This window comes from Paraburkholderia phenazinium (assembly GCF_900100735.1).
Taxonomy (GTDB): Bacteria; Pseudomonadota; Gammaproteobacteria; order Burkholderiales; family Burkholderiaceae; genus Paraburkholderia; species Paraburkholderia phenazinia.
Map to the genome: position 1 here is coordinate 1 of NZ_FNCJ01000027.1, position 57,671 is coordinate 57,671.

The following is a 57,671-nucleotide window of genomic DNA, read 5'->3' on the forward strand; positions in this document are numbered from 1 at the left end:
TTCGACTTGCATGTGTAAGGCATGCCGCCAGCGTTCAATCTGAGCCAGGATCAAACTCTTCAGTTCAATTCCTGTTACTGTTTTCGGTTGTTTTACCAACCGGTCGCTCACTCAACGTACTGACGAATGATTAACCTGTCCAGAGACAGGAAAACCTTCCTTTCATTACTGTGTGAGACTTGATACTTTCGCTTGTCGGCAAGCTCCGAAGAACCCACCTCGCGTCGCTATCAAGCGCCCACACTTATCGGCTGTTAATTTTTAAAGATCGATTACGCATTCACCACCGAAACCGCACCAACTTCACCTACCCGGCACCGCTTCGTTTTGCGTCGCTGCATCAGCAGCAGAGAAACGAGATTATGAAGAATCTTTTTCGTTTCGTCAACAACATTTTTTCGCTTTCGCTTAAAACCTTGTTGACGCTACGGCCGCTGGTTTCGGCAGCGGCGCTCGTTCGCAAACGAGGAGGCGAATAGTAGGCGAACCGCGGCCGTATGACAAGGGTTTGACGGAAATGTTTTTTTGGCGAGTCACTTCCGAGTCGAATTTGCTACCGCATCAAGCGGAATCGCCTCAGCCATTGCGGCATAGCCTGCGTCGCTCGGATGGATATGATCGCCGCTGTCGTACCCGCGCTGCAGGCGCGCGGGCTGAGCCGGATCCCGCAGGGCCGCGTCGAAATCCACCACGGCGTCGAACGCGCCAGCCATCCTGATCCATTGATTCACTGCCGATCGGATGCTTTCGCGCTGCGGCGGCAACGAAGCCGGGGTGAGCGTCGCACCGAACACGCGCACGCCATGCCGGTGAGCCTCGGCGATCACCCGCTTGTAGCCTGCGATCAGGTCGGCTGCGCTCACCGTTGTGTGCGGATAATCGCAATCCAGCCCAGCGCGCGGCGGCATCGAAGAGAAATTGATGTCATTGATGCCGATCAGCAGGATCGCTGTCTTCACGCCCGGGCGCTCCAGCACGTCCCGGCCGAAACGCTTCGCGAGCGCATCGCCATAGCAAGGGGAATCGCTAAGCAAGCGATTGCCACTTATCCCCAGATTGACGACAGCGGTAGAGCGGTCCCCCGAGCGGGCAAGGCGGCGTGCGAAAGCGTCTGGCCAACGGTGATTCTCGTTCAAGCTCGAGCGCATGCCATCGGTGATCGAGTCGCCAATCGCGGCAATCGCAGCAGCGGACGGAGCCTCTACCGACAACCCCGTCACCCAGGCGAACTGGGTAAAACGCTGTGCAAATGCGCCGCCCATCGCGTCATCCGCATGATTGCCGGGGAGTGAGACATAGTTGACCTGATTCGACACGCGGTGCCACGCCACCAAACGCTGGTCTGCCCCCATGTAGGAACTGATCGCATACGGGGCGCCAGCGACAATATCGAACTCAACCGCGTCGCTATCCAGTTCGCCGCCGGGCGGCACGATCACCGACACCTTGCCGCCGAACGTCACCTTAGCCCCACCGTTCGCTTGCGCAGCCGCGCCACCCGCCGAACGTGCAATCCGCAATTCCTGGATCACCAGCGGCGTCTTGCCATATTCATTACTAAGGTGAATCCGGACAGTGCTGCCGGAAAGAGTGGGATAGACGATCTGCCGGACCGTGCGTCCAGCTACCTCAGGTGCACGGTAAAGCGGCGGCAGGTTAGCCTGCTGGGGAATGGACTGAAGCGCGGTCGCCCAGGTCGCAACCCAGTGCGTGGGCGTATCGGCGGCAAGCGCCGCCGGCGTGACGGCAAATTGGGCAAGCAGAGCGGCGCCGCACGCGGCGGCCAGAGTACGGAGGGTCATTCGGGGAGTAGGCAAAAGGCAAAGCGCCCATTGTGCCCGATCGATCGGGACCGGTGGCGGGCGTAAGGCGCCCATCGCGACCAACCCCTCCCCCGCCAGACTACACCCTACTGAGCGCTTGCCGCCGTAAGATTCAGCGCCAGGGCTTGCGCCACCTCAATCCCGTCGATCGCGGCAGAATAAATCCCGCCGGCATAGCCCGCGCCTTCACCGGCCGGGTAAAGGCCCTGCACGTTCATGCTCTGGTAATCGTCTTTGCGGCGGATCCGGATCGGCGACGAGGTGCGCGTCTCCACCCCCGTCAACACCGCGTCATCCATCGCGAAACCCGCGATCTTGCGGTCGAGTTGCGGAAGCGCCTCGCGAATCGCTTCGATCACATAGTCGGGCAGCGCCGCACTGAGATCGGTGGGATGCACGCCCGGTTTATACGAGGGCACGACCGAACCGAGCGAGGTGGACGGCCGGCCGGCGATGAAGTCGCCCACCCGCTGCCCCGGCGCGCAGTAATTGCTGCCGCCCAGTTCGAACGCGCGCTCTTCCCATTTGCGCTGGAAGGCGATGCCGGCAAGCGGCCCGCCGGGGTAATCCTCCGGCGTGATCCCGACCACGATGCCCGCATTGGCGTTGCGCTCGGCGCGCGAGTACTGGCTCATGCCATTGGTCACCACGCGGCCCGGCTCGGAGGTCGCCGCCACCACGGTTCCGCCTGGGCACATGCAGAAGCTATAAACCGCCCGCCCGTTGCTACAGTGATGCACCACCTTATAGTCGGCGGCGCCCAGTTGCTTATGCCCTGCGAACTTGCCAAAGCGGCTGCGATCGATCAGGCCTTGCGGGTGTTCGATGCGAAAGCCGAGCGAAAACGGCTTCGCTTCTATATAGACACCGCGCTTGTGCAGCATTTCGAAGGTATCGCGCGCGCTGTGGCCGACCGCCAGCACCACGTGCTCGCACGGCAGCGTCTCGCCAGTGGACAACTGGAGCGCACGCACCTTGCCGTTCTCGATCTCGATGTCCTCGACGCGCGTCTCGAAGCGCACTTCGCCGCCAAGCTCGTGAATGGTGGCACGCATCTTCTCCACCATGCTCACCAGGCGGAACGTGCCGATATGCGGCCGGCTCAGGTAAAGAATGTCTTCCGGCGCGCCCGCCTTGACAAACTCGTCAAGCACCTTGCGGCCATAGTGATGCGGATCCTTGATCTGGCTGTACAGCTTGCCGTCGGAGAATGTTCCGGCCCCGCCTTCGCCGAACTGTACGTTGGATTCGGGATTGAGCACCGACTTACGCCACAGGCCGAAGGTGTCCTTGGTGCGCTCGCGCACGGCCTTGCCGCGTTCCAGAATAATGGGGCGGAAACCCATCTGCGCGAGGATCAGCCCCGCGAACAAGCCACATGGGCCCATGCCGATCACAACCGGGCGCGGTCCTGTCGGGTGCTTGGGCGCCTTGGCGACAAAGCGATACTCCATGTCCGGCGTCACGCTGCAGTGCGGCACGCTGCCGAGGCGCTTCGAAACCGTCGCTTCGTCCTTCACCTCGACATCGACGATATAGGTCAGCTTGATATCGGCGCGCTTGCGCGCATCGTGCGCGCGGCGGAACACGGTGTAACGGACGAGCCCGTCAGCCGCCACCCCGAGCTCGGCGAGGCGCGCGAGAACCGCGGCATCGAGAGCGCTTTCAGGGTGATCGAGCGGGAGTTTGATTTCGCTTAAACGTAACATGGAGACCGGGGATGCAGGAGGCGCAAAATCGCAGCCAATCCGCGATTTTATAGGTTCTGCCGCGGGCCAGGGCAGCAACGTCTGAGATTGGCAGCCTTGCAGCCGCCATTTCGCGGCCAGACAACACTATCAGGCAGCCCTTTTCAGGGGCGCGGCGCAATCACGTAGCCCTTGCGCTCCAGGTCGCGGCGATACCACTGGTTCGCTTTCATGCCGCAGTAAACCGCGAACGCGATACTAAGCACCAGGCTGATCACATCGGCCGTCATCCCGGCGAAGCCAATCAGACCAATCGCCAGATCCGCCGACAGCATGAACAGCGCAACCAGCCACATTCGCTTCATCAGCGCCCAGATAAAGCCCAGCAGAAAAGCAGCCCAACTGAAACCGGTGCTCACCTCGACCGTTTCTCCTCGCGCCGGATGCTGCAAATAGATCCGCTCCGTCATTTCTCTCCGCCCTCGCGTCTAAGTCAACCCGGCGCGCGCCGCGCCGACCTCCACCGTACCCTATTTGCGCCGTCCGAACCTACCTTAAGCCACTCTCAAAAAAATCATTAACCGACCGGTCGGTTGGTTTATACTGCCGAACACAGACAACTTCGGACGAGAGCGTTCGCCATGTACACGCAATCCCTCGACATTCCCGGCAACGTTGCGCCACTGGACGCGGCCGGCGGCTCGCCTGAGCAGGCGCGTTTCGACGCAGTCATGGACGCAGACGGCAAAATCGAGCCGCAGGACTGGATGCCCGACGCCTACCGCAAGACGCTGGTGCGGCAGATCTCGCAGCACGCGCACTCGGAAATCGTCGGCATGCTGCCCGAAGGCAACTGGATCACCCGCGCCCCAAGCCTGAAGCGCAAGGCCATTCTGCTGGCCAAGGTCCAGGATGAAGCGGGCCACGGCCTCTATCTATATAGCGCAGCAGAAACGCTCGCGGTGTCGCGCGATCAACTGATCGACGCCCTGCACGCCGGCAAAGCCAAATATTCGAGCATTTTCAATTATCCGACGCCCACGTGGGCGGATGTCGGCGTGATCGGCTGGCTGGTCGACGGCGCCGCGATCATGAACCAGATCCCGCTGTGCCGCTGCACCTATGGCCCGTACGCCCGGGCAATGATCCGCATCTGCAAGGAAGAGTCGTTCCACCAGCGCCAGGGTTTCGACGCGCTGCTGTCGATGATGAACGGCACCGAAGCGCAGCGCGAGATGGTCCAGCAGGCGGTGAACCGCTGGTGGTGGCCGGTGTTGATGATGTTCGGCCCGAGCGACAAGGATTCGATCCACAGCAATCAGTCGTCAAAATGGGGCATCAAGCGCATCTCCAACGATGACCTGCGCCAGAAGTTCGTCGACGCTACGGTCGACCAGGCCAAGCTCCTCGGCGTGACGCTGCCGGATGCGGACCTGAAATGGAACGAAGCGCGCGGTCACTACGACTACGGCGACATCGACTGGGAAGAGTTCTGGCGCGTCGTCAACGGCGACGGCCCGTGCAACCGCGAGCGTCTTGCCACCCGGGTGAAGGCGCATAACGACGGCGCCTGGGTACGCGAGGCCGCGCTCGCCCACGCGGAAAAGCAGCGCCAGCGCGCACAACAGCACGCCGCGTAAGCCCGGCGACGATCAGCTCAATGCGGGCAGTACCCGGTAGCAGTTGGCAAAAGCCGGCCCCACTGGGCAACCGCAGAGAAACAAGCAGCGAAGGATTCAGGAGATTCGAGAATGGACAAGCCGATGAACAAAGAATGGCCGATCTGGGAAGTATTCGTGCGCAGCAAGCAGGGGCTCGACCATAAGCACTGCGGCAGCCTGCACGCGGCCGACGCGCCGATGGCCCTGCGCATGGCGCGCGACGTGTACACGCGCCGCCAGGAAGGCGTGAGCATCTGGGTGGTGCCGTCCTCGGCGATCACCGCGTCCGACCCGCAGGACAAGGCGGAGCTGTTTGAACCGGCCGGCGACAAGATTTACCGCCATCCGACGTTCTACACGCTCCCCGACGAAGTCAACCACATGTAAGCGCGTCATGGACATCACGCCCCAACACCTTTCCTACGTGCTGCGCCTCGCGGACACCGCCCTGATCCTCGGTCAGCGCAATGCCGAGTGGTGCGGTCACGGCCCGATCCTCGAAGAGGACATCGCGCTCGCCAACATGAGCCTCGACCTGATCGGCCAGGCGCGCCTCCTGTACACGCACGCCGCGACGCTCGAGCACGCGCTCACCGGCGCCAGCAAGAGCGAGGACGACTACGCATACTTTCGCACCGAGCGCGAGTTCGCCAACTACACGCTCGCGGAACTGCCGCATTACGGACCGTTAGCGGGCACTGCCCATGCCGATAAGGACTACGCGGTCACGATCGTGCGCAATTTCCTGTATTCGACGCTGATGGCACATCTGTGGACAGCGCTCAGCGCCTCGACCGACGCGCAACTCGCAGCAATTGCCGCGAAGTCGATCAAGGAGACGCGCTACCACGTGCATCACGCCGGCGAATGGCTAATCCGCCTTGGCGACGGCACGGAAGAATCGCATCGCCGCGCGCAAGACGCGCTCGACTATCTGATGCCGTACACGCGCGAGTTCTTCAGCGTCGACGCGGTTGAAGAAGCCATTGCAGCAGCCGGCATCGGCCCGCTGACGGCCGATCTGCAGGCCGCCTGGGAGGAAGACGTGCGCGCCGCGCTAAGCGAAGCCACGCTCACCCCGCCCGAACCGGTGAAGCACATCACGACCGGCAAGCATGGCGAGCACTCCGAACACATGGGCTACGTGCTGGCTGAGATGCAGAGCCTCGCGCGGCAACATCCCGGCGCAAGCTGGTAAGCCCCGCACGGAGCAAGACGATGACCTCGACCGCAAACCTCGCCGACACGCTGGACCCTGTGCTGGAGCGCGCATGGACTGTGCTCGAAACGGTGCCCGACCCGGAGATTCCGGTGGTGTCGATTCGCGAACTCGGCATTCTGCGCGACGTGCGCCGTGCTGCTGACGGCGTGCTCGAGGTCGTCATCACGCCGACCTACTCCGGCTGCCCGGCCATGTCGCAAATCGCCGAAGACGTGGCCCACGCGCTGGAAGTCGCCAAGCTCACGCCGTACCGTGTCGCCACCGTGCTCGCGCCCGCCTGGACCACCGACTGGATGACCGCCGAGGCGCGCGACAAGCTGCGCGCCTACGGCATCGCCCCGCCAACCGGCAATTGCGCGAGCGAGGCGCCCGGCGAGAAAGTGATCCGCTTCGTCCCCAAGGCGCTGCCCGCGCCAACCTGTCCGCGCTGCGGCTCCGCTCACACGGAACGTCTCGCGCAGTTCGGCTCGACCGCCTGCAAGGCGCTGTACCGCTGCATCGATTGCCGCGAACCCTTCGACTATTTCAAACCATACTGATATGGCCACCCCGCAATTTCATCCCCTGCGTATCCGCGAAGTCCGGCCCGAGACCGCCGACGCGGTCTCGGTCGCCTTCGAAGTGCCTGTCGAACTGCGCGAGCTTTATCGCTTCACGCAAGGCCAGTTCGTCACGCTGAAGACGCACATCGACGGCGAGGAGACGCGACGTTCGTACTCGATCTGCGTCGGCGTCACCGATTACGACCGCGACGGCGAACTGCGCATCGGCATCAAGCGCGTGCGGGGCGGCCGCTTTTCGAACTTCGCCTTCGACACCCTGCAACCCGGTCATACGATCGACGTGATGACGCCCGATGGCCGTTTTTTCACGCACCTGAACGCGGAACAGGGCCAGCAATACCTTGCCTTTTCCGGCGGCTCGGGCATCACGCCGGTGCTCGCGATCATCAAGACCACGCTCGAAGTCGAGCCGCGCAGCACGTTTACGCTGGTCTACGGCAACCGTAGCGTCGACCAGATCATGTTCGCCGAAGAACTGGAAGACCTGAAGAACCGCTTCATGAACCGGTTCGTTCTGTACCACGTGCTCTCGGACGATCTGCAGGATGTGGAGTTGTTCAACGGCGTGCTGGATCAGCAAAAGTGCGCGGACTTCATCGAGAACCTGGTGCCGGCCGAGGCTATCGACGAAGCCTTCATCTGCGGTCCCGCACCAATGATGGACGCCGCCGAGGCCGCGCTAAAGGCGGCGGGCCTCACGCAGGACAAGATTCACGTCGAACGCTTCGGCTCACCGTTGCCGCAGGCCGGGGTTCCGCCGGTCGAGATCACAGAAAATACCCCGGCGGCGGACCTCGAGATCGTGCTCGACGGCAAGAAGCGCAAGCTGCGCCTGCCCTACCAGGGCGTGAGCGTGCTCGATGTCGGCCTGAAGGCCGGGCTCGCGCTGCCGTACGCGTGCAAGGGCGGCGTGTGCTGCACCTGCCGTGCCAAAGTGCTCGAGGGCGAAGTGCGGATGGAGAAGAACTACACGCTGGAAGAGCACGAAATCCGCGACGGTTTCGTTCTGACCTGCCAGTGCCATCCGGTCAGCGACCGGGTAGTGGTCAGCTACGACGAACGCTAGCCGCCTACGCGCAATCATCTTCGAAGATGCGCACCTGAGCGCTTTCAGCTCACCCGCGATCCGCTTACACTAGGGGCCGCTCGCGATCGGGATCCGGTTCCGGTCGTCGGGCGGCCCTTTTTGTGATTGATTTGCCTGCGAACTGCTGATGAGCACGATCCACCTGACTAACGGCGATGTCGCCGCCGACTCCCTGCGAACCGCCCTGCAAAGCGCCGGACGTGACGAGCGCGTGCAAGCGCTGCGCGACGACCTTGCAGTCGGCCCGCTGCGCGGCGTCGACGATACGCCCGAGGTGCGCGCCGAGTTCTGGCAACGCGTGATGGACGGCGCCCAACGCGAAGGCGCCCCCCGCAATTTCCTGCGCGAATTCGGTGAAGAAGCGGCGGCGCTGGAGCAGATTGCAGCCGACACCACCCAGGTTGTCCTGTGGCACGGTGAAAGCGCGTCCGACCAGTTGACGCTGCGCCGGGCCTGCTACCACCTGCGCAACAGCCCGCAGCGCCTGAACGAAGTCCGCCTGTCGATCCGCGACCTCACCGATCCCGGCGCCTTTGCTCACAGCCGGGCAGACCAGGCCACCTCCGTCGGCATGTTCGCGCCCGAAGTCCTGCAAGCGCGGCTGCCGGACGTCGCGCCCATCTCGGTGCTACGCATCAGCCGGCTCGCGCTCGAATGGCAGGAAGTCAAACAGGCAAACGGCGAAACCCGCCGCTGGCGTGACAACACCTTCACGAGCGGCGCTTTCGGCGATCTGGATGCGCTGATCCTCGAACAGGCGGGCGACGCCTGGCAGCCCGCCTCCCGCATCGGCGCTCAGCTGATGAGCACCGAACTCGGCTTCCTGGTCAGCGACAGCATCGTGCTCTGGCGTTTCCGCGAACTCGCCGCGAGTGGACGCGTAAGCCTGCGCGGCGACGCCTCCGGATGGCGCGCGCTGGAACTGCGCGCAGCCCTTTCCACCTGCCCTAGCTAAACCTCCGAAACAACATGGCCCGCACCCGAGCCCCCGACCACGAAACCCAGCGCGACCAGATCCTCGAACTGGCCGCCGCCAAGTTCGCGCAGACGAGCTATCCGAGCACCTCGATGGCCGATCTGGCCGCCGCCAGCGGCACCTCGAAGGCGCGCCTCTACCACTACTACGAGAGCAAGGAAGCGATCCTGTTTGACCTGCTCGACCGCTACACCAAGCGGCTAATGCTGATCATCGCGGAAGTAGAAGGCTCGAGCCAACGGCGCGGGCTGACCGAACGCGAGACCTTTGCCGAGCTGATCCGCGCGTTCCTCTCCGAATACGAAAACTCGCACAGCCGGCACGTCGCGCTGCTAAACGACGTGAAATACCTTGTCGACACGCAGCGCGAGATCATCCTGAACCGTCAGCGCGACGTGGTCGCGGCATTCGCACGCCAGTTGACGCGCGCCTATCCCGAGCGCGCCACCCGCGAAAATCAGACCGCGCTGACGATGATGGTGTTCGGCATGATCAACTGGACGTTCACATGGCTGAAACCCGGCGGCAAGATGGGCTATCGGGAATTTGCCGAACAGGTGGTCGAGATGGTCGACCATGGACTTAGGGCGGCTGAATAGCGCTTTTGGGGCACCCGGATATTGCAGAGCAACATTCATCAGACGAAATAGTTGCCACTCAACCACAACGCCCGATGCCGCTTATGCAAAGCAAATACTTACTTATAATCAAATAGATAAAAATAGGTTCGCAACAAAATAGAACAGACCGTCGAATCGACATACGGGTTTTCCCTAGTTATGGGATGGCGTTTCGGCTAAAATCGGTTCTGCGGTGCACCATGCCGCCCGATGAATAGGAGAACCCAACCATGACCACGCCCACTACTCGCGCCGCTGAGCCGATCGTCGCACCGGATCGCCTGATGCCGGCTGGCGGTCGCGCGCATGCTCTGGTGCGGGAACTCACCGCTGTCGACCGCGAACGCCTGCTCACCCACTTTCTCGCGCTGGGTGAAGACGACCGCCTGCTGCGTTTCGGCCAGATCGTGCCGAACCATGTGATCGAGAACTACGTCCGCTCTATCGACTTCACGCGTGACACCGTATTCGGCGTCTTCGACAACCAGTTGCAACTGGTTGGCGTGGGCCACCTGGCCTACCTCCCCGCTGAAGGCGACAAGCGCACCGCCGAGTTCGGCGTGTCGGTGCTGGAGAGCGTGCGCGGCCAGGGTATCGGCAGCAAGCTGTTCGAGCGCGCCGCGATTCGCAGCCGCAACACGCATGTGACGATGCTCTACATGCACTGCCTGTCGCGCAACTCCACGATGATGCACATCGCGAAGAAGGCGGGCATGAAGATCGAGTACGCGTATGGTGAGGCCGACGCCTATCTGACACTGCCGCCTGCCGACCAGTCGAGCATCATTGCCGAAATGCTGCAGGAGCAAGCCGCCGTGTTCGACTATGCGTTGAAGCGTCAGGCGCGTCAGGCTTCGAAGATGTTCGAATCGTTCCTGCCAGCAGCCGTCGCAGCCTGAATGGCTTGAGCGGCGCCCTCAAGGGACAAGCAAAAGGGCGGCTCAGCCGCCCTTTTGCTATTGTGCCGCCAGGTTTGCTGCTTGCGAGTCACTTGTCATTGCCGAACCGCCTCGGCCGGCAAGGGTCCCCGTTGATCCACTGCCATCACCGCATTCCCCGCTCACAAGATAGGCAGCGCAGTCGTCTCCTTGACCGTCACGAGCGAAAAGCTCGTCTTCACGTCGATCACCGAGGGATGGTGCAGCAGATGATCCTGCACAAAGCGCGAAAAGTGCGCCATGTCCTCCACCTGCACACGCAGCAGGTAATCCATGTCCCCCGTCATCGCGTGGCAGGCCACCACCTCCGGCCAGGTCTGCACCGCGGCGCGGAACAGATCCGCGTGTGTCGTGCCTGCGCGTACCGGGGTGCCGTCGCCGCGTGGGCCGATTGCCGGTCCGCCGCGCTTCTCCAGCCGCACATTCACATACGCGAGCAGATCGAGGCCGAGCCGCTGTGCGTCGAGCAACGCGACATAGCCACGGATCACACCGCTCTCCTCCAGCCGGCGAATCCGCCGCAAACACGGGCTTGGCGACAGGTTCACGCGCTCCGCAATCTCCTGATTCGACAGCCTGCCGTTCTCCTGCAGAATGGTGAGAATCCGCCGGTCGATCGCATCCATCTCGATATTGGCCATTTTCTGCCGCCTCAGTCGTTATTTGAGCTATGAAATAGCGCCAGCGTAATCAAGCATGATTAAGTTCGCAAGTTTTCTCCGCCGGCGGGCCTTTACACTGGCGACATTCCATTGCGCAGTCCGCGCCCCCCCACATAAGGAGACAGGCATGCAGGTTCAAACCTGGGATAACCCCGTCGGCACTGACGGCTTCGAGTTCATCGAATACACCGCGCCGGATCCCAAGGCACTCGGCAAGCTGTTCGAACAGATGGGCTTCACCGCGATTGCTCGCCATCGTCACAAGGACGTGACGCTGTATCGCCAGGGCGAGATCAACTTCATCGTCAATGGCGAACCGGACTCGTTCGCGCAACGCTTTGCGCGCCTGCACGGCCCGTCGATCTGCGCCATTGCTTTCCGCGTGCAAGACGCAGCCAAGGCTTACAAGCAGGCACTTGAAAAAGGCGCGTGGGGCTTCGACAACAAGACCGGCCCGATGGAGCTGAACATTCCGGCGATCAAGGGCATCGGCGATTCGCTGATCTACTTCGTGGACCGCTGGCGCGGCAAGAACGGCGCGGAGCCGAACAGCATTGGCGACATCGGCATCTATGACGTCGACTTCGTGCCGATTCCCGGCGCCAACCCGAACCCGGTCGGCCACGGCCTCACCTATATCGACCACCTGACACACAACGTCCACCGTGGCCGCATGCAGGAATGGGCGGAGTTCTACGAGCGTCTGTTCAACTTCCGTGAAGTGCGCTACTTCGACATTGAAGGCAAGGTGACGGGCGTGAAGTCGAAGGCGATGACCTCGCCGTGCGGCAAGATCCGTATTCCGATCAACGAAGAAGGTTCGGAGACCTCCGGCCAGATCCAGGAATACCTCGACGCGTACCATGGCGAAGGCATCCAGCATATCGCGCTCGGCAGCAACGACATCTATGGCACGGTCGACGGCCTGCGCGCATCGAACATTGCGCTGCTCGACACGATCGACACCTACTACGAGCTGGTCAATCGCCGCGTGCCGAACCACGGCGAACCGCTCGAGGAACTGCGCAAGCGCAAGATCCTGATCGACGGCGCGCCCGAGGATCTGTTGCTGCAGATTTTCACCGAGAACCAGATTGGCCCGATCTTCTTCGAGATCATTCAGCGCAAGGGCAATCAGGGCTTTGGCGAAGGCAACTTCAAGGCGCTGTTCGAATCGATCGAGCTGGATCAGATTCGCCGCGGCGTGGTGCAGGACAAGGCGTAACGCCACTGCGGCGTAACCGCACCGCAGCATAAGAAAAGGGCGGGGATCGCAAGATCCCCGCCCTTTGTTGTTTCAGCCGCCGCCTGGCTTCAGGCGCCGGCAAAAATCAGATCGACGAATCGCCCGGGCGACTCATCAGGAAAGCCGCTCTTCCTCGTCGGCTTCGCTCGAGGGCGCGACGCGCTCTGCAGCGATGCGTGCCGGCGCGACTTTCGCCGTAAGAGCGACCGCGTTGGCGAGCGTACTCGCACTGCCCGAGCGCACCGGTCCGCTCATCGCAAAGAATGCGGCCGAGACCATCAGGAAGGTCTGGATATTTCTAGTGTTCATGCGTACTCCTTTTCTGACTGCCTGTTTGTCATGAAGCTCCACCAACCGCGGAGCGTTGCGCAGACACGTGCACAGGTGGGTGGTTAGACAGGCTTTTCAAGAGCGGTTCCGCAACTTTGAAGCTTTTACAGCTTGTTACATGATGCCGTGAAAATACTTCAATTGAGCGTTCTTCTGTCATCAGCGTGTCGCTGGCCGTCCGCGATGCGGGCGGCACGAGAGCATTTTTGATGCCATGCGGCGGGTTTCTCCCAGTGCTACCATCCTTTAAAACAAGTCAAGATGTCGACCCCGGCCGGAGCATTCACAAGATGTCGAGGCCAACAAGCTTTGGCGATCCCAAACAGGCTGGAGGAGTACAGACAAATGAATGCCCCGCTAGACGCTGGTCAACGAGCCTCGCTCGAAGCCGCGCTCAATTCCGTCACGCTCGACGACAAATACACGCTCGAACGCGGCCGCGCTTACATGAGCGGCATACAGGCCCTCGTGCGTCTGCCGATGTTGCAGCAGGAACGTGACAAAGCCGCAGGGCTCAATACCGCTGGTTTCATTTCCGGCTATCGCGGGTCTCCGCTGGGTGGTCTCGACCAGTCGCTGTGGAAGGCGAAGCAGCATCTCGCCGCACACCAGGTCGTGTTCCAGCCCGGCGTCAATGAAGACCTCGCCGCTACCGCCGTCTGGGGTTCGCAGCAGGTCAACCTGTATCCGAACGCCAAATACGACGGCGTGTTCTCGATGTGGTACGGCAAAGGCCCCGGCGTCGATCGCTCGGGTGACGTGCTGAAGCACGGCAATTCGGCCGGTTCGGCGCAACACGGCGGCGTGCTCGTGCTCGCCGGCGACGACCATGCAGCCAAGTCCTCGACGCTCGCGCACCAGTCCGAGCATATGTTCAAGGCTTGTGGCCTGCCGGTGCTGTTTCCGTCGAACGTCCAGGAATACCTCGACTTCGGTTTGCACGGCTGGGCCATGAGCCGCTATTCCGGCCTGTGGGTCGCGATGAAGTGCGTGACCGATGTGGTCGAATCGTCCGCTTCGGTGGATATCGATCCGCACCGCACGAAAATCGTCCTGCCGGAAGACTTCACCATGCCGGAAGGCGGCCTGAATATCCGCTGGCCCGATCCGCCGCTGGTTCAGGAAGCGCGCCTGCTCGACTACAAGTGGTACGCCGCGCTCGCCTACGTGCGCGCCAACAAGCTCGACCGCGTGGAGATCGATTCGCAAGAGGCGCGCTTCGGCATCATGACGGCCGGTAAGGCCTATCTCGACGTACGTCAGGCGCTCACCGACCTCGGCCTCGACGACGACACCTGCTCGCGCGTCGGCATTCGCCTGTACAAGGTGGGCTGCGTGTGGCCGCTCGAAGCGCAAGGCGCACATGCTTTCGCGCGTGGCCTCGAAGAAATTCTGGTGGTCGAAGAAAAACGCCAGATCCTCGAGTACGCGATCAAGGAAGAGCTGTACAACTGGCCGGACGCTCAACGTCCGCGCGTGTTCGGCAAGTTCGACGAGAAGGACGGCGCAGGCGGCGAATGGTCGGTGCCGATGGGCAACTGGCTACTGCCGGCGCACTATGAACTCTCGCCGGCGATTATCGCCAAGGCCATCGCCACGCGTCTGGAAAAGTTCGACCTGCCCGCCGATGTGCGTGCGCGCATTGCCACCCGCATTGCGGTGATCGAAGCGAAGGAAAAGGCGCTGGCCCGGCCGCGCGTCGAAGTCGAACGCAAGCCGTGGTTCTGCTCCGGCTGCCCGCACAACACCTCGACCAACGTGCCGGAAGGCTCGCGAGCCATGGCCGGGATCGGCTGTCACTATATGACGGTGTGGATGGACCGCAGCACCAGCACCTTCAGCCAGATGGGCGGCGAAGGCGTGGCGTGGATCGGCCAGGCGCCGTTCACCAACGACAAGCACGTGTTCGCCAACCTTGGCGACGGCACCTACTTCCACTCGGGGCTGCTCGCGATCCGCGCAGCGATCGCGTCGAAGGCGAACATCACCTACAAGATCCTGTATAACGACGCGGTTGCCATGACGGGCGGCCAGCCGGTCGATGGCGTGCTGACCGTGCCACAGATCACGCATCAGCTCGCTGCGGAAGGCGCCGCGAAGATCGTGATCGTCACCGACGAGCCGGAGAAGTACCACGCCAACGTCGGCCTCGCGCCGGGCATCACGATTCATCATCGCGACCAGCTCGACGAGGTGCAGCGCGAGCTGCGCGAGATCGCCGGCACCTCGATCCTGATCTACGACCAGACCTGCGCGACCGAAAAGCGCCGCCGTCGCAAACGCGGCACCTATCCGGATCCGGCGCGCCGCGTCGTGATCAACGAAGCCGTCTGCGAAGGCTGCGGCGACTGCTCGGTGAAGTCGAACTGCCTGTCGGTCGAGCCGCTCGATACCGAGTACGGCACCAAGCGCCAGATCAACCAGTCGACCTGCAACAAGGACTTCTCGTGCGCGAACGGCTTCTGCCCGAGCTTCGTTTCGGTCGAAGGCGGACAGTTGAAGAAGCCCAAGGCGTCGTCAGGCGCGAGCGGTGACGCGATGCCACCGGTGCCGACGCCGGATCTGCCGTCGATTGAGCGGCCTTACGGCGTGCTCGTGACAGGCGTGGGCGGTACGGGTGTCGTGACGATCGGCGCGCTGCTGGGTATGGCCGCGCACCTCGAGAGCAAGGGTGTGACGGTGCTGGACGTCACAGGCCTCGCGCAGAAGGGTGGCGCCGTGATGAGCCACGTGCAGATCGCGAACCAACCGGCCGACATCCACGCGACCCGCATCGCCATGGGCGAAGCGAGCCTCGTGATCGGCTGCGACGCGATCGTCACTGCCAGCGACGAATGCGTCTCGCGGATGCAGGTGGGCCGCACGCGCGTGGTGCTGAACAGCGCCCACACGCCGACCGCTGCGTTCATCAAGAACCCGAACTGGCAATTCCCGGGTGCCGATGCGGAGGCTGACGTGCGTGCAGGCGCGGGCGAAACAGGAGTCGACGCCATCGACGCCAACCATTTCGCCGTCGCGCTGCTCGGCGACGCGATTTACACGAACCCGTTCGTGCTGGGTTATGCGTGGCAAAAGGGCTGGGTGCCGCTGACCTACGAATCGCTGATGCGGGCGATCGAACTGAATGCGGTGCAGGTCGAGAAGAACCTCGCGGCCTTCGAATGGGGCCGCCGCGCAGCGCACGACCTCGCAGCCGTGCGCAAGATCGCCCAGTCGCAAGGCCGCACCGCGGCAACGGAAACCGCCAGCAGCAAGATCATCTCGCTGCACACGCCGAAGGCACTCGACACGCTGATCGACAAGCGCGCCGATTATCTGACCGCATGGCAAGACGAGGCTTACGCGGCACGCTATCGCGAACTGGTGGCGCAGGTGCGGGTGGCCGAATCGGCGCTCGATGTGGGCGACGGCCAGTTGCCGTTGACCGAGGCGGTGGCGAAGAACCTCCACAAGCTGATGGCCTACAAGGACGAGTATGAGGTCGCACGCCTGTATGCCGATCCGGCCTTCATGGAGAAGCTGAAGGCGAGTTTCGAGGGTGACTGGAAGGTCAACATCCACCTCGCGCCGCCTGCCTTCTCGAAGAAGGATGCCCACGGCCATCTGATCAAGAAGAAGTACGGGCCATGGATCCTCAGCGCCATGCGCGTGCTCGCGAAGCTCAAGTTCCTGCGCGGCACGGCGTTTGACGTGTTCGGCAAGACCGAAGAGCGCCGCACTGAGCGCGCGCTGATCGGCGAGTATGAAGGGCTGGTGAAGGAGCTGATCGGCGGCCTGAGCGTGCAGAAACATGCTCTTGCGGTCGAACTGGCGAATCTGCCCGACGGTATCCGTGGCTACGGACACGTGAAGGAAAACAACCTGAAGGGCGTGCGCGTGAAGTGGCGAGACTTGCTGGCGCGCTGGCGTGCGCCGCAGGACGGTCAGGCGCAACACGCCGCGTGATCGCGGCTTGCCTGCCCGGCATGCAGGCAAGCCACGCTCCTGGTGATGCGACCGGAGGCCGGTTGCTGAACTGAGCGCTCGCAGATGATGTAGTAGATGCAAATGGAAAAGGCGACTGCCCGTAAGGACAGCCGCCTTTTTTTGCCTGTGGCCCACGCGTATGGCTGATGCGTGAGAACGGGCGGTACTGCTACCACCACTACTACCACTAACAACACCAACACTACTTACAGCGACTACAAACAACAAATTACAGCTACAACCTCTACTACATAGTACTGCTTACTACAACTTCACCCATCAACTACTCACAACACACTACTGACTACCCTTCACTTACAACTACTGCTACCTCAACCATCTACAACCAAAACCACCACTAACCATCAGAACTTCAACTGCATTTACTTCAACTACCCACTACTCACCACAATACTGCTCACAACAACTACAACTACAACTTCAACTGCCTACTACCCTCAACCAACCACTTCAACACACACTTCAACTGCTTCTACTACCCGCTACCCACTTACCACCACCTACAGATACCGCCACTACGAAACCGGATGAAGCGCTGAGCCTGGAACGCGTCGAAGCATGTCAGCCAGAAGGGCGTCCCGTCGTCTATCGATGTGATGTGCCGCGCTTCAGAAGTAACTTTACAAATTCTCGACATCAGAACGAATAAGAGCATTCTTAAAGATCGCGCATCCGCTTAAGACTCCATCTCGACATGCCTTCGACTGACCGTTGCCGACGCGTCAAAACGCACAAGACATCGAGCAACACGCGCACATAAAAAAACGCCACGGAATCGGCTTCCGTGGCGTTTTACGTCCCATTGACGAGCGCCGCGTCGCGGCGCTGCATCAAGTACGACAGCGACAATTACTGCGCGTTAGCCCGCACCCGGGCATTCGCCGAAGCGACGGCCGTCATGTTGATGATCCGGCGCACGGTCGCAGCCGGCGTCAGGATATGCACCGGCTTCTCCGCGCCAAGCAGGAACGGTCCGACCGTCACGCCTTCGCCGCCGATCATCTTCAGCAGGTTGTACGTGATGTTTGCGGCTTCCACGTTCGGCATGATCAGCAGGTTGGCTTCGCCCGTGAGCGTCGTGCCCGGGAACGCAGCCTTGCGGACCATCTCCGACAAGGCGGCGTCACCGTGCATTTCGCCATCGATCTCAAGACCCGGCGCGCGTTGCGCGATCAGCTTGCGCGCTTCCGCCATGCGTTGCGACGAAGCCGACGGCACGCTGCCGAAATTCGAGTTCGACAGCAGTGCGACCTTCGGCGTAATCCCGAACTTCTCGATTTCGCGCGCGGCGAGCACGGTCATGTCGGCGAGCTGCTCCGCAGTTGGCACTTCGTTGATGTACGTATCGCAGATGAACAGGTTGCGGCCCGGCAGCATCAGCAGGTTCATCGCCGCCAGCGTCTCGACGTTTTCCGCCTTGCCCAGCACCTGCTCGACAAACTTCAGATGGCTCTGGTACGTGTCGATCATCCCGCAGATCATGCCGTCCGCGTCGCCCACACGCACGAGGAGCGCACCAATCAGCGTGTTGAACTTGCGCAGCGCGGCCTTCGCGACTTCCGGCGTCACGCCTTCACGCGCGCCGATCTCGTGATATTCCTGCCAGCACTTCTGGTAGCGCGGATCGTCTTCCGGATTGACGATCTCGAAGTCTTCGCCGCACTTGAGCTTCGAGCCCATCTTCTTCAGACGCATGTCGATCACTGCCGGACGGCCGACCAGAATCGGCTTGGCGATCTTCTCCAGCAGCACGAATTGCGCCGCGCGCAGCACGCGCTCGTCTTCACCTTCGGCAAACACGATGCGTGCCGGCGCCGACTTCGCCGCCGCGAACACCGGACGCATCACCATGCCGGTACGGTAGACGGTGGTGCCGAGTTCCTCGCGATACGCGTCCATGTCCTTGATCGGACGGGTCGCTACGCCCGAATCCATCGCCGCCTGCGCGACGGCCGGCGCGATCTTGATGATCAGGCGCGGGTCGAACGGCTTCGGGATCAGGTAGTCCGGGCCGAATTCGAGCGTGTGGCCTTCGTAGGCCTTCGCCACTTCATCGCCCTGGTCGGTTTCTTCGGCCAGTTCCGCAATGGCGCGCACGCAGGCGAGCTTCATTTCTTCCGTGATCGTCGTCGCGCCCACGTCGAGTGCGCCGCGGAAGATGAACGGGAAGCACAGCACGTTGTTGACCTGGTTCGGATAATCCGAACGGCCCGTGGCAATGATCGCGTCCGGGCGCACCTTCTTCGCTTCTTCCGGGCGGATTTCCGGTTCCGGGTTAGCCAGCGCAAGGATCAGCGGCTGGGTGCCCATTTCCACGACCATTTCCGGCTTCAGCACGCCGGCGCTCGAGCAGCCGAGAAACACGTCGGCGCCGCGGATCGCGTCGCCCAGCGTACGCGCGTCGGTGTTCGCCGCGTAGCGTTCCTTCGACGGGTCGAGATTGCCGCGGCCTTCGTAGATCACGCCCTTCGAATCGGCGACCAGCACGTTCTTCTTCGACAGGCCCAGGTGCACCAGCAGGTCCAGACAGGCAATCGCCGCGGCGCCCGCGCCCGAGCAGACCAGCTTCACTTCGTCGAGCTTCTTGCCGACCACTTTCAGGCCGTTCAGGATAGCCGCGGACGCGATGATCGCGGTGCCGTGCTGGTCATCGTGGAAGACCGGAATCTTCATGCGCTCGCGCAGCTTCTTCTCGATGTAGAAGCATTCCGGCGCCTTGATGTCTTCGAGGTTGATGCCGCCCAAGGTCGGCTCGAGCATCGCGATCGCATCGACCAGCTTGTCCGGATCGGTCTCGGACAGTTCGATATCGAACACGTCGATGCCGGCAAACTTCTTGAACAGACACCCCTTGCCTTCCATCACGGGCTTGGCGGCGAGCGGTCCAATGTTGCCGAGACCGAGCACGGCCGTGCCGTTCGTGATCACGCCGACGAGGTTGCCACGCGAGGTGTACTTCTGTGCGTCGAGCGGCTCATCGAAGATCGCCATGCAGGCTGCGGCGACACCCGGCGAGTACGCGAGCGAGAGGTCGAGCTGGTTCGATAGCGGCTTGGTCGGTGTGACCGAGATCTTGCCGGGCTTCGGATTCTGGTGATACGCGAGAGCGCTTTGCTTCAGTTGTTCGTCCATTTTCTGGCCTGCGAGACGTGAGTAATTGGGCGCGGCCCGCTTTGGGCCCGGCTCATGGTGCCGAGTGCCTCGCTTGCATGGATCGAATGGGTAATCGACTGCAGTGGTTTTCATCTGCGCCGGTTAGGCGCAGCGTCGAACCTGAGCGGTTGGCAGACGGTGCAGAGCTTTTGCGGGGGAGTTAGTGTACACCCCGCATGGGTCATTACGCGTAGCCTTTAGAGCCGCTAACCATCGGCGAAACAAGGACTTGCTATGCTGCGGCGCGTCATTGTGTAGCAGCGCCCAAAGCACCTCGCCTGAGTTCGCAGGACCGCGAAGCGCCTCAGGTCAATCCAGCGCAGCGCCACGGCGTTCGGGGATCAGGAACAGCGTCGTGAGAATGTCGAGCAGATAGATCGAGGCGAGCAGCGCGAGCGCGGCGCCGAACGAAAAACGTGCCGCCAGCGCGCCAACCGCGACCGGGCCGAAACCACCCACCGCGCGGCCAATGTTGAACAGCACGTTTTGCGCGGTAGCCCGTGCCTCCGTGGGATACAGTTCGGAGATCAGCGCGCCGTAGCCGCCGATCATGCCGTTGACGAACACACCCATCACGGCCCCGCCGATCAGCAGCGCGAATGGCGTACTCAGATGCGCATAGACAAACACCATCACCACCGCGCCGGCCTGGTAGAACAGGAAGGTCGGCTTGCGGCCGAAGCGGTCCGCGGCGATGCCGAACAACCAGATGCCGAGGGCCATGCCGAGAACGGTTGCGGAGGTCCACAAACCGGACTTGGTCAGCGAATAGCCAAAGGTCTTCGACAGATAGCTCGGCAGCCAGATCATCAGGCCGTAGTAGCCGAAGTTCTGCACGGAACAGAGAATCGCCACGCCGACGCTGGCGCGCGTGGTGCGCGCATCGGCAATCAGGCGCCGCAACGGCAGCTTGCGCGCGCCCGTATCTTGCCCGGCGCGCTTTAGTTGCCGCGCATGTTCCGCACGCTCGACGAACAGCGCCGGTTCCTCGACTTGCCGCCGCACGATGAACGACACCACCGCCGGCACCAGTCCGAGCGCAAACATGCCGCGCCAGCCAATCACCGGCAACAGCAGCGGCGTGAGCAACGCGGCGGCCAGCACGCCGAGTTGCCAGCCCAGCCCCACATACGACGAAACCCTCGCTCGCTTTGCGGCCGGCCAAGCCTCCGCGACCAGCGTCATGCCGATGCCGAACTCGCCGCCGAGTCCAAGCCCGGCAATCGTCCGGTAAGCCAGCAGGTCCGAGTAGCCCTGTGCCAGCGCGCACAACCCCGTGAACACCGCGAAGATCAGGATGGTCCACGTGAGCATGCGCACCCGGCCGAAATAGTCGCTCAACACGCCGAACACGATGCCGCCCGCCACGGCCCCAATCAGCGTCCAGGTGACGAGCGAGCCGGCCTGGGTGGACGACAGGTGCAGGTCGACGGCAATCACCGGCAGCATGAAACCGAGGATCAGCAGGTCGAAGCCGTCCATCGCATAGCCGAGCACCGCGGCGAGCAGCGCCCGGCCGGCGTAGCCGCGCTGCGCGGAGGCGCGGGAGGACGTGGAGGAAGAGGCGACAGTCATCGAAAGCATCCCGTAGGGCGCGGCCACGCTGACGAGATCGGCGCCGGGGCCGCCCGGCCCTGAAAATTCGCGTGAGTGTAATCGGCGCCCGCGTGGGCCACAAGCAAACCAAAAAGGCCACCGCCGCGCACAGTGCGGCGCCCCGCCGGCCCAAGGCCCGCGCCTGCGCCGGCCCGTCCCCTGCGCCCTGCCCCAGCGCCGTGCCCGCCCCGCGGTCTCGCCGCCGCTATCGCCGTCATCACGGGTTTTCACGCACGACAGCCTCCTCGGAAGTGTCCGAATCGGGTAAAATATCGGGCTACGCGCGTAGCAAACCCGGCCTGCACTCCACTGACCGGCTACGTATTCCGCCCATCAGGCGCGGAATACCCCGCTTGCTGCGCCACCGGGCCCTATGCGCCCGCGCCCTCCCCGCTCTCACCCAAGGATCCGCCCATGACAGGCTTCGATCGCCAGACGATCTCCGACACGACCGCCAAGATGCTGCTGGAAGTGCAAGCAGTTCACTTCAACGCGGAAAAACCGTACATCTTCACGTCCGGCTGGGCGAGCCCGGTGTATATCGACTGCCGCAAGCTGATCTCGTATCCGCGCGTGCGCCGTGGCCTGATGGAAATGGCCGAGGCCACCATCCTGCGCGATGTCGGCTACGAGCAGATCGACGCGGTCGCCGGTGGCGAAACCGCCGGCATCCCGTTCGCGGCATGGCTCTCCGACCGCCTGATGGTGCCGATGCAATACGTGCGCAAGAAGCCGAAGGGTTTCGGCCGTAACGCGCAGATCGAAGGCCTGCTGACCGAAGGCCAGCGCGTCCTGCTGGTGGAGGACCTGACCACCGACAGCCGCAGCAAGATCAACTTCATCAACGCGCTGCGCACCGCCGGCGCGACGGTGAACCACTGCTTCGTGCTGTTCCACTACAACATCTTCAAGGAAAGCGTGTCGGTGCTGAAAGACATCGACGTCGATCTGCACGCGCTTGCCACGTGGTGGGATGTGCTGCGCGTCGCTAAGGAAAACGGCTACTTCGACACGAAGACGCTCGACGAAGTCGAGAAATTCCTGCACGCACCGGCTGAGTGGTCGGCTGCGCACGGCGGCGCGACGTCGTCGCCGCAGTAAGCGCGCGGTTTGCACTCAAGCATGCTGGGTACAACCGCAGCTTAGGCCATATGCTCCGGTCTTAGCCCACGCGGCTGTTCAGTAAAAAGGGCTGCCTGTCCACAAGACAGGCAGCCCTTTTTTATGCTGCAGACTTACCGAAGCGCAGCAGCGCTATGACGGATCGCCCAACTCCCCGGCGGAGCTCGACGACAGATTCGACAGACCATTGCTCTGTGCATATTGAAACAGCTCGGAATCGCGATCAAGGCCGAGCTTGCGCATAGCGGTGTTCTTCTGCGTACTGATGGTCTTGATGCTGCGGTTCAACTGCTCCGAGATTTCCTTGATCGTCATGCCGGAGACGAACAGCCGCACCACCTCCAGTTCGCGCTTCGACAGGATCACCTCGTCGCTCTTACCGCCTGCATTCATGCGCAGCGTCTCGAGCGAGGCTTTGACCGACGGGCTCATGTATTCGAGATTGCGGCTGACGTGCTGAACCGCGAGCCCGATATGGCTCAGATCGTCCGCCTTGTTGACCACCGAGTTCACCCCGAGCTCGCTCAGCCGCTTGAGCAGCGCGGCATTCTCGAGCATCGTCAGAACGACGATAGGCAGATTGGGGAAATTGCGCCGTAAATAGCCGATCAGCGGCAGACCATCGCCGTACTGCCCGCCGGGCATTGCGAGGTCGGTCACCAGCACGTCGCAAGGAACGGTCTGCAAGACTTTGATGAGTTCCGTTGACTGGCGTGCGCGCGCAACCACCTCGATGCCGGGAAACTTGAGCAGCGCGTGCTCCGCGCCGAACAAAATCACCGGATGGTCATCGGCCACGACGACCCTGACTGGATCTGGCATTGCTCTCCCTTCGCCTGATGACACGCTCTCCGAAACTTCAGCTATGCATCATTCTAAAATTCTGGGTTCTAAATGGGGACTGCTTGCGTCTCGATGACGGGCGCAATTCATCCGACTATAGCCGATTTCACCGTGCCACGGCCTGTCAGAGCGCACCTCCAAGCCCGCATAGCGCAAATGTTAATCTTGATTCGACCTCGGGTGACAAAATAGGGACAATAATGAACGTGAGGATGACCGTTCACGATCCCTGCGCAAGAACCTTGCATAGGACCGGAGTAAGTGCCCAGCACTAAGTCCGTTCGACAATGGAGAATCGGCACATGCGCCCGCGTTGCCTGGTCGTTTCGCTTACTTCGCCCCGCTCCCGAATATCGCCTTTTGCCATCGCGACGCTCAGTCTCGCGCTCACGGTCATCCACGGGCCGCGCGCGCTCGCCGAGGGGCCGTTTGCGCTCACGAGCACGAGCTTCCATGATGGCGGCAACGTCGACGCCGCCCAGGTTTTCGACCAGGACGATTGCAAGGGCTCGAACCGTTCGCCCGAGCTTTCCTGGCACGATGCGCCGGCCGGCACCCGCAGTTTTGCCGTGACCGTATTCGATCCGGATGCGCCGGGCCCTGGCTGGTGGCACTGGGCCGTCGCGCAGATCCCTGCCAATGTCACCCGCTTACCCGAAAATGCCAGCGCTTCGGGCTATCTGAAGAAGCTCGGCGCCGTCGAAGCCCGTAACGACTTCGATATCGACGGCTATGGCGGCCCGTGTCCGCCAGCCGGCAAGCCGCATCGCTACGTCATCACCGTGTATGCGCTGAACACCACCGATCTACGGCTCGCCCAGGGCCGGCCGGCACTCATGTTCGATCACGAGATCGGCACGGCGACCCTCGGCACGGCGCGCATGGTAGTGAACTACGGCCGCTAGGACGCGCAACGGTCCGCGCCGGCTTCCGGGCGCGCTCCCGCCCCCGCATCGGCCAACCCACCGTCAACGGATGGCATCTGCAGCATAAAAGCGTCATCGCACTGTCATTTAGACGGCGCAAGGTCGATTTTCATCGATGTTTGCGCACGCATGCCGTCATCCGGTCTTAAAATGACGTTCCGGCGCACTGCAGCGCCTCCGTATTCCCGTAGCCAGTGAGAGTGAGATGAGCACGAAAGTATTTGTCGACGGACAGGAAGGCACGACCGGCCTGAAGATTTTCGAATACCTGTCGCAACGCGCCGACGTAGAGATCCTGCGTATCGAAGAAGCGAAGCGCAAGGACATCGAGGAACGCCGTCGTCTCATCAACGCATCGGACGTCACGTTCCTGTGCTTGCCGGATGTCGCCTCGCGCGAATCGGCTTCGCTCGTCGAGAACGACCGCACTGTGCTGATCGACGCGAGCACGGCGTTTCGCACCAGTGCGGACTGGGCCTACGGTCTGCCGGAACTGGCTCACTCGCAACGCGAACGGCTGCGCACCGCCAGGCGCATCGCCGTGCCGGGCTGTCACGCGTCGGCCTTCGTGCTGGCCATGCGCCCGCTCGTCGAAGCAGGCGTGGTCGCAGCGGACTTCGCCGCGCACAGCTACTCGATCACCGGCTACAGCGGCGGCGGCAAGAAGATGATTGCCGACTACGAAGCGGGCGGTAACGACCGCCTGAAGAGCCCGCGCCCCTATGCGCTGGGTCTCACGCACAAGCACCTGCCGGAAATGGCGGCTCATACCGGCCTGAACTCGGCGCCGGTATTCACGCCGATCGTCGGCCCCTTCTACAAGGGTCTCGCTGTCACGACCTACTTCTCGCCGAGCCAGCTGGCGAAGAAGGCCACGCCGCAAGACGTGCTGGCCCTGTTCGCCGAATACTACGCGGGCGAAGCATTCGTGCGCGTAGCCCCGTTCAATGCTGAAGCGAACCTCGACGACGGCTTCTTCGACGTGCAGGCGAACAACGATACCAATCGCGTCGACCTGTTCGTGTTCGGCAACGAAGAGCGCTTCGTCACCGTCGCGCGTCTCGACAACCTGGGCAAGGGCGCATCGGGCGCCGCCATCCAGTGCATGAACCTCGCGATCGGCACGGCCGAAGACTGCGGATTGAAACGCTAACGCCCTCCCGCCGGACGGCGCATTGCCGTCCTTCAGCATAAAAAGCCGGTTTTCATAAGCCGGCTTTTTTTGTTTCAAATGCGCGCTTGAAAAGTTTCATTGCGCATACCTAATAAGTATTAATCCCAATTACTTCCAAACAGAAACTCGCCGTTATTCACCAATCGGTAAATCGTGCACCAGCGCGATTCGATGTGCATAGATTGCAGCCTAGGGAAACACCCGATTTTTTGGCGAACGGTCGTTCGCAGATGATAGAGCCATTTTGCCCTGAGCCTTGACTGGCAAGCGTGTGCGGCAAAGCAACGTTGCCGCCCCTACTATTGAAAATTCGTTTTCTGTTTAAAAGGCTCGCCAACCTCGCAGTAGCCTGAGTCGCGCGTTTCCAAAGCTGTTTGAATCGACCTTTTTAGACGGTTCTGTCAATTGACACGCCTTAATCGTGCAGCGAAATTACTTCGCACAATTACAGAAAGGGAGACAGCAGCATGTGGGACGCCATAAACAGAGGCCTCGCATTGGCCCTTATCTCAGCCCCTTTGTTGATCGGCTGCGGCGGCGGCAACGCCGGCAATCCTGGTGCCGTCAACACCGCGCAATGTTCCGGATCGAGTTGCCCCGCCGAGGGTCCGCCGAGCTCAGGCACAGTGGCTTCGCTGTGCCCGGCGACCGCCGACATCGGCAATACCACCTATCTGGGCGGCGCCGGCAGCGGCGAAGTGATCAGCCTCAACATCAACGCCACAGCGATGACGTACACGCTGACATGGCTCGAATCGCCCATTCCGCTGGCAACCGGCACCGTGACGCCGACCCGCGCGGGGGTGCAGATCACCGGCGCGGTGGTGCATCCACCGGCAGGCACGCTACCCACGGCTGAACAGACCCGCTGCGCGTTCGTGCTGACGCCCGGCACAGGCTCAGGACCTAATGGCTCCTACAGCACCGCCGCAGACTTCAACTCCGCCAATCCGCCGACGATCTTCGTCGGCAACGGCGTGGCGGGCGGCGGCATTCCCGGCGCAACGGTCCAGTTCAGCGGATTGACGATCGTCGTCTATCAGAATGTCGGCCAGGTGCCGAACCGTCATTTCGACTTCTACCCGTTCCTCGGCTTCGCCAGCACGACGACAGACATCACCAAGCTGCCGGGCACCTATAACAGCCTGCTGTATCACCTGACCCCGTCCGGCAACTACGCAACCGTCGGCACCAACAGCATCGAAACCTTCGACGCGAGCGGCACCTGTACGTCCACCAACACCCCCAACCCCAACTACTCGCCCAATGCCGGCGGCTGCCTGACCACGGGCAATCCGTACACGCTAGACAGCAACGGCTATTTCGACAGCACCCAGGCGCCGCAGATCGTCGCCCAGACCTCGCTGCCGCTGGTCGGGCAAACCGGCAAGTCGGGTGTCGCGCACATGATTCTCGGCCAGTTGAACGGCGCGACCGTCCCGCTCGTCGTGCGCACGGGCAACGTCAACCTCGGCACCGGTGCGCTGCATAGCGGCGCCCAGGTCGACGACGAATCCGGCATCGCGCTGCTCACCCAAGCCACGCCGCTCGCTTCGGGCGGCTTCGACGGCGGCTACGTCGGTGCGGATTCGAACTTCAACTACACCGCCACGCTCATCAACGGCGCGACAGGCACCTTCGTCAATCCGGAAACATCGAGTGCGGAGGAAGGCTTCGGCCTGACCTACGGCCTCGCGACCCCGGGGCTGGTTGGCGTCACCGCGACGAATCCCAGCACCGGCGCCGTCAGTACCGGCTATGCGATCGCCGGCGGCGGCCTGTACGCGATCCTGGTCCAGGGGCAGGTCTACAACGGCGTGGTGTCGACGTCGGCTAATTCGACCACCTCCAACAGCCCGTACTTCGGCGTCGGCGCACAGGTCAACAAGTAAAGAGACAGCAGATTCGGGAGATGGCCGGACCGGGAGCCGGCCTCTACAACGAGAACATTCTGGAGGGGGCAGTATGAAATGGAAATTCCTCGCGGCATTGGCTTTGACCGCGCCCTTGGTGACGGCGTGCAGCGGCGGCGGCAGCAGTTCGCCGGCGCCGGTGGTCCAGGCCCTGTGCCCCACCACGCTTGACTACAGCACGGTCTACACCGGTGGCGGAGGCGACGGTGAACTGGTCAAGCTGCAGCTCAATACAACCCAGATGACCTGGCAGATCAGCTATATCGAATCGCCGATTCCGGCGACCACCGGCACCGTCACGCCTACCCGGGCGGGCACGACCGTCAGCGGCACCCTGACCCAGGTCACGCAACTGCCGACCGCGAAGCTCAACCAGTGCGCGTATCAGTTGAACGGCGCGAGCCTCGATCCGAACCGCCCGGCACGCGTGTTCGTCGGCGAAGGCGTCGCGGGCGGCACGATTCCCGGCGCGCAGATCCAGTTCGGTGGCGTGCTCGGTGTGGGCGCGGTACCGGACACGACCTTCCCGTACTACCCGTTCATCGGCTTCTCGTCGATTGAGACGAACATCGCGAACGTGGCCGGCACCTACAACCAGCTCGGCTATCACCAGGTGCCCTCGCAGAACTTCCTGCCGGTCGCGGTGGACACGAAGATCACGATCAATGCCGACGGCACCTGGACCGAGTGCGATAACTCGGGCATCAACGCGGGCAAGTGCCAGCAACCCGGCACTAACTTCGTACAGTCGTCCGACCAAAGCGGCGCGTTCGAAACCGATAACTTCCAGGGCCAGGCCAAGCCGACGCTCGCCGCCACGCCAGCAGCCAAGGGCTTCATGATCGTCGGCAAGCTGCGCGGCCAGCTAGTGCCGATTCTGGTGCGCACCGGCGTTGCCAATCCGGCGGCCCTGCTAGCCGACGATGAGTCGGGGATCTCGATTCTCGCGCCGCAGTCCCCGGTCGCGGTGAACTCGCAGAACGGCGAGTACATCGGCGTGGACAGCCAGTTCGACTACCGCACGACGGCGCTCGAAGGCACCGAGGCCACGCTGCTCGATCCGTTCAACGCGTCGCAGGCATCGCTGACCACGGCGCTGAATCTGGACTTCACCGAGGCGGTGCCGGGCGAAGTGACCACCACCCAGGTGGGCGCCTCGACGGGCACCACGCCGACCGGAAAGATGATCTTCACGGGCGGCATCTTCGGCTACCTCGATCTGACGACGCCCGCATCGCCTTACTTCACGATCGGCGCGTTCGTCCAGTAATGGACGCGGCCAACACCGTCACTACGTAACGAGGCAACCGCTCCCCGGTTACTGCGCATGCAGCACGCGCAGCCGCCGGGGGCCGCCAGGTACGCGCCGGCCATGCGGGATCGAACCCCGCCGCCGCGCGTAGCAGGGCTGCCCACCCAGGAGGAACGTCATGAAAAGAATACTCATTGCGGCGCTGGCCATGTGCCTGTCGCTCAGCGCCTACGCGCAGCACGCCGGCGACAACGTCGCGGTGCTCGGCTGGTTCCACGTAGCGCCGCAGGATTCGAGCACGCCGCTCACGACCAATGTCGCGCCGACCCCGATCAACACGCCGTTGCGTCTGCCGAACTCGTTTACCTCGGCGGGCACGAGCTTGTCGACCAGCAACGCGAATACCGTCGGCCTCGTCTTCACCCACTTCCTCACCGACCACATCGCGGTTAGCTCGGTCGCGGGCGTACCGCCAGTGTTCAAGCTCTACGGTCACGGCACGATCATGCCGCCCGGACCGGCAGGCGCGCTCGGCAGTCAGAATATCGGCGATCCGTCGAGCAATCCGATCGTGAAGAGCGTGCGTCAATGGAGCCCGGCGGCGATCCTGCAGTACTACTTCAACAAGCCGGATGCGAAATTCCGGCCGTTCCTCGGTCTCGGGGTGTCGTACAACTGGTTCTCCGACATTCAGTTGAATCCGAACTTTGTCACGGCGACCCAGAACAACCTCGGCTCGGTGCTGGCCGCCGGCGCCGGCAAGCCGGGCACGACCCAGGTCTCGGCCAAGGCGTCGTCGTCATGGCAACCGGTGTTCAATGCGGGCGCCGAGTACAACATCACGAATCACTGGGGGATCGTGGCCTCGGTCACGTATATCCCGCTGAAGACCACCTCGTCGACGATCATCAAGGCGGCCGACGGAACGGTGCTCTCGGTGAGCAAGGCGGAACTGAAGGCGGATCCGATCATCTCGTTCCTCGCCGTTTCGTACCGGTTCTGATGCGTGAGGACGCGTGCCGGTGTGTAGAACCGGCGAAATCGTTAGACGAAAAAAAGCCCGCCTACTTGGGCGGGCTGAATCCATATCAGAGGAGACATGGAGGAGACAAGACGAACTATAGCAAAGCGTTTGGTGCGGCGCAACATCCGAATTAGGGTTGACCCTCGATGTTGCGTTTACACAACATTACAGCTTTAGGTGATTGATCAGGAAATTTTCAACGCCCCGCCCGGCGCGCCGACACTTCGCCCAGCACCGCAAAGTCTTTCTCCCCGTCGCCATGGGCGATCGCATCGATCAGGCTATCGCGCACCAGGCTCGCCACCGGCAGCGGCGTGGATACGGCATCGGCGGCGGCCAGCGCGAGCCGCACATCCTTCAGACCCAGCCGCGCCTTGAACAGGGCCGGCTCATAGCGCCGCTCGGCGATCAGCTTGCCGTAGCCCTGATAGACCGGGCCGGGAAACATACCCGCCGTCACCACATCGAGAAAATCCTGCGTCGCGACACCGTGCCCCGTGAGCAGGCTTGCTGCCTCGCCAAGGGTTTCGACCGCGGCCGCCAGCATGAAATTGGCCGCCAGCTTCATCACATTCGCCTGTTGCGGCAGCGAACCGATGCGCCACGTCTTCTGGCCAATCGCATCGAGCACCGGTTGCACGCGCTCGATCGCCTCCGCGGGACCGGCCGCGATAATCGTCAGCTTGCCCGCCGCCGCGACGTCCGGGCGGCCCAGCACCGGCGCGGCCACGTAGTGCAGGCCGCGCGCCGCGTGCGCGTGAGCCAGTTCTTCAGCCAGGGCGACCGAGATCGTCGCCATGTTCACGTGAATCAGACCGCGCGGAGCCTGCTCCAGCAACGCGGCGTCGACCACCGCGCGCAGCGCCGTGTCGTCGGCCAGCATCGAAAAAACCGCGTCGCCTGCAAACGCTTCGGCCGGTGAGTCCACCACCTTTGCACCTGCTGCGGCAAACGGCTGCGCCCGTTCGCGCGAGCGGTTCCAGACGCGTACGGTGTGGCCCGCTTTCAGCATGTTTTGAACCATGGCGACACCCATCTCGCCGAGTCCGATAAAACCGATGTCCATCTCTTGCTCCACTCTTCAAGGGAAGATGAAGTAGAGCATAGCCCTGCTGCGCCTGCTGGCAGCGTGCCACGCGACACGGTGCGATACTGATGAGATGGTCACCGCGACTTTCCGCTTCTACGAGGAACTGAACGACTTTCTCGCCCGGCCGCTGCGCCGGCGCGCGTTCAGTTGTGCGTGCGCGCCCGCGGCAACCGCCAAGCACATGATCGAAGCGCTCGGCGTGCCGCATACCGAAGTCGAACTGATTCTGGTGAACGGCGAGTCGGTCGGCTTCGAACGGCAACTGGCGGACGGCGACCGCGTGGCGGTCTATCCGAAGTTCGAGGCGCTCGATATCCAGCCGCTGCTGCGCGTGCGCGAACGGCCGTTGCGGGTCATGCGCTTTATCGCCGACGCCCATCTCGGCGGCCTCGCCCAACTGCTCCGACTGGCCGGCTTCGACACGCTCTACGACAACCACTACCCTGATGCCGATATCGAGGTGCTCGCGGCCGCCGAACAGCGGATCGTGCTCACACGCGACCGCGAACTGCTCAAACGACGCACCATCACGCACGGTTGCTACGTGCGCACGCTCAAACCCAAGGCGCAATTGCGCGAGATTTTCGACCGGCTCGATCTGGCCGGCAGCGCCCAGCCGTTTCGTTTGTGCCTCACCTGCAACGCGCCGCTGCGGCGCATTCCGAAGGACGAAGTGGCTGACCGCGCGCCGCCTGGCGTACTCGAGCGGCACGCGCAATTTGTGACCTGCGACGTGTGCCGGCGGGTGTTCTGGGAGGGCACTCATTGGCAGCGGATGCGCGCCTTGATGGACAGCATGGCGGGCGAGCGTGCTTGAACCCACGGCCCACCCGGAGCACCGTTTGCGGCCAGCGGACCCCGCACCTGGCTGGCGAGCCGGCGCGATGCGTACAATGCGGGATTACCTATCATGCAGAGGCTTTCCGTATGGCGATGAAAAAAACCGACCTTGAGAAGAACAAGGCCCTCAAACTGACCAATTCGATGAAGCTGGCGACCGCCGACCGCTTCGGCAAGGCATCCGCCGCGGCGCCCGTGCTCGACCGCCGCGAACAACGCAAGCTCGACCAGGCACAGGGACTCGTGCCGTTCGCCTGCAAGCTCAACGCCGACCTCGTCGAAAAGCTGAAGGAACGCGCGGCTGCGCATCCTGAAGGCATGACCGGGTTGCTCACCGAAGTCATCAACCGCGGTCTCGCAGCCGACGCGTCGTAACGCTGCCCGGCGCCCGCACGTCAGACCCGACTCAAGCGGGCCGAGCGAGGCGAGGTTCGACGCGACGCTGCGCCGTGCCTCACCTCACCCGCCGGTCCAAGCCGCGAATTGCTACGCAGTGCTGATTCGATGCCTTGAACATAGGCATCCCCTCACGACAATCCCCTATCCCGAACAGGCCTTCTGCGCCCTGGCATCCCCTTCCTATAGCGCTCCGGTCCCTACACACAGGACTCTTGAGCAAGCCGCTTACGGCCGAGCGAAAGAAATTTTCGGATTGGTAAGAATTCTCGTTGACTTGCCTTCATGGGCGCGCCTAAACTTCGCACGTTCTAACAAAAGGGGCAAATGCCTTGGACAGTTGTAGTTGTCGATCTTCGATCTATATCTCTGCCTGACAGGCAGGACGTCCCGCGCTATAGCCCTTTTCTAGCCGCCGTCTTGCCAGCCAGGCAGACGGTGCGCGTCGCAGTACTTCGCAGCAGTCACTCCTAGTACTTCTCCGTGCCCATTCACTGATATCGCTCTTGCGGTACGCGTCTTTTCGCGCGTGCTGTTTGCGCTTTCAGCGCCACAGGCTCGCGCCTGCGGTGCTGCTCGTTCACGCCTTTCGTCAGCTTCGCCTTGACCGGCGTGTGGATCAACACACCTGCGCATTTGCGCAAAGGAGGCCGTCATGCCTGACAGTGACTCTAGTCCCTCTTCTCACTCTTGCCGCTCCAGCGGCAATTCCGAGCTTCACGTGGGCAGCCATCGCGCTGCGTCACGCATCGCCTGACCCAAAGTCTGCCGCGTTCCTCCGGCCGCACCGCCTTCTCGAGGCGGGCCGCCCGCGAAACAGCCAGGCCGGCTTGTCAGGCTCTGTTTCAACGGGTTCACCGGAGGATTCACCATGCACTTCGCACTCCTTGTTTCACAACTGCCGCACGTCGAAGAAGCACGCAACCACTACAACGACATGCTTTCGCTGCAGCCGCGCCACTACGCACAGCGCGCCGTCGCTGCGTTGCGCGCCGCCCTGCAGACGCTAAAGGCCATCGCGCCCTGAGCGGCGCGATTCATCGCGGCCGTCCGGAACACAACCTCCATCCGCAAACACCGGACGGAGCGCGAGACTCGACAACCCAACCATCGGGAGAACTCACATGTCCACGTCATCGAACGTTTCACCACCACGTCCCGCCGTGCTCGAACGCAGCGCGGTCCTCGACTCGGCGCACCTCGGCGACATCAAAGGCGCCTTCGGCACGATTGCGCGCCACGATACCGCCCCGCGCACCAACTGGTTCGCACGCCTACGCACGCTGCTCGCGATCCTCGGCCCCGGCCTGATCGTGATGGTCGGCGACAACGATGCCGGCGCCTTCGGCACCTACACGCAAGCGGGCCAGAACTACGGCACCACTCTGCTGTGGACGCTCCTTCTCCTGATTCCCGTCCTGTTCGTGAATCAGGAGATGGTGCTCCGCCTCGGCGCAGTCACGGGCGTCGGTCATGCCCGGCTGATCTTCGAGCGCTTCGGCAAGTTCTGGGGCGCGTTTAGCGTAATCGACCTGTTCATTCTGAATGCGCTCACACTCGTCACCGAGTTCATCGGCATCACCTTCGCGCTCGATTATCTCGGCGTGCCGAAGGTACCCGGCGTGGTGATCGCCGCACTCCTGACCGGAGCAGCCGTGAGCACCGGCAACTTCAGAAGGTTCGAGCGCTTCGCCTTGGTCCTCTGCCTGCTGAGCCTGTTGCTGGTGCCGGTGCTGGTGTCGATTCACCCGCCGGTCAGCCAGATCACGCGCGACTTCTTCATCCCTAACTGGCCCGCGAATTCGAAGCTGAGCGATGTGATGCTGCTCGTGATCGGCATCGTCGGCACGACGGTCGCTCCGTGGCAACTGTTCTTCCAGCAAAGCTATGTGGTCGACAAGCGCATTACGCCGCGCTTCATGAAATACGAAAAGGCCGACCTGTGGATCGGTATCGCCTTCGTGATGATCGGCGCGGTCGCGATGATCGCGTTCTGCGCGGCGCTGTTCTCAGGCCGCCCGGAATTCGGCAACTTCACGGATGCCGGCGGCGTGATCGTCGGACTCGACAAGTATGTCGGCAAGTGGCCTGCGGTGATTTTCGCCGTCGCGCTGCTGGACGCGTGCATCATCGGTGCGGCTGCGGTCTCGCTCTCGACCGCCTATGCGATCGGCGACGTCTTCAAGATCCGCCATTCGCTGCATCGTGGCGTAGGCGAGGCGAAGGGCTTCTACTTCGTGTACTTCGGCATCATCGCCTTCGCCGCGGCGCTCGTGCTGATTCCGGGCAGCCCGCTCGGTCTGCTGACTGAAGCGGTGCAAACGCTGGCTGGCGTGCTGCTGCCGAGCGCCACGGTGTTCCTGCTGCTGTTGTGCAACGATCGCGCGGTGCTCGGTCCGTGGGTCAACTCGATGAAGCTGAACATCTTCACGGGCGCCGTGATCTGGGTGCTGGTGATGCTCTCGATCATCCTGACGGCTTCGGTGATGTACCCGGATATCACCGGCGAGACGATCCTCGAAGTGCTGGCCGGCGGCACGCTGCTGGCGATCGTGGCGGCAACGGTGCTGTTCCTGGTGCGCAAGCGTGGCGTCAACGCATGGGCCGATGCCCTCACGGCCTCGCTGCAGAAAGAGTCGCGCGACACGTGGCGCATGCCGCCGCTCGTGGACCTGCCGCCGCCCAACCTGACATTGAGCAAGCGCGTGTGGATGGGGGTGCTGCGCGGCTACCTGATCGTGGCCGTTGCGCTGGTGCTGGTGAAGGTCGTCCAGGTGGCGTTTCACTAAACCATGAAAAAAGGCCAGAGCATTCGCTCTGGCCTTTCTACCTGCAATTCCCTACCGGTCCTGTTACCCGCGCCGGCCGACTGGCTGGGTGCGACTGCGTACCGGCCGGGCTCGCATGGCGGACAATGCAAACCCAAGCTGGCTAGCTTAGTTCGGCGTGCCCTTGTCGTTCGTGCCGGCAGCCGATGCGGCTTCCGAAACCTTGGCACGCTTGCCATGCGTCTTCAGCTTCTTGTGATGCTTCGCGGGCTTTGCGGTGCTAGCTGCTGCCGGCGCTGCTGCGTCGGATGCCTGTGCGAAAGCCTGAACGGACACCAGCGCGAGGGCTGCGGTTGCGAGCGAGGCAATGACTTTTTTCATGTGTTAATCCCCAAACCTGAACGACTGAGAGTCAATGTGAATGAATGAAAACAGCATGGTGAAGCAGACATGACGACGTGGCGCCTGGCGGCTCCCCGCGGGGGAGTATTACGCAGCGTAGTGCGTTTGTCATCCCATATAACCCGATCTGTATTTTCCGGGAGACAGGTTTCTTTCGTTATCCCTTCAATCGCCCGGCTGATGCTATTTTGGGCACGGATCGGGGCGCTTTATACCAGGTTGCGCAGCAGGCTGGCGGTTTCCTGCAAGGCCGGCAAGACCCGATGGAGCGCCGCGTTTGCCGATTCCTGACCGATCGGCATGCTGACACTGATCGCCGCCACCACCGAACCGTGCCGGTCGCGCAGCGGCACCGCGACACCGCGCATGCCTGGCTCGAGCTGCTGATCGGTGACGACATAGCCATTGCGCCGCGCTTCAGCCAGCACTTCGCGAAGCTGCTCGATGGTGGAGTAGGTTTGCGGCGTGAATACCTTGATTTCGTATGACGCCAGCCACTGTTCGATATGCTCCGGCGCCTGGAAAGCCAGCAGGATCAGACCGGCCGACGACAACGGCGCCGCCGCCCGCGAGCCCAGCACAAAGCCGACCGCCATCGCGCGGTTCACGCCGTTGCGCGCCACGTAGACCACATCGTGTTCGTCGAGAATCGCCACCAGCGCGGTTTCCTGTACCGCCGCCGTGATCCGCTGCAGGAACGGCTGCACGGTGCGCGGCAAGCGCGCCGAATCCAGATAGGATTGACCGAGGCGCAGCACCCGCGGCGCCAGCCAGAACAGCTTGCCGTCGGTGTCCACATAGCCGAGTTCGCGCAGCGTTAGCAAGTAACGGCGCGCCGCCGTGCGCGATAACGCCGCGCGGCCTGCGACCATGGTCGGCGTCATACGCGCATGTTCCTCGTCAAACGCCTCGATGATCGTCAGCGCTTTGGCTGCGCCCGCGATCCAGTCCTTGTCGTCCATAGTCTCCGCCTGAAGTCCGCCGACCGCCGTCCGCTCTGGACAGCGGCGAGTTTGCGCGATTATCGCGCAACGCAGGGCGACGTGGGGAGATCGTGCGCGTCCAGAAGGCGATGCGGCCATCCTCGACGCCTATCTGCGCGACGTGATCGGCACATATGCTCAATAGCGATACGTCAACGCCGTCATCCCGTAGTAGTTGTTCTTCGACTGGACGATCGGACTGTTGGCTGACTCGCCGAGCAGGCGGGTCAGCCCGCCCTCGGTGCGAACCGACCAGCGCGGCGAGAAGGTGTAGGTCCATGCGATCGATACCTTGGCGCTGTCGAAGCCGCCTTTCGGCGAGTACGGCGCAAACCCACTGCTCGCCGATTGGGCCTCGGTCACGCCGAAAAAGGTCTGGGTATAGCGCCCCGTGCCCGCGTGCAGGCTGCCGGTGATGCTGATGTCGTTGGTAATGGTCTGCAGCACCGGCAGCGTCACGTCGAAGTGCCCGGTCAAGCCATGACTCGTGTGCGTTACCGCAGGCTCCAGCGTCAAGCTGACGGTCGAGTTGCCAAACAGATGAGCCCCCACCTGCACCGATACGATCAGGGAACCGGGAATGCGGCCCATCCCCTTCAGGTAGTTCGAACCGGGCAGATCCGCGCGATTGCTGTCGGTTCGGCCGAAGTCGTAGCTGAGCGCGCTCGACACGAACAGGCCATTCGAAAAGGTCTTCTTATAGCCCGCGCCGCTCTCCGGGCTGATGAACAAGCCATTGCTGAACTCGGCGCCGATCACCGGCGACACAAAAGGATGGTAATCGCGGCTGCCCTCGTAACGTGGGAGCACGCCGCCCGCCAGCGAGAACATGTAGAAATTTTCGGCGCGGGCGAACGAGGCACAGGTCAGGCCAAGCACGGCGATGGAGAGTTGAGAGAGGCATTTGCGCACGGTCGGGAGCTTTGTTGGATGAGGAAGCCGCAGTCTAGGGATGGGCTTCCGGGGCGTCTGTCCAAAAAGTTGGCCGAATTTGTGCGCAATTGTGTTCAAGTGTTCGCGAGTGTTCCCGGCGACCGTTGCAGCGCGTTGCGCGGATAGAATCGCCGCCTGATAGCGCGGAGAAAAATATGACCGAAGTACCGCTCAAATACAGCGTGCTGCTGATCGAGGACGACGATCGCCTCGCGCAGTTGATCGCTGAGTATCTGGGCACCTATGAATTCACCGTCACGATCGTGCGGCGTGGCGACACGGCGGTGGCCGCGGTGCGCGAGCACAATCCGGCGCTGGTGATTCTCGACCTGATGCTGCCGAACCTGGATGGCATGGAGGTGTGCCGGCGGATTCGCAGTTTTTCGCGCGTACCGGTGTTGATCCTCACCGCACGCGTCGACGTGTACGACCAGGTAGCCGGTCTGGAGACCGGCGCCGACGACTACGTGGTCAAGCCCATCGAACCGCGCTTGCTGGTCGCGCGTGCCCGTGCCCTGCTGCGGCGCGCGCACCCGCAGGAGCCCCAGGAAGCGCCGGCGCAAGCCGAATCGCTGGCGTTCGGCGAACTGGCCATCTCGCCGCCGAACCGCACGGTGACGTGGCGCGGCCAGCTCATCGAACTCAAGACCGCGGAATACAACCTGCTGCTGATCCTTGCCCAGGCGGCCGGTACGGTGCTGAGCCGCGACGACATTCTCAAGCAGTTGCGCGGCATCGAATTCGACGGTCTCGACCGCACCGTCGACGCGGGGATCTCGCGGCTGCGGCGCCGCTTCGAAGACGCCTCGCCCGAGCCGCAGAAGATCAAGACAATCTGGGGACGCGGCTATCTGTTCAGCCCGTCCGCGTGGGAGGAATAAATGCTGCGTTCGCTGATCCGGCTATATCTGATCGTGCTACTTACGGGCGGCGCGGTAATTGTGTTCGTCAACGTCTCATTCGACTACTTCTTCCACGACCGCGTCACCGCGAAGGTGCGGGAACGCACGAGTGTCTACGCCTTTGTGCTGACCGACTACCTCGAGCGTCACCCGGGAGCGCAACGGGCCGCGGCGCTTGCCGAACTCCAGAAGCACCGCGACAACGATTTCAGCGTGCTGACGCTGCAAGACGTTGTCCCTCTGCTGGACGCCCCGCGGCTGCACGACCTGCGCGACGGCAAACTCGTGCTCGACCGCGACGCCACGGATTACTACCTGCCGCTGCCCAACGGCACCATCGTCCGCGCGGCCGTCAACGATCGCGAAGATCTCGATATCAAGATGCTCGCCTTCGTACTGCTTGCACTGGCAACGCTGCTCTCGGTCATGGTGTGGGTGCACTACCACTGGCGCGATCTGCGCGCGCTCGAAAGCGCTGCGCGCGCATTCGGCTCAGGCAACCTGGCGGCACGCGCACGCCTGCCCGGCCGCTCTAACATCGATCAACTGGCGCAGCAATTCAACCAGATGGCGCAACAGATCGAAGCGTCGATCCAGCATCAGCGCGACATGATGCACGGCATCTCGCATGAACTGAAAACACCGCTCGCGCGGCTCGAATTCGGCCTTGCGCTGTTACAGGCGCCGGATTCCGTCGAGCGCCAGCGCGCACGGCAACTGGCGCTCAGAAAAGATGTGCGCGAACTCGACGAGCTGGTCACGGAGATGTTGACGTTGAGCCGCCTCGAGCAAGGCGAAGGACACCGCGTGCTGATGCGGTGTGCGCTGGGCGAGCTGCTCGATAGCGTCGCGGCGAGCATGGCCAACGACATCGCCGACCGCACGCTCAGCCTCTCGGTGACGACCGCCGGCGCTCCGGCCCATCACGTCTGCGATCCCAAGCTGGTGGCGCGGGCGCTGCTCAACCTGATCCGCAACAGCACACGCTATGCGCACCGCGCCATTTCCCTGAACGCCACGACGGGTCCGGCGGGCGCGCTGGTGCTGACGGTGGAGGACGACGGTCCGGGCATTCCGGTCGCCGAGTGGGCCCGCGTGTTCGAGCCGTTTCACCGGGTGGACAGCAGCCGTAACCGGCATACCGGCGGCTTCGGTCTCGGTCTGACGATCGTGCGCCGCGTCGCGCTGGTTCACGGGGGAACGGTGCGGCTCGAAGCAAGCGAAACCGGCGGCGCGCGTTTCGTGATGACGTTGCCGCGTCTCGCCCTACCGGCTAGCGCCGTGGCAAGCGCCGCAGCCAGTCTGCCGGCCTAGGATTCAAGCCACTCGTTTCACCAGGATTGCACGAGCCCCAGCCGTTCGGCAAGGTCCTCGTTGGCCGCCTTGCGGCTATCCGCCGTGGGCGGAAACACGCACCAGCAACCGTCGTCGTGCCTGAAAAAGAACAGGCCGCGCGCGCCGGCCGCCAGAGCGGTTTCGACCCGCACGTAGCGCCGGCCGCCCGCGCGGGTACGGCTGAATTCGGTGACACGAACGGGAATCGATGGGCCCGGAGCGAGCCATTTTTCGACCAGGAAACGCAGCGACTGCTCACCGGCGGCTCTCACGATCCTCTCCAGATGTGTTCGTCCTGCTGTACCTCGCGCGCTTCGTCGGCGCTTTCCGGGGTGGAGTCCTCTTCGGCTTCGGCGGCCGCCAGCTCTATGGCGCGGTTCGTCGCCGCAGCCCTCAACGCGCTGCAATTGGCAGAATGCCTGATGTCTGAGAGTAGTCGGACAAGCTGTCGTGCTGTTCTGCGTTTCATCGCACACCCCCGCACTGCACAAGTATCTTGATAAAGCACTTTAACTTTATGCCTGGACGGTGCACTGCTGTGTGGTTTTTGACTAAATAGCAACAGTCGCGATGGAAGTAGCGCACCGCGCAGGTCCGCACCGTCCGTCACCAATGTGCGCGTATTGGCGCGCTGCAGTATGTGCGCTGGCGACCGCAACGCGCTGGATGGCGGAAGACGCCTGACACTCGACGCCGCCGCGCAAAACCGCACCGTTCTGACAACGGTTAAACGGCCTGCCGGGGACGATCTTGAAGGGGGAGAAACGCGGAGTTATCCACGCGGACCTCTGGACAACTCCGGGATAGCTGCACTAACAGCCTGTGCGCGGAATCTTGATAACCGGGGCACAGAGCATGGCGGCACCGAAGTTATCCCCGGCCCACCGCGTCTCTGCACGCGCGCCCCGTATTGTTATAGTTTTGTTACAGCGTTGACGCGGCGGAGAATTTGCCACTTGTCCACAGGAAGCGCCCGCCCTTGTTAACTATTACTACATATATATACATATGAAGTAAAAGACTGGGGAAAACTGCGCTCCGCGGCAAAAAACCTCTCCGCCGATCAATGGATGACCAGCGCAGCGCGCGCTTATGGGCTGACGCCGGTCGAACTGGCCGCCGGCGTCATGTCCGGACGACCCAGAATACCCGGCTCGACCGGCGCTGCCGCGTTACCTGAAACACCCGCAACCGCTGGAGCCGGGGCGGGAACGTTCAACGCGCTGGATTGCGGAGCGGCCACTGGCGCGGTCGCCAGCACAGGTGCGGGGATTGGCGGCACCGGTGCCGCAGCAGAAGTCGCAGCCGGAACCGTCGCCGGAGCAGTGGCAAGCACAGGGACGGGCGCAGGCAACGGCAACGGCGTGCTCACGACATCGCTCGACTTGACCGGTATCGTGCGTACGACGGTCTGGAGATAGTGGTCGACCAGTGCGAAGAAACGATCGTAGAACTTGCCCGACGGGATCGTCTCGCTAGAGATTTTCACCATCTCGTCGTTGTTCGAGCGAATCGGCAGCGACACCGAACCGATCACGCTCAGGCCGACACTCGCCGAGGTATCGCTTTTCTTCAGCGCGAAGCCGTTCTGCACCGCATTCACATAGACGATGCTGGTGTCGCCGGTCTCTTCACCCGGCGTGCAGACCACGTGAAACTCCACCACGATGTGCGAATCGCCGGTGGGCTGGAAATTCTTCGAGCCGTCTACGGTATCGGGGTGCGTCAAGGTCGTCATGTAACCTTGGCTCAGCAAGGCGCGGCGGGCGGCTTCACAGGTGTCGGTGGTGCTGGCCTTGAAATTGTGGGCGAACGGGCTCGCGCCCGTGTCGAACTGTTCAGTTTGAAATTTCGGCTGTTGTGGGCTCGAGCAGGCGCCGAGTACGAGCAGCCCGAACAGCGAGGCTGCGGTGGCTTTAGAAAATGAGGTGCGCATGATTCCGGAAGGCAGACTACTTAACGTCGAATGGCATGCATTGTAGAGCGGTTGCCAGACAGGGCGAAAACAACCCGCACGTAGCGTAACACGTTGATACAAAAAGCTTTGTAGGGCGTTCGTCAGGGTGGGATCGGCGCGCCAGGCGGTATCTGGGCCGTTGGCCCGATGGCCACTCAGATGTGCCCAGGCGGGCAACCACGCGTCAGGAAATCAGAAATTCGGGACGCGGTCAGGATGCACCCCGGATCCAATCAAGGCGCCGAAGCCGGCGCAGCGGCCGACAGGCCGATTGAAGCGGGGTCTGGCGCCGCAGTAGCCGACGGAATGAAAAACGACCGGGCGCCGCTCGCGGACGCGGGGCAATTGTCGATAGCGTGCGCGTCACAGGCTGCAGTTTGTGCAGCCGAAGGCGCCGCGTCGTCGGGCTTGCCGACCACCGGCGCAAAGGTCTGAACCCGCAGGCTGACCTTCTGCGCGTAAGCCATCGAGCCACCATAGCTCTTCAGCGCAAGGTTCAGATCGCCGCCCGCCGATTGCACATAGCCGTGCAGAATCGCGGAACCCGCCTCGATGTTGGCATCCGGCGCAGTCAGGTCTTTGACGTTGCGCAGCAGTCCCCGATGCGCGGCCGGCACGACCTGCATCAAGCCGGTGGCGCCACGCGGGCCTTTGGCCTTTTCTTTAAAACGGGACTCGATCGAGATGATCGCCAGCAGGAGGGCCGGCGGCAGCGAATATTTCACTGCGGCGGTCTGTACGGCGCCGGAGATCTGCTCGGCTTTCTCTTTGGCGAGGCCGAACTTTTGCGTCAGGTATTCCGAGATACGGTCGTGGTCGCTCTCGTCGGCCATTGCGGTCTGCACCAGGCCCAGCGAAAGCATGATCAGACAGAGTAGCCGGCTCATGAGCGGGTAACGTTCGAGAGGAGAAGGCCCGTATTATACCGGTGCCGAAAAAACAGGCACCGAATCTTCAGAACATAGTCAACTCGACGAAAATCGGCGCTGCGGAAGCGAGGCCAAAACCGGGGCCGGAGCCAGATTGGAATCAAAGGCGAAAACGCCGGCCGCGTTCACACGACCGGCGCTGCCCTGTCCCCTTACTTGCCCGGCTTAGGCTTGTATGGGTAGCCGTCGTTGAGCGTTGTCAGAAACGCCGCGACATCGTCGATATCGCGCTCGCTCCATACCGGGCGCTCGCCGCGCTTACTGGTGAGCGGCGCGTCGACCGTGTCGACGTTGATCCGCACGTCCGGTGGCAGATCGTCGAACTTGTCGACCTTGCCGTGACGATCGGCGGGATACCACTTCTCCGGATTGGTGTCGCGTTGCACGTAGAAACGCAGCGACTCCTTCAGCGAATGAAAACGCCCGTTGTGGAAGAACACCCGGCGCGTCGCCGTGTTGCGCAGCGAAGGTGTCTTGAACAGACCGCAATTGGCCTTGTCGCTCGACTGATCGGTGCGTAACGGACCGCACAAGCCCATATCGAAGTAATGCGGGTCCGCGTTCACCTTCAGCTCCGGATTGCGCGGCACGCCGAGCGCTTCGAAGTTGTAGTCGGTGAAGAGCAGATGCGCGCCGTTCACACCCGACTGGTCGATATGGCAGGACGCGCAGTTGCCCTTGTCCGGATCGTCGAACAGCTTCTTGCCGCGCAGCTCGCTTGCGGTGAGTTGGACCTTGCCGTCCAGGTAGTAGTCGAACTTGCTGGTGTACGGGTGAAAGCTCGGATCTTCGAGCTCGAAGCGCTCGATCGCGTACATCGCCTGGGTGAACGCCTTGTGCGGATCGACGAAGATGTTCTGGCCGAACACCTCCTTGAAGCGCGCAGCGTACGGCGCGTGCTCCAGCTTTTGCGCGACCGCTGCAGGATCCTTGTTGGCCATCTCGTTCGGGTTGAACAGCGGGAAGCTCGCCTGGTCGCGCAGGTAGTTGAAGCGGCCATCCCAGCCGAAGCCGCCGACCGGCGCATTGTCCGTATCCTCAATCCGTTCCGAGAGGCTCGCAGCCTGTGCGTGAGTCCAGACCGGCGTGCGGTTCAGCACGTAGCGCAGGCTGGGCACAGCGCGCGTGCCTTGCGAGTGCATGTCCGCGCCACCCAGTTGCGCCGCGAGGCCGTCAGGCGGCCCGTAGGCGTGCGCAGGGCTATGGCAGCTCGCACAGGACATCTTGCCCGAGGCCGACAGCGACTGATCGTAGAACATTAGCTTGCCGAGCGCCGCAGCGTCGCTGTAGGTGGTGGTAGCGGCAGAGCCTTCGGCCGGAGCCGAGGCCAGGGCGGCCGAAGCCGCCGAAGCCCCCGCCGCCGCCGCTGCCGGCGGCAGCAGAGCGGCGCTTACTAACGCGGCCAGCGCCGCGAATCGCGTTGCAGAAACAGGCATCGCTTAGAGGTTGGTGAAGATGTCGTTGCCGAAGCCGACGAGACCGGCCTGACCCGCATAGCCGAGGTGGCCGAGCTGGAAAATGTCTTCAATGCTCTTGAGCATCGAGTAGTGGTTGTACTGCACCGTCGACACCGTGCCCGGCTTGATGAACTTCGAAATCATCACCGCACCGGTCTGGTCGCCGCCGAAGCTTTGCTTGGTCAGCGTGATCGTGATGCCGCCATAGAGCAGCGACGAGCTCTGCGGGAACGCCGCCAGGTTCGGACCCGGCTGCTGGCTGCAGCAACTCGTGCCGGCAAAGGTCAGGTCTTCGCCGCTCGCCGATTGGGTCACTGTGGCATAGCTGCTTTCGTCGAAGTTGATGATCAACAGGCCGTCCTGCTGGAATGCCGGCGAGGACGTGATAATCGGCACCCACTTCTGCAGGAACGTGTTCGCGCTCGTCAGTCCACCCGGCTGTCCGTTCACGCACGGCGAGTCGTGGCCGTCGTCGCACAGGTTCGGCGTAATCAGGTTGAAGTTGGCGGTGGTCGCCACAGACTGCAGGTCGGTTGTGAGCTTCGTGAGATTGACCACATTCTGGCCGCAACCCGGCGAATCGATGATCGAGTGGAAGTACATGAACGGGTCATGGCGCGTCGCGTACTGGTCGCCGAGCGGCACGGCTGCGCTCGGTGCTTCCGCGGTCTGCGTCAGGTCGGTCGTGTTGAGCGTCGGGTGACCGCAGGTGGCGGCTTCGCGCGTCGGGTCGTTGCCCATGTCCTCTTCGTAGCCCTTCCACGTGTAGCCCGCTGCCGTCAATTGATCGGGCAGCGTCTTGACACTGGCAGGGTAGACGCAACCGGTGCCGATCGCCTGACCATCAGGGGTCATGCCGGTGAGGCTAAAGTCCTGATAGGTAATGCAATCGTTGTCGGTTTGCGACGTCGGCGACTGGCCGCTCAACATAGCGATATAGTTGTCGAGACTCACGTGCCCCGTGCCGTAGTACTGCTGCACGAGGGCGCCTTGCGAGGCAAGCGTCTGCGCCAGATAAGGCGCTTTGGTGTTTGCGCCAAAGGTGGTCGCGTAGTTTTCGTTTTCCAGCGTGATCACGAAGACGTGGCGGATCTGCTGCTGCCCCGCCGAGATGGACGACGATGACGAGCCGCACGCCGCGACGATCAGACCGATGATGACTGCGGACAGCGCCGCGAACAGCGCGCGCATCCAGGTACGTTGAAACATGTGCCCCTCTGTGGTTTGAGTTTTGTTCGGGGGCTGACTTTATGCAGGATGTATGACGACGCCGTGAAACGAATATGGCTCTGGGAGATACCCATTATCGTCTGGTGAGCATGCTTATGATGTGGGGAACGAGGCACGCGATGTTACGGCAGTGCCGGAGCCGGATTCGAATTGATATGCTGCTGACACGCCATATGGCCCTCAGTCGACCGGTAGGGATTCGGTAAGATGGGCGGTGGATTTGGCACCGGTGTTGATTCCCGGGCCCGCGGCCATATGTGATGATGTTGATTGACGACAGTAGGCAGGCTGATAAGCATGATCAAACCTGAATTCTCCGAACCCGATAGCGCGCGTCCCGACTTGCTGTGTTTCCTCGTCGCGATTGCCGCGGCATCGTACGCGCTGACCAACGAATGGCGAGTGGACCATGTGGTCGAGTGCTGCCGTCAGTGGCTGCAGAAGAACCGGCTGACGATGCACTGGCTCGACCGGGTCCGGATCGGTCAACTTGCGCTGAAGATTGCCAGTAAGGATCTGCTCGATGCAGGCGTCGCCGTTCGGCTGTCGAGCGTGCAGGCACTTTTTACCAGTGAGATGGAACTCAATGGTGCCAGCACGATGGTGCAGCGGATGATGGTGCTGTGTAACGAGGCGCTTTGAGAACGGCGGGCCTTGAAAACTGTTCTCACCAAATGAAAGCGTTCCGCGGAAAGTTTTGGCGCGAGTGAGCCCCTTGTCCCATGGTGCTTAGCGCTTGGCAGCCCATTCTCAAAAACATCGAGCGACCCTGCGCTACGCCAATATTCGCGCGCTGCCCCCGCCACCAAATGAAAGCGTCCCGCGCGCCGTGCGTATTGGGCTACGCCGAAAATTGACCCTCTCTTGCGCTGGAGCGGTCGCGTCGAAAGTCGCTTATTTTTTAGCATCGACCGAGAGATTTGCGACAGCCAAAACTACTTCCGCCTGAGGCTTGTCACCCCCTCCCATTCAGCGCACGCGGCGGACTCCAAGTGCCGCTGGGCCAGCAAGTTAAGATATTGAAGTCCGCAGTCAAGTTTCTGATGTCGAGCATCTTCAGTGACGACAGCGACTTCTTCGTTTCCCCGATGAGTGCGAGGGGTGGCAATCCGGCCACTTGACGCCCTTTTCACTGAGCGACCACAGGGCCGGCGAGTCCCTCAGTGTAATGAGACTGCTAGCTTTCGTCTCCACTTGCGCTTGGGTCAAAGGCGTAATACATATCGCGCAAAATTTTCCCTAGCATTTGGTTCTTGTATTCTTCGGGGTCAAACCGAAGAAGGTCCGTGACTTCCATTTTTCTACCAAACAATTCGCTATACATATTAATACTATTTTTATTTAGGTCTCTTCTGTCCCGGATGAAGCGTTTGATTGTGGGTAGGTTTGCTGCGAATCGCTCCTTTAGTAGAAATGTTTCGATGGAGCGCTTCGCTATGGGCGATTGGGTACGTGGCTGCACAGTACCAAACTCGCTCAGCAGCTTATCGTCATGCAATAGTTGGTCAAACGTATAGTTTCCGTTTGAAGAAACGATTTCGAAGCGTAACACGTCTTCATCAATATCTTCCAAAGGATGGAGATGTCGAGTTTTGAAAAAATTCTTAGTGCCCTTCAAACTTGAATTGCAAATGTAGCAGCTTGGAACAAGGTTATAGAGCGAAAGTGCGAGGTATGGATACTCAGCTTTAGGAAAAAAGTGGTCCAACGTTGGCCGGTAGCTACCCGTCGTTCCTACGACCGTGAAAGAGAATGCCTGATTGCAATATGGGCATATGGTGTTTCTCGCTTTCGCGCAGAGTTTATATGCAGACCAACGTTGGACGTTCTTCTGGCAGAACAAAGAATAATCGAATGCCTTCTTCGCGGAGCTGTTGAAATTTTTTACTTGTCCTTTCGACAGCGGCTTGCATGTGGACTCGGCGTCGGCAATGATGTCTCGCAATTTCTGCACATCGCCAGTCGCGAAATTTGGCAGATTCTTTTGAACAAATGCTCGAAACTGTGGCGACCTGATATAGCCTGCCTGGTTCGGCAGCTTCGTCAAAAGGCCTTCAAGGCGCTTAGTAACATACGCGTTGTGGTCGGTCTTCGCATCATCCCAAACATCGTGAATTGAAATCATTCTTCGACACCCCGTTTGTATACTCTGCGCCGCTCGCGCAGCTTTTTCATTTCTCGCAGCAAGATTGGGTCGTCGATGATGCTCAGGAGGTGGTCGTCTATCTCGTTCGCCTCTCCTTCCTCTAATCGACCGATGCTTTCTTTGATTTTCCCGTGAGCGAAGGCTCCAAGCGACCCCGTTTCAAAGCTCGAGTTGACTATGTCTTCAAGCGAAGCAGCGAAGCTTCGAACCTCTACGTTATGCGACTCGGCCGGCTCGTCTTTCGTACTCAGTCTCGTGACGCAGTCGCGCGGAACGTCAGTAAGAAGCGAAGTTGAATGAGAGCTTAGAATGAGCTGAAGGCTTTTGACCTCGGCAGCCCTTTTCATGCTTGACATCGTGAGGTCCAGCAGCCTTACGTACTCTCGTTGCCAAGCCGCATGAAGATAGATGTCGCCTTCGTCGAGAAGAACAAGGAACTTGCTCAAGCCTCTATCTTTCAGTTCATCGATTCCGCGGCGAATAGCAGAGAACTGGTATAGGAGAGCCAGTTGCCCGGAACTGAAATTCTCCCAGACCAGTTCAGCGAGCCTAGAATGGGTCACGTTCAAGCGATACCGCTTGAGCGTTGCGTCATCGTCGACATAGACTGATTTTCCAACTCGGTCTCCAACCCTATAATTTCTCCATCTGTCTTCGTTCAGTAACAGATTGACCTTTTGCATAGCAAGGGTCTCAAGTTTCTTCGCAAGCCCTCCGTCTCGGACATTAGAGAGCGGCTCTCCGTCGAGAAAGTATCTTTGTAGAAACGCTTCAACAGGTACCGTCTTTTTTCTACTGGTGTTTATTACTTGTTCTAGTGCGGACAGAACGGGAATCACATGGCCCGCAAGATTTAAATCTATCAGCCTCTGAATTTCCAACATGAAGGCCGTCCCGATTTCTTGAATTTGTCCCGGGACATCCTCGAAAGGTTCGGCATTGTTGCGTTCGGCTACCAAGTGAGAAGCGAATGCGTTCGTGAAATGACGCAGTACCGTCGGAGCAGACTTTAAAAATTCTGGAAACATTGAGCGTAGCCGCTGCTGACCAGCCGAAGCGTAAAGGACGCCCTTAGTTTTCTCTGATGTGGAAAGGTTGCTCAGAATAACTCGAGCGATTGCGGTCAGTATCATTGCCCGGTCGAAGCCGAGTACCACCATCGGCCGAAGTTTGAAACCTAGCTCCCGCCTGACCAGTTCATAATATTGGAAATCGACATCCAAGCCGCCTTCTAATTTTCCGTAGGAAGGTGTTGCGTCGTAGAAGTTTCGCGTGCTTTTGGGGAGGTTGACTCGGTAGGGAATTGGTGTGTAATAGACAACGCCATATTCCTGGCGGTGGTTCTTTTTTCGATAGGCTTCGGAATCGGAGTACCGTACGCCGACCTTCACTATCTGTTCAGTATCGTGAAACGCCCATGCGATTTGTCGTAAGACCCTCGTCTTACCTGCGCCGTTACATCCAATCAAGAGTGAGAAGCTGTCAACGCCGAAAAAACCCCGAAACTTGCCCTTGCGCCGGTTGGATGGCGTCAGCAATTCTAGAGTGCATGAATCCAGGTGAATGCTCGATATCATTTTAGGGTGGTTTTTTATATACAGCCTATAGTCTACTGGTATTCGCTCATTATCGGACCGGCTTCGCATTAGGTGGCCGTTTGAGGAATAGCCTCGCGCTCGTGCTCGTGCTCGTGACGTTGGCGAGATGGTCGCCATCCGACGCGGAAGCACGAGCGTTTGTTGCCGACACAGCGCGCCGGCTAGAAGTCTATGTCTATCACTCGGCGGCTACTGCGTTGGTATTCCGTCTCCTGCATCACTGGCTGACGGGCCTCGATGTCAGTGGCAGACGTCTTTTGTGCTGAGCCCAGCACCGCGCGGGTGTGGGCCGCGCCGGCGTGCGCCTCTGCCGTCTTGCGAGCTCTTCTGTTGTTGACTGTCGGTGGCAAGCCTTCCACCGCCGCCATCCGCCTCTGCGTCGACTGGGAGACGCCTCCTCGTTTGACTGCCTGGTCGACGGTGAGGTGCAGCCGGCTTTTGTCTCTTTGCTTGTCAAGGTCCGCGAGGTCTCGCATCTGGATGTAATCACGGATGTCCGGAATGGCTATACCAAATTTCTCGATAGTCGGCTTGGTGGCCTCCAGTTCAACAAGATAACCATCATCGTCCCACAACGCATGAAGCTTCGATGTGAACAGTTCATAACCCGAAATCGGCATGGACTTCCCATTGTGCGTGGCTTCGTACTCAGCAGCTCTTCTCCGAAGCTCTTCGCAGCTGAACTCTCTCTTATCAAAGCTGACGACTCCGCCCGGCGCCGTCGCGTTGGGAGAGAAAGGCTTAGCGAGTCGGCGAATTATGGCCTCCTCCGTAAGGTCCCACTCTGCATCACCCGCACGCATCGCGAAGTTGAACAGAAACAAGTGCTTTGGCACTGGCGGCACATCAGCCTCCGCCATTAAGCGATTCCGTGCTCGACGCATGTCCGCATTCAAGTTGTGCCTACTTATTGCAGTGAGAAGCGCCCGCATAAATTGCTCCAGCGTCAATGACGCTCCGGCAACTGCCGTTTTCAGCTTCTCGCGATTGCGCTTGCGCGCAGCATCTTTATCCGGACCCCTTCCCTTTACCGGTTCGCCATGGGTCGCGCCGATAAGGCCAGAGACTTCTTCCTGGAAATAGTCCATCATCTGTTCGACGTCGCCCTTCGCCTTTCCCTCTCCGGGCACCGCCATCAGGAGTCGCTGTCGCATCCCGCCGACAAGTGCACGCTGCACTTTTTCGGAAATGCCTGCGCCGCGGTCTACGAAAACCGAACTCGGACAACCGTAGACCATCCCGTCTAAGTAAGACACGCCCCATCGCGACAGTTCGTCTTCTTTGTCCGTGCATGCACTGAAAACACATGCCAAATAGGAATCAGCGTCCTCGGGTCGGTAGGTCGCGTACCAGCCCAGAATCGCACGGCTCGAACGGTCAACTGCGAGCAGCACCGTGGGCTTCAATACATTGTTGATTCCAACAATGGAATCGCCGAAACGCAGGAAGCAGTCTGCCACAGTGCCGTCAATGTCCACTACATTGAGCTCGCCCTCCGCAATCTGTGCCGAATAGCCGCGCCCTTGCGGCGAAGCTCGAAGCCGAGCCAACTTCGCCTTCTCTTCGTGGAAGAGTGGTGTAACTTTTCTTACAGTGTTCCGCTCACTAGGCAACCTGCGAGGGTCCACGGCAAACACTTGCTTCTCGCCGTCGGAACCACGGTTGTGTCCCACCTGGCTCCGCAGAAAGCTTCGGGCAATGCCCGTAATGGTAGCTCCGGGAACGTGTGCTTCGCGCTTGACGTATTTCTTCAACCTTTCGTATAGGTACGTTGGAAATTGCATGCGCGAGAGACGTGTCGACGGGTCGACAATTTCCGAGAAGGTCTTACGGCCCGACTCAATGAGGGTGCCGTCTTCACGCCTCGCTCCCAGGCGAGGCGCATCCGGAGCACCTTTGTCCCAGTTGCGAGGTACTAGCGCGAACTCGTGCCCACCGTAAAAAAGGTAGTGCTCGTAATATTTGCGCACCGTTTTTGCTGTACAGCCGAACTTAGTCGCCGCATTGAGGACGGCCGTTGAATACACGCCCTTGTCCTTAAACGGACCATCCCCAAAGACTCGGATGATGTGGTCTACTACTTCCCGCTTTTCTTTTAGCTCCAGCTGGTCGTCTTCGTCTCTGGGCGAGAATTCCGACATACCTTGCGGTATGCCGCATTCGTCGACGCGCCAGGCAAGCTCTCGCGTTCTGAGGTCACGCATAGTCGCGACGGGAAGCGTCATCCTGTACTTTTTGGTATCGGGGTCACGATTAAGTCTAACGACACCGCTCTCGACCGAGCCCAACCGTACCAAGTAAACGCGCGTACTATCCTCCCCCAGATATCTGAGGAGCATGTGTGGCTGCTTTGGAACCGCCACATTAAGATTGGAAAATCTTGGGAACAATGCTATGGTCTTTACTTCGGATTCCATATTATTCATCATAGCTCTCAATTAAATTTAGGGGCGTTCGATTAAAAACTACGGACGAATAAAATTTAGAGGCTCCGAGGGCGCGTAAGGGCAGCGCACATCCCACTTGAGATGCCCTAGGAATAAGGCAACTGCCAGCATCCGGAAGGATTTTTCCGCATCCCACTTCCGCCGCTTTCCAACCATTTCAACGACGCGACGAGCGTTGCCCGTTGCCTTCGTTGCCAAAAGGTCATGGGCGAACAGTTCAGCGTCATCAACGAGGTTCTCTAACTCGGTGAGCTCCACATACTTCATATGTTCGAACATGCGCCGATAGCTGTTGTACTCAACGTCTGCGATGCTCAATTCGGTCATGACTTCGTGCGTCGCACACCATTCCGACAACCCCTTTTCCTCACGTTCATGTCTTGCTCGAACGCTGCGACGCCGACGGTGGGCCTCCGGCTTCGCCGAGACACCGTGATAAATGAGATAGGGGATGCCGGGTATCCTCAGGGTGAGCATGAAGTCGATTGTCGCGAGTTCATTTCGCGGGAAAAGACGTCCTTCCCGGCAGTAGGCGAGGAATGCTTCTCGATTCCACTGGGGGTATTGCGTTCGTATCTCAACGACAAAGGGACACATTTCAAAGAACGCCAGAAGGCGTGCCTCGAGACTTGAGTGACACGCAACCTGGCCGCCAGCCTTAAAACTAAAGTGATAGCCAGCGATGCCGACACGGCTATCGCTGGCTTTTTTCCAGCACTCGAACTTAGGGGCGCTCAACACACCGCGCGGGTCAGTCTCGGGCAACGTGAGTGGCCATTGAAGCACGGGCCATCCTGCGAGATGGCGGAGGTGGAATTCCTGGCCGACATGCGATTTGACCTCGATGTCGCCGTGGTCAAGTTCAATGTTCTTCGGAAGAACGATGCCCATCGACCACGGATGCCATTCCGTCTCCCGCAGCCCGCTCGCAATGACGATGCCCCGCAGCTTTTTGCCCCTGGCCCGCGAGAATGATAGGTGCGAGCAGTCACCATTCAATCTCTGTTTTTTTCTATCCATGCTTTGCCTCGACGTAAGCGGTCTGAAAACGCATTTCCCGAAAATCCTTCGTACGTTTCGCGGGCTGCCCATTTCGACTTTTCGTCGACCTTTCTTGCCAGCGACGTGACCAACTCGATTTGCCGTTTACTCCAAGTCTCGAAGTCATCGGCACATTGGTCCAGCAACGACTCAAGTTCAGCGGTTCCCATACCGCGCTTGTATGCCGACTCGCCGCCTGTCTCGCTCAGGAGAAATGCACGCGTGATGCGGCGCCCTGGGTCGTGACGAATGGTGTCCTCATAGCGCCGTAGTACCAACTCTCTCTTTCTCGCTTCTCGCCTCTGCTCTCGCGCGACGACGCTCGGCAACGCAGGCTTTCCTGTTTGCCGTGGCAAGTTTTTGTTGAGCCATTGTCGGTCGTAGTGCGTTGCGAAGAAGGTCAGCTTCTGCCCATCCGGCAAGTCGCGTATTTTGCTGCGCGTGAAGGTCGGTGACCGTGCCTGTTCGGCCAGAATTGCAGAGCGACAATGTTGGCGATAGCGCTTCATTTCGATGGCCCCAAACTGCTCGAACTGGCGCCGCCATCGCTCGAATTTATTATCCGGGTTCAAGCGTACACGCTTCGGCCGGGTTTGAACTTCCAAGTCATACCGTTTTGGGTTGACTTTGCGAGCGTTCACTTCATCGAGAAAGTCGTGCCACCCTCCGAATAGACTCCAAATAGCCGCGATATTCTGGACCGGATTGCTCAGAGGTCCCTCGGATGTCGGATGTCCTGTGGCCCGTACGAATGTATGCGCCGCGAAGCCGAGCAGTGGAGTCAGTTCGGTCCCCAGCCGAAATTCGAGTTGTTCTTGAGCCACGTGATGATAGTCTCGGCGGTCGAGCGCTTGAGCGATGCGCCGAACTTTCGCCCGAAGAACCGGCCCCGTGTTATCTGCAAACGCCGACGTATCAATACGGCCTTGAAGGATATCCTGCGCCATCTTTGCAATAACGACGGCCGCTTCAAGGCTGTCGTGATTCGTTACGACGCCGATAGGTTGAAGAGCGCCACCGCGCGGGCATTGTTCTCGTGGATGCCACGCTTTTCGCCCTCTGCGATGGCTTACGTCTCGACGGCGGCAAAGATTCATGAGCGGCTCCTCGTGCGTCGGACAGTAAAGTATTGATGGCATGAGGTGAACGCGATGCCAGATGGCAAAGCCGTGCTCCCTATAGTCGGACGCGATGCAGCTCAGACAGATTCCCAAGCGGCCGCGAAGAGCAATCTGGTGCTTGCCCACGTAGCCGACTGCCCCAGGTTCGCCCCCAAGTCTGTACTGTTTCAGCAATCCTTTCTTCTTCGATTCCGGAAGGAAGGCGCTGTTCAACCGATAGCGAGTGTGATTCATAACCAAGTTTTCCCAGTCCGGCAAACTACCAGGAAACAACTCCGCAATCCCTTCCACATTGGACGGATGTACGAAAGCGGGCCTATGCCCATCTTTGTCCAGCAACGCCATCACTCCATTATGGTTGTTAGCATCACTCAGTTCAGCCTGACGGACGAGAAATCCCGTGAAATCCTCTTCATCCCTGATTCCCGTTTCGTGAAACGAATTTACTGTGCCCATCTATTGTTTTTTCTGCTTCGTCCTGCCGACGAGCGCCCCAATTTTTAAGTGTTGTTTGCCGTAGATTCGCGGCACGTGCGGTTCGCCAGTCGTAGAGCCGAGCAGACGCCCCGTGGCGTATCGCCCAGTCCAATCGAGCGGCAATATAAGCGTCGCGGGTTTGCGAAAATCCCCGAAGCAAGGAATCGGACGCGGACGACTTCAATGCGTACTCGTTGATACCCAGGAGTTCGCGAAGCCGATAAACGCTACGACGCACGGGTGGGTCGTCAAGCAAATCAAGATGGGCCGCGGCGGCATTTACTGCACGAGCTAAGGCAGATAGTGCACTTGAGGGCCTCGGTGCATGTCCCGGCGCATGCATGGGCGCTGAGTGTCGAGTGTGGTGTTGAAGCCATTCACGCGCATTTCTGTGTAGTACCGCAAATGTCGCTGGTGCGATATGTCGGAGCTGAGTTTGCGTCGCTTTTGGGTGGTCTTGATGCAGCCTCAGCCAAAGAAGCTTCGCGTCATTGGTCGAATGCGTCACAAGGGTCCGATAATGAGACTCGACAAAAGGCATCGCAGCAAGCACGCGATAGACGGTATTCGTCGACATCTCCGTGGCGCATGCGACTTCCTGCGGACGCATACCAGACGCGAGACGCTGTCGGATTGTCGTAAGCGTCGCATCGTCCAACCTAGATGGGCGCGCATCGACAGGTATCCCTGAGCATCGGCAGACGATGGTCAGCCGGTGCGCGCTGGTGCCTAGCGCGTGGGCCGCTGAGACAACCGAGCCGTACAGCGACAGTGCTGCCTTCACCTGTGCCGCAGAAAGAGACCTTACTTCTCGGCGGCCGCGCAAGGGACTGCAAGGGCGTTGGCATTCGCAATGCTGCGCAAACCATGTGAGCAAAATGCACCACACTGCGTGGATTGCACGGCCTTCACGCGTCAGCGCGCGGAGCGCAGCCTCGATGTACTCGGGTGTCGAGACAAGGGCATCAAGGCGACAGTCGTCGAAGCGCTCACTATAGAACGACATGAACGTTGTGACCAATTCCGCCAGCCGAAGCCGGCCGCTATCCAGCAGCCAGTGCGCCTTTCGCAAGGCGTCAATCACTCCCGCCTTACTGTACGCACACGCCGACTGCACACCCGCGACGCAGACGTCGGAGTACATTGCGAACTGGATGGCATTACGCAGGTGCAACATCGAACGCGTGCAATGGCACTGAGCATCAAACAGATGTTCCCGTTTGGCGGAGGGCCGGAGCCAGCAAAAGTGGACCGGACACGCAGCTACGAACGGGGCGACATCGCGACGATGCGTGAAGGAGAATCCATATTGGTCGAGAGCGGCCTCTTCGCATTCTGGACACACAAGGAAAGCTGCTTCCGAAGGCGCAAGCAGAACCGGAAGCCGTGACGACCGAATCGGCCCCTTGCAAGACGTCCTCAGTCGTTCTTTGAGCGCGTTGTGCCGTTCCGGTGGCACGCCAAGCAGCTCATAGGCGAGCAGCGTGTGCTTCGCCTCAAGCTCGTCGCGGTCTCCAAACAGATATCCGACGCGAGCGTGGAATTCATCTAGGCGGCTCGGCATACCATCGAGAGCGGGACACCTCGCAAGCAACTGTCGGCTAATTTTGCGAAGCGTGCTATCGCCCGCGAGACGCGCGTTTCGACGAAGCAGCGAGTTCACGGTCTCGCCATCCGGGAAAGGCGTTATCAGCACCTGTGAAGAAAGCTGCTCAGACATGGCCTGCCCCCAATAGGGGCCCGGTTGAACGTGCCGCCAAAATCGAACCTGCGCCGAAAGGCAGGTGGTCGAGGTATTGCTTGACCGCGGAACGGGATATCGATGAGGGGTCGACGCCGTATGCCTTTATGGCAATACGGGCTGGCTCGCAGGTTCGCAATTGAGTTTCAAAAATTCCTGCGACTAATGCCTGCTTGGGGCCAGCGTTCCTCAACAACTCGGGCTCCCACGCAAGGTGTTCGTGGAGGGCGCGGAAGCCTGCCGCTAGCCAACCAACACGACCGTGACAGACGTCGAAGGTCCAGCGGGGCAAATGATGTGGCATCTCGAGTTGTGGCGAAAGCAGCCCTGCTTTCCAGAACCACAGGTTGAACTGGTACCAGAAATCCAGCTTGTCGAGGTCATCCGCGGTCACTTCATGTAGGCTACGGCCGCAGAGAATGGCCTCGATGTTGTCGGGGGGAACAGCCATCGCCGGAAATGCGAAAATCCGCCCGCGGAGAACAGCGTCGACGTCCGAATCCAACTGCTTCGCGCCGGCCATGAACACGTCGGTGCATGAAAGCAGAAGCGGGATGTTCGTGTGGCCCTGAAGCCGGCATAAATACTTCAGGATGTCGCGAACGTGTCCTTTAAGGCTCTGAGCATTGGCACCGTCAATGACAAACAGGCCCACGTTCAATAGAACCGATGCGGCAATGATTGCAGACTCGGCACTCTTTCCGCGCATTTTTCGGAATACAGCGGTGAGGCTCGCAGGGTCTTTGATTTCGGAAACGAACTTATCCCGAATCTGCTCGAGCAGTCCTTTCAGGGTTCCACAACTGGGCCACTGCAAAACAACAATTGGAAAGTACCAAACGAGCTTGATATCCGGCAACGCTGGTGACACCACACGAAACGGCGCTCCGAATATATTGCGCAGACGCTGTATGTAAGCCGTTCGGCCCGACTGGGAGCATCCAGTTATGACGAAATTCACGCCGGTGAGCGTATCGAGGTTTTCGCGGCTCGGAATAGGGCCCCGTCCTTGGACGGCTTCTTGGAACGAATAGAAATACCGGCGGTACCTCGGATTGTTAAGGCACTTGTCCCGCATGCAGTCGACATAGGCAGAGACGAGCGTGTACGTATATCTCGCGACGTCCTCGGTCGCGAGGTATCCCCTGTCAAAATGCGTCATTGCTCGAACCTTTGCTTCAGGCTCTGCCTTCCACAAGTCCTTGTCGTCCGGGACGAGCCGATTGCGCAGTCGCTTGACGACGGCTGTCTTACTCGGCGCATGTCTGAACTCGGGAAGCTCCGATGTTTGACCGACGTACGCATCGAGGCTCCCGGCGGGCTTGGATACCTGTCCGCGACGAAACACAGGCCAAGTCGGCATCTCGACAAGTTCCATCATGCGAACACCCCCACGTTGCTGACGAGAGCGTATAGAAATGGCGGTTCGGAGCGCTCGTCGAGGCTTACGTGCGTCGAGGCAACGGAGAGGCGAGCGGCACCATCCTCATATCCGCCAATGGCGGATGGTGATGCGGAACGGACTAGGGGACGCGGACGAAAAGCGACCATGCCGAATTGAATGACTGCCATAGGTTTCTCACTGCGTGAATAGGGACGGAAGAGCAAAGCGCCCCCCATCTGCCTTAAACATCTTGCGGGCAGGGGTTGACGCGGCAACCCATTTGTGAGAACCTACGCGCGCAAGTGCGGTGGATGCCTCATTTTTGGGTACGCCATCAGACGGCGGACAGGGTTGCAGCCCTGCCCGCCGTTTTTGTTTCGGAGCGGTGATTTTAGGGTCGACGGTAGGGCCGGGAACAGCCTCCTTACGAAAGTAAAAATGCGCAGTCGAACAACAAAATCAAAGTTAATTTTGTTGACAAATGCACATTACTCAGATAGTATATTTCGCAACGTGCGATAAATGCGGACGATATTACTCGATGCACTGTCCCGTTGCAAGTGCAGCTTGCCCTCTCTCGCCGTCGACCTTCATTTCACATAGAAAGCCTCTCGAAGCATTCCCGTTCCGGGGAAATCGTTGAGTGCACCAGTTCCATCCACTGCGCTCCATCCATTCGAGCCAAGAC

48 protein-coding genes and 1 rRNA gene are annotated in these 57,671 nt (G+C 60.9%); 24 read left to right on the forward strand and 25 right to left on the reverse strand.

Features of this window, described 5'->3' with window-relative positions; genetic code table 11:
• The 4 genes from BLQ92_RS35335 to BLQ92_RS35350 form a co-directional block, all read right to left on the reverse strand.
• Positions 1-66: ribosomal RNA gene (locus BLQ92_RS35335) — 16S ribosomal RNA — on the reverse strand; the annotation flags it as partial.
• 467 nt (positions 67-533) lie between these two features.
• The gene (locus BLQ92_RS35340) at positions 534-1,802 is read right to left on the reverse strand and encodes an SGNH/GDSL hydrolase family protein (RefSeq protein ID WP_090694465.1); all 1,269 of its coding nucleotides are present in this window, start codon (positions 1,800-1,802) and stop codon (positions 534-536) included.
• A gap of 107 nt (positions 1,803-1,909) precedes the next feature.
• Positions 1,910-3,532, reverse strand: coding sequence for an NAD(P)/FAD-dependent oxidoreductase (locus BLQ92_RS35345; RefSeq protein WP_090694468.1), 1,623 nt, complete (start codon positions 3,530-3,532; stop codon positions 1,910-1,912).
• Positions 3,533-3,675: 143 nt separating this feature from the next.
• On the reverse strand, positions 3,676-3,981 hold the full coding sequence (locus BLQ92_RS35350; RefSeq protein ID WP_090694471.1) for a DUF2628 domain-containing protein: 306 nt from the start codon (positions 3,979-3,981) through the stop codon (positions 3,676-3,678).
• Between the two features lie 171 nt (positions 3,982-4,152).
• Here BLQ92_RS35350 and paaA point away from each other — a divergent pair, with 171 nt between their 5' ends.
• From paaA to BLQ92_RS35390, 8 genes are all read left to right on the forward strand, one after another.
• On the forward strand, positions 4,153-5,151 hold the full coding sequence (paaA, locus tag BLQ92_RS35355) for a 1,2-phenylacetyl-CoA epoxidase subunit PaaA (RefSeq protein WP_090694474.1): 999 nt from the start codon (positions 4,153-4,155) through the stop codon (positions 5,149-5,151).
• Between the two features lie 111 nt (positions 5,152-5,262).
• A complete protein-coding gene (gene paaB, locus BLQ92_RS35360) occupies positions 5,263-5,559 on the forward strand; it encodes a 1,2-phenylacetyl-CoA epoxidase subunit PaaB (RefSeq protein WP_425194980.1) in 297 nt (98 codons plus the stop codon).
• Positions 5,560-5,566: 7 nt separating this feature from the next.
• Positions 5,567-6,370, forward strand: coding sequence for a 1,2-phenylacetyl-CoA epoxidase subunit PaaC (paaC, locus tag BLQ92_RS35365; protein WP_090694476.1), 804 nt, complete (start codon positions 5,567-5,569; stop codon positions 6,368-6,370).
• A gap of 20 nt (positions 6,371-6,390) precedes the next feature.
• Positions 6,391-6,933: a 1,2-phenylacetyl-CoA epoxidase subunit PaaD gene (gene paaD, locus BLQ92_RS35370; protein ID WP_090694480.1), complete on the forward strand. Its 543-nt coding sequence runs from the start codon at positions 6,391-6,393 to the stop codon at positions 6,931-6,933.
• A 1-nt stretch (position 6,934) separates the two neighbouring features.
• Positions 6,935-8,023 carry a 1,2-phenylacetyl-CoA epoxidase subunit PaaE gene (paaE, locus tag BLQ92_RS35375; RefSeq protein ID WP_090694483.1) on the forward strand — a complete coding sequence of 363 codons (1,089 nt, stop codon included), beginning with the start codon at positions 6,935-6,937 and terminating at the stop codon, positions 8,021-8,023.
• 148 nt (positions 8,024-8,171) lie between these two features.
• Positions 8,172-8,999, forward strand: coding sequence for a DUF1835 domain-containing protein (locus tag BLQ92_RS35380; protein ID WP_090694486.1), 828 nt, complete (start codon positions 8,172-8,174; stop codon positions 8,997-8,999).
• Between the two features lie 14 nt (positions 9,000-9,013).
• Positions 9,014-9,619, forward strand: a complete 606-nt coding sequence (locus BLQ92_RS35385) for a TetR/AcrR family transcriptional regulator (RefSeq protein WP_090694490.1) — start codon at positions 9,014-9,016, stop codon at positions 9,617-9,619.
• A 251-nt stretch (positions 9,620-9,870) separates the two neighbouring features.
• Complete coding sequence (locus BLQ92_RS35390) at positions 9,871-10,539, forward strand: GNAT family N-acetyltransferase (protein WP_090694494.1); 669 nt, start codon at positions 9,871-9,873, stop codon at positions 10,537-10,539.
• Between the two features lie 161 nt (positions 10,540-10,700).
• On the opposite strand, the gene BLQ92_RS35395 is transcribed toward BLQ92_RS35390, so the two are convergent.
• A complete protein-coding gene (locus tag BLQ92_RS35395; RefSeq protein ID WP_090694498.1) occupies positions 10,701-11,219 on the reverse strand; it encodes an Lrp/AsnC family transcriptional regulator in 519 nt (172 codons plus the stop codon).
• Positions 11,220-11,367: 148 nt separating this feature from the next.
• On the opposite strand from BLQ92_RS35395, the gene hppD reads away from it, so the two are divergent.
• Positions 11,368-12,465, forward strand: coding sequence for a 4-hydroxyphenylpyruvate dioxygenase (hppD, locus tag BLQ92_RS35400; RefSeq protein WP_090694503.1), 1,098 nt, complete (start codon positions 11,368-11,370; stop codon positions 12,463-12,465).
• A 135-nt stretch (positions 12,466-12,600) separates the two neighbouring features.
• Here the strand turns inward: hppD and BLQ92_RS35405 are convergent, their stop codons facing one another.
• Positions 12,601-12,795: a hypothetical protein gene (locus BLQ92_RS35405; protein ID WP_090694506.1), complete on the reverse strand. Its 195-nt coding sequence runs from the start codon at positions 12,793-12,795 to the stop codon at positions 12,601-12,603.
• Between the two features lie 366 nt (positions 12,796-13,161).
• Between BLQ92_RS35405 and BLQ92_RS35410 the strand changes: the two genes are divergently transcribed.
• A complete protein-coding gene (locus BLQ92_RS35410) occupies positions 13,162-16,761 on the forward strand; it encodes an indolepyruvate ferredoxin oxidoreductase family protein (protein ID WP_090694510.1) in 3,600 nt (1,199 codons plus the stop codon).
• 891 nt (positions 16,762-17,652) lie between these two features.
• Here the strand turns inward: BLQ92_RS35410 and BLQ92_RS35415 are convergent.
• Positions 17,653-19,935, reverse strand: coding sequence for an NADP-dependent malic enzyme (locus BLQ92_RS35415; protein ID WP_090694514.1), 2,283 nt, complete (start codon positions 19,933-19,935; stop codon positions 17,653-17,655).
• Between the two features lie 330 nt (positions 19,936-20,265).
• The gene (locus BLQ92_RS35420) at positions 20,266-21,531 is read right to left on the reverse strand and encodes an MFS transporter (RefSeq protein WP_090694597.1); all 1,266 of its coding nucleotides are present in this window, start codon (positions 21,529-21,531) and stop codon (positions 20,266-20,268) included.
• Between the two features lie 435 nt (positions 21,532-21,966).
• Between BLQ92_RS35420 and BLQ92_RS35425 the strand changes: the two genes are divergently transcribed.
• Positions 21,967-22,653, forward strand: coding sequence for an orotate phosphoribosyltransferase (locus BLQ92_RS35425; protein WP_090694517.1), 687 nt, complete (start codon positions 21,967-21,969; stop codon positions 22,651-22,653).
• Between the two features lie 153 nt (positions 22,654-22,806).
• On the opposite strand, the gene BLQ92_RS35430 is transcribed toward BLQ92_RS35425, so the two are convergent.
• Complete coding sequence (locus BLQ92_RS35430) at positions 22,807-23,496, reverse strand: response regulator (protein WP_090694522.1); 690 nt, start codon at positions 23,494-23,496, stop codon at positions 22,807-22,809.
• 323 nt (positions 23,497-23,819) lie between these two features.
• On the opposite strand from BLQ92_RS35430, the gene BLQ92_RS35435 reads away from it, so the two are divergent.
• The 5 genes from BLQ92_RS35435 to BLQ92_RS35455 all read left to right on the forward strand — a co-directional run bounded on the left by BLQ92_RS35435 (position 23,820) and on the right by BLQ92_RS35455 (position 29,785).
• The gene (locus BLQ92_RS35435; protein ID WP_090694526.1) at positions 23,820-24,422 is read left to right on the forward strand and encodes a YbhB/YbcL family Raf kinase inhibitor-like protein; all 603 of its coding nucleotides are present in this window, start codon (positions 23,820-23,822) and stop codon (positions 24,420-24,422) included.
• 226 nt (positions 24,423-24,648) lie between these two features.
• Positions 24,649-25,596 carry an N-acetyl-gamma-glutamyl-phosphate reductase gene (gene argC, locus BLQ92_RS35440; RefSeq protein ID WP_090694530.1) on the forward strand — a complete coding sequence of 316 codons (948 nt, stop codon included), beginning with the start codon at positions 24,649-24,651 and terminating at the stop codon, positions 25,594-25,596.
• A gap of 488 nt (positions 25,597-26,084) precedes the next feature.
• Positions 26,085-27,509 carry a DUF2957 domain-containing protein gene (locus BLQ92_RS35445; protein ID WP_090694534.1) on the forward strand — a complete coding sequence of 475 codons (1,425 nt, stop codon included), beginning with the start codon at positions 26,085-26,087 and terminating at the stop codon, positions 27,507-27,509.
• Positions 27,510-27,582: 73 nt separating this feature from the next.
• Positions 27,583-28,800, forward strand: coding sequence for a DUF2957 domain-containing protein (locus BLQ92_RS35450; protein WP_090694540.1), 1,218 nt, complete (start codon positions 27,583-27,585; stop codon positions 28,798-28,800).
• A 160-nt stretch (positions 28,801-28,960) separates the two neighbouring features.
• On the forward strand, positions 28,961-29,785 hold the full coding sequence (locus tag BLQ92_RS35455; RefSeq protein WP_090694544.1) for an OmpW/AlkL family protein: 825 nt from the start codon (positions 28,961-28,963) through the stop codon (positions 29,783-29,785).
• A 217-nt stretch (positions 29,786-30,002) separates the two neighbouring features.
• On the opposite strand, the gene BLQ92_RS35460 is transcribed toward BLQ92_RS35455, so the two are convergent.
• A complete protein-coding gene (locus BLQ92_RS35460; protein ID WP_090694547.1) occupies positions 30,003-30,872 on the reverse strand; it encodes an NAD(P)-dependent oxidoreductase in 870 nt (289 codons plus the stop codon).
• Between the two features lie 94 nt (positions 30,873-30,966).
• Between BLQ92_RS35460 and BLQ92_RS35465 the strand changes: the two genes are divergently transcribed.
• From BLQ92_RS35465 to BLQ92_RS35475, 4 genes are all read left to right on the forward strand, one after another.
• Positions 30,967-31,713, forward strand: coding sequence for a Mut7-C RNAse domain-containing protein (locus BLQ92_RS35465; protein WP_090694551.1), 747 nt, complete (start codon positions 30,967-30,969; stop codon positions 31,711-31,713).
• 110 nt (positions 31,714-31,823) lie between these two features.
• Positions 31,824-32,111 carry a hypothetical protein gene (locus tag BLQ92_RS35470; protein WP_090694554.1) on the forward strand — a complete coding sequence of 96 codons (288 nt, stop codon included), beginning with the start codon at positions 31,824-31,826 and terminating at the stop codon, positions 32,109-32,111.
• 892 nt (positions 32,112-33,003) lie between these two features.
• Positions 33,004-33,159 carry a hypothetical protein gene (locus BLQ92_RS40330; RefSeq protein WP_175773353.1) on the forward strand — a complete coding sequence of 52 codons (156 nt, stop codon included), beginning with the start codon at positions 33,004-33,006 and terminating at the stop codon, positions 33,157-33,159.
• A gap of 97 nt (positions 33,160-33,256) precedes the next feature.
• A complete protein-coding gene (locus BLQ92_RS35475; RefSeq protein ID WP_090694558.1) occupies positions 33,257-34,921 on the forward strand; it encodes an Nramp family divalent metal transporter in 1,665 nt (554 codons plus the stop codon).
• A gap of 147 nt (positions 34,922-35,068) precedes the next feature.
• Here the strand turns inward: BLQ92_RS35475 and BLQ92_RS35480 are convergent, their stop codons facing one another.
• The 3 genes from BLQ92_RS35480 to BLQ92_RS35490 all read right to left on the reverse strand — a co-directional run bounded on the left by BLQ92_RS35480 (position 35,069) and on the right by BLQ92_RS35490 (position 37,170).
• A complete protein-coding gene (locus tag BLQ92_RS35480; RefSeq protein WP_090694563.1) occupies positions 35,069-35,281 on the reverse strand; it encodes a hypothetical protein in 213 nt (70 codons plus the stop codon).
• A gap of 230 nt (positions 35,282-35,511) precedes the next feature.
• On the reverse strand, positions 35,512-36,264 hold the full coding sequence (locus BLQ92_RS35485; protein WP_090694566.1) for an IclR family transcriptional regulator domain-containing protein: 753 nt from the start codon (positions 36,262-36,264) through the stop codon (positions 35,512-35,514).
• A gap of 159 nt (positions 36,265-36,423) precedes the next feature.
• Entirely contained in the window at positions 36,424-37,170 is a 747-nt protein-coding gene (locus tag BLQ92_RS35490; protein WP_425194981.1) for a MipA/OmpV family protein, read from the reverse strand.
• A gap of 203 nt (positions 37,171-37,373) precedes the next feature.
• Between BLQ92_RS35490 and BLQ92_RS35495 the strand changes: the two genes are divergently transcribed.
• Both BLQ92_RS35495 and BLQ92_RS35500 read left to right on the forward strand, forming a co-directional pair.
• Entirely contained in the window at positions 37,374-38,099 is a 726-nt protein-coding gene (locus BLQ92_RS35495; RefSeq protein WP_090694570.1) for a response regulator, read from the forward strand.
• Positions 38,100-39,434, forward strand: coding sequence for an ATP-binding protein (locus BLQ92_RS35500; RefSeq protein ID WP_090694573.1), 1,335 nt, complete (start codon positions 38,100-38,102; stop codon positions 39,432-39,434). It begins immediately after the preceding gene.
• A 17-nt stretch (positions 39,435-39,451) separates the two neighbouring features.
• On the opposite strand, the gene BLQ92_RS35505 is transcribed toward BLQ92_RS35500, so the two are convergent.
• The 5 genes from BLQ92_RS35505 to BLQ92_RS35525 form a co-directional block, all read right to left on the reverse strand.
• Positions 39,452-39,727, reverse strand: a complete 276-nt coding sequence (locus BLQ92_RS35505) for a hypothetical protein (protein WP_090694577.1) — start codon at positions 39,725-39,727, stop codon at positions 39,452-39,454.
• 818 nt (positions 39,728-40,545) lie between these two features.
• Positions 40,546-41,391, reverse strand: a complete 846-nt coding sequence (locus BLQ92_RS35510) for a DUF2242 domain-containing protein (RefSeq protein ID WP_090694581.1) — start codon at positions 41,389-41,391, stop codon at positions 40,546-40,548.
• A gap of 254 nt (positions 41,392-41,645) precedes the next feature.
• The gene (locus BLQ92_RS35515) at positions 41,646-42,299 is read right to left on the reverse strand and encodes a lytic transglycosylase domain-containing protein (RefSeq protein ID WP_090694585.1); all 654 of its coding nucleotides are present in this window, start codon (positions 42,297-42,299) and stop codon (positions 41,646-41,648) included.
• Positions 42,300-42,493: 194 nt separating this feature from the next.
• On the reverse strand, positions 42,494-43,777 hold the full coding sequence (locus BLQ92_RS35520; protein ID WP_090694589.1) for a cytochrome-c peroxidase: 1,284 nt from the start codon (positions 43,775-43,777) through the stop codon (positions 42,494-42,496).
• A gap of 3 nt (positions 43,778-43,780) precedes the next feature.
• Entirely contained in the window at positions 43,781-45,007 is a 1,227-nt protein-coding gene (locus BLQ92_RS35525) for an alkaline phosphatase family protein (RefSeq protein ID WP_244106603.1), read from the reverse strand.
• A 318-nt stretch (positions 45,008-45,325) separates the two neighbouring features.
• Here BLQ92_RS35525 and BLQ92_RS35530 point away from each other — a divergent pair, with 318 nt between their 5' ends.
• On the forward strand, positions 45,326-45,670 hold the full coding sequence (locus BLQ92_RS35530; protein WP_090694594.1) for a hypothetical protein: 345 nt from the start codon (positions 45,326-45,328) through the stop codon (positions 45,668-45,670).
• A gap of 535 nt (positions 45,671-46,205) precedes the next feature.
• Here the strand turns inward: BLQ92_RS35530 and BLQ92_RS35535 are convergent.
• The 6 genes from BLQ92_RS35535 to BLQ92_RS41525 all read right to left on the reverse strand — a co-directional run bounded on the left by BLQ92_RS35535 (position 46,206) and on the right by BLQ92_RS41525 (position 54,747).
• Positions 46,206-47,153: an HNH endonuclease gene (locus BLQ92_RS35535; protein ID WP_090690539.1), complete on the reverse strand. Its 948-nt coding sequence runs from the start codon at positions 47,151-47,153 to the stop codon at positions 46,206-46,208.
• Positions 47,150-48,712: an AAA family ATPase gene (locus BLQ92_RS35540; protein WP_176860787.1), complete on the reverse strand. Its 1,563-nt coding sequence runs from the start codon at positions 48,710-48,712 to the stop codon at positions 47,150-47,152. The genes BLQ92_RS35535 and BLQ92_RS35540 overlap by 4 nt, the downstream gene beginning before the upstream one ends.
• A gap of 221 nt (positions 48,713-48,933) precedes the next feature.
• The gene (locus BLQ92_RS35545; RefSeq protein WP_218133052.1) at positions 48,934-51,189 is read right to left on the reverse strand and encodes a hypothetical protein; all 2,256 of its coding nucleotides are present in this window, start codon (positions 51,187-51,189) and stop codon (positions 48,934-48,936) included.
• A 48-nt stretch (positions 51,190-51,237) separates the two neighbouring features.
• Positions 51,238-52,239, reverse strand: a complete 1,002-nt coding sequence (locus BLQ92_RS35550) for a PDDEXK family nuclease (protein WP_143016689.1) — start codon at positions 52,237-52,239, stop codon at positions 51,238-51,240.
• Positions 52,215-53,837: a TniQ family protein gene (locus BLQ92_RS35555; protein ID WP_143016690.1), complete on the reverse strand. Its 1,623-nt coding sequence runs from the start codon at positions 53,835-53,837 to the stop codon at positions 52,215-52,217. The genes BLQ92_RS35550 and BLQ92_RS35555 overlap by 25 nt, the downstream gene beginning before the upstream one ends.
• Positions 53,794-54,747: a TnsD family Tn7-like transposition protein gene (locus BLQ92_RS41525; protein ID WP_425312525.1), complete on the reverse strand. Its 954-nt coding sequence runs from the start codon at positions 54,745-54,747 to the stop codon at positions 53,794-53,796. The genes BLQ92_RS35555 and BLQ92_RS41525 overlap by 44 nt, the downstream gene beginning before the upstream one ends.
• On the opposite strand from BLQ92_RS41525, the gene BLQ92_RS40985 reads away from it, so the two are divergent.
• Positions 54,712-55,248 (forward strand): hypothetical protein, encoded by a 537-nt coding sequence (locus BLQ92_RS40985; protein WP_244896682.1) that lies wholly within the window; start codon positions 54,712-54,714, stop codon positions 55,246-55,248. The genes BLQ92_RS41525 and BLQ92_RS40985 overlap by 36 nt on opposite strands.
• Before the next feature lie 322 nt (positions 55,249-55,570).
• On the opposite strand, the gene BLQ92_RS35565 is transcribed toward BLQ92_RS40985, so the two are convergent.
• On the reverse strand, positions 55,571-56,980 hold the full coding sequence (locus tag BLQ92_RS35565; RefSeq protein WP_143016691.1) for an ATP-binding protein: 1,410 nt from the start codon (positions 56,978-56,980) through the stop codon (positions 55,571-55,573).
• Positions 56,981-57,671: the final 691 nt, after the last annotated feature.

Excerpts from the sequence above, each read along its gene's own strand:
- BLQ92_RS35340 (WP_090694465.1), bottom strand. The coding sequence starts at position 1,802 with ATGACCCTCCGTACTCTGGCCGCCGCGTGCGGCGCCGCTCTGCTTGCC.
- BLQ92_RS35345 (WP_090694468.1), bottom strand. The coding sequence starts at position 3,532 with ATGTTACGTTTAAGCGAAATCAAACTCCCGCTCGATCACCCTGAAAGC.
- BLQ92_RS35350 (WP_090694471.1), bottom strand. The coding sequence starts at position 3,981 with ATGACGGAGCGGATCTATTTGCAGCATCCGGCGCGAGGAGAAACGGTC.
- paaA (WP_090694474.1), top strand. The coding sequence starts at position 4,153 with ATGTACACGCAATCCCTCGACATTCCCGGCAACGTTGCGCCACTGGAC.
- paaB (WP_425194980.1), top strand. The coding sequence starts at position 5,263 with ATGGACAAGCCGATGAACAAAGAATGGCCGATCTGGGAAGTATTCGTG.
- paaC (WP_090694476.1), top strand. The coding sequence starts at position 5,567 with ATGGACATCACGCCCCAACACCTTTCCTACGTGCTGCGCCTCGCGGAC.
- paaD (WP_090694480.1), top strand. The coding sequence starts at position 6,391 with ATGACCTCGACCGCAAACCTCGCCGACACGCTGGACCCTGTGCTGGAG.
- paaE (WP_090694483.1), top strand. The coding sequence starts at position 6,935 with ATGGCCACCCCGCAATTTCATCCCCTGCGTATCCGCGAAGTCCGGCCC.
- BLQ92_RS35380 (WP_090694486.1), top strand. The coding sequence starts at position 8,172 with ATGAGCACGATCCACCTGACTAACGGCGATGTCGCCGCCGACTCCCTG.
- BLQ92_RS35385 (WP_090694490.1), top strand. The coding sequence starts at position 9,014 with ATGGCCCGCACCCGAGCCCCCGACCACGAAACCCAGCGCGACCAGATC.
- BLQ92_RS35390 (WP_090694494.1), top strand. The coding sequence starts at position 9,871 with ATGACCACGCCCACTACTCGCGCCGCTGAGCCGATCGTCGCACCGGAT.
- BLQ92_RS35395 (WP_090694498.1), bottom strand. The coding sequence starts at position 11,219 with ATGGCCAATATCGAGATGGATGCGATCGACCGGCGGATTCTCACCATT.
- hppD (WP_090694503.1), top strand. The coding sequence starts at position 11,368 with ATGCAGGTTCAAACCTGGGATAACCCCGTCGGCACTGACGGCTTCGAG.
- BLQ92_RS35405 (WP_090694506.1), bottom strand. The coding sequence starts at position 12,795 with ATGAACACTAGAAATATCCAGACCTTCCTGATGGTCTCGGCCGCATTC.
- BLQ92_RS35410 (WP_090694510.1), top strand. The coding sequence starts at position 13,162 with ATGAATGCCCCGCTAGACGCTGGTCAACGAGCCTCGCTCGAAGCCGCG.
- BLQ92_RS35415 (WP_090694514.1), bottom strand. The coding sequence starts at position 19,935 with ATGGACGAACAACTGAAGCAAAGCGCTCTCGCGTATCACCAGAATCCG.
- BLQ92_RS35420 (WP_090694597.1), bottom strand. The coding sequence starts at position 21,531 with ATGACTGTCGCCTCTTCCTCCACGTCCTCCCGCGCCTCCGCGCAGCGC.
- BLQ92_RS35425 (WP_090694517.1), top strand. The coding sequence starts at position 21,967 with ATGACAGGCTTCGATCGCCAGACGATCTCCGACACGACCGCCAAGATG.
- BLQ92_RS35430 (WP_090694522.1), bottom strand. The coding sequence starts at position 23,496 with ATGCCAGATCCAGTCAGGGTCGTCGTGGCCGATGACCATCCGGTGATT.
- BLQ92_RS35435 (WP_090694526.1), top strand. The coding sequence starts at position 23,820 with ATGCGCCCGCGTTGCCTGGTCGTTTCGCTTACTTCGCCCCGCTCCCGA.
- argC (WP_090694530.1), top strand. The coding sequence starts at position 24,649 with ATGAGCACGAAAGTATTTGTCGACGGACAGGAAGGCACGACCGGCCTG.
- BLQ92_RS35445 (WP_090694534.1), top strand. The coding sequence starts at position 26,085 with ATGTGGGACGCCATAAACAGAGGCCTCGCATTGGCCCTTATCTCAGCC.
- BLQ92_RS35450 (WP_090694540.1), top strand. The coding sequence starts at position 27,583 with ATGAAATGGAAATTCCTCGCGGCATTGGCTTTGACCGCGCCCTTGGTG.
- BLQ92_RS35455 (WP_090694544.1), top strand. The coding sequence starts at position 28,961 with ATGAAAAGAATACTCATTGCGGCGCTGGCCATGTGCCTGTCGCTCAGC.
- BLQ92_RS35460 (WP_090694547.1), bottom strand. The coding sequence starts at position 30,872 with ATGGACATCGGTTTTATCGGACTCGGCGAGATGGGTGTCGCCATGGTT.
- BLQ92_RS35465 (WP_090694551.1), top strand. The coding sequence starts at position 30,967 with ATGGTCACCGCGACTTTCCGCTTCTACGAGGAACTGAACGACTTTCTC.
- BLQ92_RS35470 (WP_090694554.1), top strand. The coding sequence starts at position 31,824 with ATGGCGATGAAAAAAACCGACCTTGAGAAGAACAAGGCCCTCAAACTG.
- BLQ92_RS40330 (WP_175773353.1), top strand. The coding sequence starts at position 33,004 with ATGCACTTCGCACTCCTTGTTTCACAACTGCCGCACGTCGAAGAAGCA.
- BLQ92_RS35475 (WP_090694558.1), top strand. The coding sequence starts at position 33,257 with ATGTCCACGTCATCGAACGTTTCACCACCACGTCCCGCCGTGCTCGAA.
- BLQ92_RS35480 (WP_090694563.1), bottom strand. The coding sequence starts at position 35,281 with ATGAAAAAAGTCATTGCCTCGCTCGCAACCGCAGCCCTCGCGCTGGTG.
- BLQ92_RS35485 (WP_090694566.1), bottom strand. The coding sequence starts at position 36,264 with ATGGACGACAAGGACTGGATCGCGGGCGCAGCCAAAGCGCTGACGATC.
- BLQ92_RS35495 (WP_090694570.1), top strand. The coding sequence starts at position 37,374 with ATGACCGAAGTACCGCTCAAATACAGCGTGCTGCTGATCGAGGACGAC.
- BLQ92_RS35500 (WP_090694573.1), top strand. The coding sequence starts at position 38,100 with ATGCTGCGTTCGCTGATCCGGCTATATCTGATCGTGCTACTTACGGGC.
- BLQ92_RS35510 (WP_090694581.1), bottom strand. The coding sequence starts at position 41,391 with ATGCGCACCTCATTTTCTAAAGCCACCGCAGCCTCGCTGTTCGGGCTG.
- BLQ92_RS35515 (WP_090694585.1), bottom strand. The coding sequence starts at position 42,299 with ATGAGCCGGCTACTCTGTCTGATCATGCTTTCGCTGGGCCTGGTGCAG.
- BLQ92_RS35520 (WP_090694589.1), bottom strand. The coding sequence starts at position 43,777 with ATGCCTGTTTCTGCAACGCGATTCGCGGCGCTGGCCGCGTTAGTAAGC.
- BLQ92_RS35525 (WP_244106603.1), bottom strand. The coding sequence starts at position 45,007 with ATGTTTCAACGTACCTGGATGCGCGCGCTGTTCGCGGCGCTGTCCGCA.
- BLQ92_RS35530 (WP_090694594.1), top strand. The coding sequence starts at position 45,326 with ATGATCAAACCTGAATTCTCCGAACCCGATAGCGCGCGTCCCGACTTG.
- BLQ92_RS35535 (WP_090690539.1), bottom strand. The coding sequence starts at position 47,153 with ATGATTTCAATTCACGATGTTTGGGATGATGCGAAGACCGACCACAAC.
- BLQ92_RS35545 (WP_218133052.1), bottom strand. The coding sequence starts at position 51,189 with ATGGAATCCGAAGTAAAGACCATAGCATTGTTCCCAAGATTTTCCAAT.
- BLQ92_RS35550 (WP_143016689.1), bottom strand. The coding sequence starts at position 52,239 with ATGGATAGAAAAAAACAGAGATTGAATGGTGACTGCTCGCACCTATCA.
- BLQ92_RS35555 (WP_143016690.1), bottom strand. The coding sequence starts at position 53,837 with ATGGGCACAGTAAATTCGTTTCACGAAACGGGAATCAGGGATGAAGAG.
- BLQ92_RS40985 (WP_244896682.1), top strand. The coding sequence starts at position 54,712 with ATGCTGCGCAAACCATGTGAGCAAAATGCACCACACTGCGTGGATTGC.
- BLQ92_RS35565 (WP_143016691.1), bottom strand. The coding sequence starts at position 56,980 with ATGATGGAACTTGTCGAGATGCCGACTTGGCCTGTGTTTCGTCGCGGA.